Here is a 55,007-nt window from a genome sequence, read left to right on the forward strand (position 1 = left end):
CGACCTCCGAGACCAGCCCGGTCTCGTGGGCCCGCCGGGCGCCGATCCGCTCCGCGGCGCCCATCAGGGCCATGCGCATCACCTCGCCGTACGGCATCCGCTGCGCCATGGCGATGGCCTCGTACGCGCTGACCATGCCGTAGCTGGTGTGCGGGTCGAAGAAGGTGGCGTGTTCGGCGGCGATGACGAACTCGCACTCGCCGAGCAGGTAGAAGGCGCCACCGCAGGCCATGCCGTTGACGGCGGCGATGACCGGCTTCCACAGGTCGTTGGCCTTGGGCCCGACGGTCAGCAGCGGATCGTCGACGGCGTACGGGGACGGCGGCTGCGGGACCTCGGCCGAGCGATCCAGGCCGCTGCAGAAGGCGCGGTCGCCGGCACCGGTGAGGACGACCGCGCGGACCTCGTCCCCGGCGCGGAACTCCCGCCAGAGCAAGCCCAGTTCCGCAGCGGTGGCGAGGTCGATCGCGTTGTGCCGCTCGGGCCGGTCGAGGGTGACGACGGCGATGCCGTCCTTGGTCTCACAGCGCAAGCCAGCGCGGGATGCCGTCATGGAAGACCGCCTTCACAGGGGCGCCGATGCGGATACGGGCGGGGTCGACGGAGTCCAGCCGGGCGTCGGGTGCCGTGACCAGGTTGCCCACCAGCCGGATCCGGGGGTCCTCGGCGAGCTCGACGAGGACCACGTTGTACGGGGCCTGCTCGGCGTAGCCGGGCAGCAGCGGCGGATGCGGTACGACGTACGACCACACACGGCCGCGGCCGCTCACCGGCCGCCACTCGCAGGCGAAGGAGTGGCAGTGCGGGCAGCACGGGCGGGGCGGGAAGCGAAGCCGCCCGCAGTCGGCGCAGGCCTGGACGCGCAGTTCGCCGGCGCGGGCGTACTCCCAGAAGGGGGCGCCGTCGTCGTCGGGGAGGGGGCTCAGCATGTCAGCTCCTCAGGACCAGGGCGGAGGTGGGGACGCCCTCGCCCGCGGTGACCAGGCAGGTCTCCGCGCCGAGCACCTGGGCGGTGGAGGTGCCGCGCAGTTGCCGCACGCCCTCGGCGATCAGGTTGAAGCCGTGGACGTACGCCTCGCTGAGCCCGCCGCCGGAGGTGTTCAGCGGCAGCCGGCCGCCGATCTCCAGGGCGCCCCCTTCGGTGAAGGCGGCGCCCTCGCCGCGGCCGCAGAAGCCGTAGCCCTCCAGGGAGAGCGGGACGAGGGCGGTGAAGGCGTCGTAGATCTGGGCGACGTCGATGTCCTCGGGGGCGAGGTCGGCGTGCTTCCACAGATGGCGGGCGGCGGTCCAGGCGGGGCCCGTCAGGGGGTCGTCGGTCCAGTAGTTGACCATCCCGTGGTGCTGCGCGGGCAGGCCCTGGGCGGCGGAGTGGATGTAGACGGGGCGCTGCCGGCAGTCGCGGGCGCGGTCGGCGGAGACCACGACGCAGGCCAGGGCGCCGTCGGTCTCCAGGCAGTTGTCGTAGAGGCAGAGCGGTTCGCTGATCCAGCGGGAGGTCATGTACATCTCGCGGGTGAGCGGGCGTTCGTACATGATCGCGGCCGGGTTCTGGTTGGCCCGGTTGCGGCAGGCGAGGGCGACGTTGAAGAGGTGGTCGCGGGTGGCGCCGTACTCGTGCATGTAGCGGCGGGCCAGCATGCCGATCTCGTCGGCGGGGCGCAGCAGGCCGAAGGGCCGGGTCCACTGGGCGGGAGTGGGCAGTTGGACGGTGGTGTTCGTCCACGGGCGCGGGCCGCTGCCGCGTTTGCGGGACCGCCAGGCGACGCCCACGGTGGCCTGGCCGGTGGCGACGGCGGCGGCGAGGTGGGCGACGGTGGCGCAGGAACCGCCGCCGCCGAAGCCGGCCTTGGAGAAGAAGGTGAGGTCGCCGAGGCCGACGGCCTTGGCCAGCTCGACCTCGTCGGTCTCCTCCATCGTGTACGAGGCGAGGGCGTCGACCTCGCCCGGCTCGATCCCCGCGTCGTCGAGTGCCGCCAGGATCGCCCGGCAGGCGAGGGTCTTCTCGGACTCGGGGAGGTGCTTGGCGAAGGGTGTCGTGCCTATGCCCGCGATCGCGGTGGCGTCCTTCAATGCTGACATTGCGTCAGGTTATCGCTAATCTGACGGATAGTCAGCTGTGGCGGAGGGGTGTGACTCATGCGCGGTGACCTGGAGTGGGGCAGCATCCCGCGGCTGGTGCGCGAGGCCGCGCGGCGCTGGGGTGACCGCGAGGCCGTCGTCGACGGCCGCACCCGTGTCACGTACGCCGAACTGGGCTCGCGTGTCGAGCGGGCCGCCGCCGCGGCCGTCGCGGCCGGGATCGGTCCGGGGGACCGGGTCGCGATCTGGGCGCCCAACAGCCTCGACTGGATCACCGCCGCCCTGGGCTCCGTCACCGCGGGCGGCGTCCTCGTCCCGCTCAACACCCGCTTCAAGGGGGCCGAGGCGGCCTACGTCCTGCGCCGCACCCGTGCCCGGCTGCTCTTCGTCACCGGCACCTTTCTCGGGACCTCCTACGTCGCCTCGCTGCGGCGCGCGACGGAGGAGCACCCGCTGCCGGACCTGGAGCAGGTCGTCGTCCTCTCCGACGCCGCGCCCGAGGACCACGGCTACCGCCGCTGGAAGGACTTCCTGGCCGCGGGCGACGCCGTCTCCAGCGCGGCGGTACGGGCCCGTTCCGACGCCATCGACGGCTCGGCGCCCTCCGACATCGCCTTCACCTCCGGCACGACAGGCCACCCCAAGGGCGCGGTGATCACGCACGCCCAGACCCTGCGCGTCTACGACGTCTGGGCCGACCTGGCGGGACTGGAGGAGGGCGACCGCTATCTGATCGTGAATCCCTTCTTCCACACCTTCGGCTACAAGGCCGGGATCATCGCGTGCCTCATGCGCGGCGCGACGATGATCCCCCAGCCGGTGTTCGACGTGGGCACCGTCCTGGCGAACATCGCCGCCGAGCGGGTCACCGTGCTGCCCGGGCCGCCCACACTGCACCAGTCGATCCTCGACCACCCCGAGCGGGCCCAGCACGACCTGAGCTCCCTGCGGCTGGTCGTGACGGGCGCGTCGGTGATCCCGCTGCAACTGGTGGAACGGCTGCGCAGCGAGCTGAAGATCGCCACGGTGCTGACGGCGTACGGGCTGACGGAGGCGAGCGGCACCGTGACCATGTGCCGGCGCGGAGACCCCGCGGAGGTCGTGGCGGCCACCTCCGGCCGGGCCATCCCCGACACGGAGGTGCGGGTGCTGGCGGACGGACCCGGCCGTCCCGGCGAGGTCCTGGTCCGCGGCTACCACGTCATGTCCGGCTACTGGGAGGACCTCGCGGCCACGGCGGAGGCGGTCGACGCCGACGGCTGGCTGCACACGGGGGACGTGGGCGTGATGGACGCCGACGGGAACCTGCGCATCACCGACCGCATCAAGGACATGTTCATCGTCGGCGGCTTCAACGCGTACCCGGCGGAGATCGAGCAGGTACTCGCTCGCCACCCCGATGTCGTGGAGGCGGCTGTGGTGGGGGTGCCGGACGCCCGGCTCGGGGAGGTCGGCCGCGCGTACGTCGTGCGGCGCGACGAGGCCGTGGTCACCGCGGACGACCTGATCGCCTGGTCCCGGAGGGAGATGGCCAACTACAAGGTGCCGCGCGAGGTCGAGTTCCTGGCGGAGCTGCCGCGCAACGCGAGCGGGAAGGTGCTCAAGACGGCGCTGCGCGGCCGGTGAGGGATGTGCCGGGGCCCTCCCGCCGGTGACGGGAGGGCTCCGGCCGCTCTTCGTGACGAGGTCAGGAGGAGTGCCAGTTGTCCGGTGAGACAACGGTCTGGTGCGAGCCGTCCGGGCTGTCCGCGGCGGCGGCCGGAAGCGCCGCGACGAGGAGTCCGGCCGCGGCGGCGGCGAGGACGACGGCGGTCTTGCGAAGGAACTTCATGACGCCTCCGGAGAAGAAGCCGGGTGCGGGACCCGGCGCTCATTCGTACAGGTGGTGCCGGTGAGATGACACGTGCCGCTTGCGGCGCGTGAGGCCGGCCCGGCTGGAAATCTGCTGTGCTGGTGCTGCGAGCCCGCAAGTGTCTTGTTCGGCGGGAAGCCGCCGGTGCCCGGCGTGCTACAAAGACCGACTGCGGCGCCCCCTCCGCGCCGCAGTCGGTCCGCGGTCTCCCCCGTGGTGCCCCCGTACTGTTCCCATTGGCCCCCCTCGGGCCGATGCTCCCCCGTCGTGCTTCCCCCGTCGTGCTTCCCCCTGGTGGTGCTGTTCCCCCGTGGCCCCCCCGGGCCGTGTTCCCCCGTGCCCCGTCAGAAGCGGCGGATCGTCAGGGCGTGTGGAAGTTGTCGGGCTTGACCGTGGTGTCAGTGGACTTGGGCGCCGGCTCCTCGGTCTCCTCGACCTCGGCGGCTGCCGCCTGCGCGGGCTCCTCGACTTCGGTGGTCTCCGGCGTCGTCTCGCTCATGTTGTCTCCCGGGATGTGAGTGGGAAGCCCGCCTGGCAACGACCCCCGTGCGCTACCAGGCGGGCAGCTCTTGCAGTGATGGAATCGTGGCAGGGCTCGATAATCAACCGATAAACGGACTCATTGAGCCCGCTGAACAGTGACGTCCACCGCACCGGGTTGCCCGGGGGCCACGCGTGCCGGTCAGACGGCTACGGCGGGCGCGGAGGGGTCGGCCAACAGCCTCTGGACGTCTGCGGCTTCGGGCGCGCCCAGCGCGGTGAAGCCGGCGAGCGCGTCCCGCCAGCAGGCACGGGCCCGGTCGGCCTGACCGACCCCGCTGAGCGCCTTGCCGAGCACGGTGAGCGCGTTCGCCCTGCGGTACTCACCCCCGACGTCGCGCAGCAGTGTCAGGGCCTGCTCGGCCAAGGCGGCGGCTTGGCGCTGGTTGCCCACCGACAGCTGGACCTCCGCCATGCGGAAGAGGGTCATGCCCTCCCAGAACTGCTGCCGGGCCTCACGGAACACCTGGAGTGCCTCGGTCAGGCAGGACAGCGCCTCTTGCGGGCGGCCGTCGGCGGTGTAGGCGATGGCCAGCGCGTACAGCCCGTTGGCGAGCCGGAAACCGGCGCCCAGTTCGCGGTAGATCATCATGGCGCGCTGGGCGGAGGCGATGGCCTCGGGGAGTCGGCCGAGTTCGATCTGAGCGCGGGAGAGGTTGCTGAGCGCGGCGGCCTCGCCGTGCTGGTTGCCGTCGGAGCGGAAGGTCTCCAGGGCGGTGGTGTGGTGCGCCGCGCACTCGCCGAAGCGGCGCATCGGGAAGGCTGCGTTGCCGCGCAGATTGGCGGCATAGCTGCTGGTCAGCGGGTCCCCCGCAGCCATGCCGAGAAGCAGGGCGCGCTGAGCCTCGCTATCGGCCTCCTCGAAGTTGCCGGCCAGGCCGACCTTGTGGCCCAGCATCGTGCGGGCCCGGCCCTCGACGACGGCGTCGCCGCAATCGGCGGCGGTCGCGACGAGGGCGCGCGTCGCCTGCTCGTATTGGCGCGCGTAGACCCCGGACTCCATCAGGTCCTGGCTCACGAGCAGCAGGTCGACGGCGCGCCGCATCGGGCCCTCGCAGCCGCCGCCCGCTGCCTGCTGGACCGCGGCGAGCAGGCTGGGCGCCTCGGTGAAGAGCCAGTCGAGGCCCTCCTCGCGGGAGCCGAAGGGCAGTCCGCGGCGGCCGACGGGGGCGAGGTGCGCGAGGAGGCGGTCGCCGGGGTTCTCCAGCTCGTAGGCGCACGCGGCCGAGGCGAGATAGAAGTCCAGCAGCCGGGAGAGGGCGGCGCAGCGGGCGTCTTCCCCCTCGTGGCGCTCGGCGCAGTCGCGGGCGTACAGGCGCAGCAGGTCGTGGTAGCGGTAGCGGGCGGGGGCGGCGGACTCGATGAGGCTGATGTCGACCAGCGCCTCCAGCAGTTCCTCGGCGTCGTAGACGTCCATGTCGAGGACGGCCGCGGCCGCTTCCAGGGAGATGTCCGGGCCGTCGGCGAGGGCGAGCAGGCGGAAGGCGCGGGCCTGCTGCGGGGTGAGCTGGCCGTAGCCGAGTTCGAAGGTGGCCTTGACGGCGAGGTCGCCGGCCTTGAGCTCGTCCAGGCGGCGGCGTTCGTCGCTGAGCTTGCGGGCGAGGAAGGCGACCGTCCACGTGCGGCGGGTGGCCAGGCGGGAGGCGGCGATGCGGATGGCGAGCGGCAGGAAGCCGCAGGCGGCGACGACGTCGAGGGCGGCCTGGCGCTCGGCGGCGACGCGCTCCTCGCCCACGATGCGGGTGAAGAGCAGCAGGGCCTCTTCCGGGCTCATCACGTCGAGGTCGACCAGGTGCGCCCCGGCCAGGTCGACCATGCGGACCCGGCTGGTGATCAGCGCGGCGCAGCCGGGCGTGCCCGGCAGGAGATGACGGATCTGGGCGGCGTCGTGGGCGTTGTCCAGCAGGGCCAGGACCCGGCGGCCGGCGAGGGTGGAGCGGTAGAGGGCGGCGCGGTCGGCGAGGGACTCGGGTATCGCGGAGTCGGTGACGCCGAGGGAGCGGAGGAAGGAGGCGAGCACCGTCTCCGGCTCCGCGGGCCGGGCGTCGGTGCCCTGGAGGTCGACGTAGAGCTGGCCGTCGGGGAAGGTGCCCGCGACCGCGTGGGCGACGTGGACGGCGAGCGTGGTCTTCCCGACGCCTCCGATGCCGGCGACGGCGGAGACCGCCATGACGCCGCCCTCCGCGGAGGCCCCGGCCAGGCGCTCCCCGAGCTCCCGGACGAAGGCCGCGCGGCCGGTGAAGTCGGCTACGGTGGCGGGCAGCTGGGCCGGGCGCACCGGCTCGGCCACCGCGTCGGCCTGCGGGACGGGCGGCGGCAGCAGTGACGGGTCTGCCTCCAGCACGCGCTGGTGCAGTTCGGTGAGCTCGGCGCCGGGATCGACGCCCAGTTCGTCGTCGAGCAGCCGGCGGGTGTCGGCGTAGACCCCCAGCGCCTCGGCCTGCCGTCCGCCGCGGTACAGGGCGAGCATCAGCAGGGCGCGCAGCCGTTCGCGCAGAGGGTGCTCCGCGGACAGGACGGTGAGCTCGGAGACCGCCTCGGCGTGGCAGCCGGCCTGGAGGTCCAGGTCCAGGCAGGTCTCGGTGAGCTGCAGCCGCCATTCCAGCAGGCGGGTGCGCTGGGTCTCCGCGTACGGGCCGGGAAGCCCGGCCAGCGGCTCGCCGTCGAACAGGGCGAGGGCCCGGCGCAGTTCCTCCCGGGCCGTGGCCAGGTCGCCCGCCGCGCGGGCCTTGTCCGCAGCGCCCTGGTGCCGTTCGGCGAGGAAGAGGTCGAAGTCGTCGCCCGGGTGCAGGACGTAGCCGCCGTCGACGGTGGCCAGGGCGCCGGCGCCCAGGGCCTTGCGGAGCCGGAAGGCGTAACTGCGCAGGGCGGCGAGCGCGGTGGGCGGTGGCTCCTCGCCCCATACGGCGTCCAGCAGCTCCTGCGCGGTCGCCGTGCGGCCACCGCGCAGCAGCAACGCGCCCAGCAGCGCCTTCTGCTGCGGTGACCCGGCGGAGATCGGCTCATCCCCGCGCCAGGCCCGCACCGGACCGAGGACCGCGAAGCGCAGCGCCCCGCCAGGGTCCTTACCGCTTGCCATGCCTGCCCCCTGGTGCCGCCGTACCTTTTGCGACGAGCGCGTATATCGATCGTTCATCGCGAACCGGAACAGTGTCCGCAGACGGCAGGACCATCCCATTCGGCCTTGCCGCCTGTGCCAGTTTGCCGCCTCAACCTGTACGCGGTCACCTATGGGTGGCTTTCGGGAGGGGCGTTCCTAGGAGTAGCGGGGAATGTTCGGGTCAGTTTCATGTGAAGTGCGGGCATATGCCGTCGGTCTGACGGGTGTTCCGTCGGGGGAGGTGAACGGCCGCCCATGTGCTCGAGTTGTGTGCCGAAGGCCGTGAGCGGACCGCGGAGCCGCAGTGGCGGGGGACCGGCGACGTCGGTGTACCGGCTGCCCGGCCCCGCGCTGCGCCGCCGGGCCGTCCGCCATCCGGAGAGCCGCCCGTACGAGCCGTACGACTGCGACTTCGCCGGGCTGGACCGCCGGGCCCGCGCGGTCGCGGCCCGGCTGGGGCGGCTGCTGCCGCCCGGGAGCCGGGTGCTGCTGTCGTATCCGCAGGGTGCGGACCTGGCGGGGGCGTTCTACGGCTGCCTGTACGCCGGGATGGCGGCCGTGCCGCTGGTCGGGGGCGGCCCGGACGGGGCGGGGGCCGTCGCGGAGGCCGTCGCCCGCTGCCGCCCCGCGGCCGTCCTGACCGGTGCCGACGCGTGGACGGCCCTCGCGGTGGACCGCTCGCGCACCGAGGTCGTCGAGGCGGACGGGAAGCGGGTGGGCGGGGAGCCGGTGCGCCGGCTGGCGGAGGAGTGGCGTCCGGTGGGCGTCCTGCGCACCGCGCCCGGCTATGAGCGCTACGTCGCCGACGGCCTCGGCGGGGGCCGGATGGAGCCCGCCCTGCGCCACGGCGACCTCGCCGACGTCGTCGGCGAACTGACCGTCGCGGCGGGCATGGGAACCCCGGAGGACAGCCTCGGCTGGATCGCCTCCGTGCGCGGTCTGGAGGACGCGGTCTGGCGCATGCTGCTGCCGGTGCAGGACACCCACCGGCCGCCCGTCGACCCGGGGCCGCCCGGGGCGGGCTGAGGCCGGCGGGTGCGGCCCCGTCCGGGTTCCGCGGGAAGGCGCCCCGCACCGGACCCCCGCACCGGGCCCCTGCCCCGGCGGTGGCCTTCGCGGCCCTCTGCGGTCCTCCTCGTCCGCGACTTGCTGACGATCCGTCAGATCGGCGCTACCGTGAGGCCATGGAGACCTTCCCGAGGATCATTTCGGTGGACGACCACACGGTCGAGCCTCCCCACGTCTGGCGGGACCGGCTCCCGTCGGCGTACCGGGACAGCGCGCCCCGGATCGTGCGCGCGCCCCTGAAGTCGATGAGCTTCGTCGGCGGCAAGTTCGCCCCGCGGATGGGCGAACCCGGCGACGACGGCCCGATCGCCGACTGGTGGGTCTACGAGGACCTGCGGCGCCCCCTGACCCGGCTGGACACCGCCGTCGGCTACAGCAGGGACGAGGTGCGGCTGGAGGCGATCACGTACGAGCAGATGCGCCCCGGCTCCTGGAGCGTCCCCGAGCGGCTGGCGGACATGGACGTCAACCATGTGCAGTCCGCGCTCTGCTTCCCCACCTTCCCGCGCTTCTGCGGCCAGACCTTCACCGAGGCCAAGGACCGGGACCTGGGGCTGCTCTGCGTCCGCGCCTACAACGACTGGATGGTCGAGGAGTGGTGCGGCCCCGAGGCGGGCGGCCGGCTGATCCCGCTCACGCTCATCCCGCTGTGGGACGCGGAGCTGGCCGCCGCCGAGGTGCGCCGCAATGCCGGACGCGGCGTGCGCGCGGTCTGCTTCTCCGAGATCCCGCCGCACCTGGGACTGCCCTCGGTCCACACCGACGCATGGGACCCCTTCCTGCGCGCCTGCGACGAGACCGGCACCGTGATCGCCATGCACATCGGCTCCTCCTCGCGCATGCCGTCCACCTCGGCCGACGCGCCCCCTGCCGTCGGCTCCACGATCACCTTCGCCAACTGCTGCTTCTCGATGGTCGACTGGCTGATGTCGGGCATCTTCGACCGCTTCCCGAATCTGCGGATCATGTACGCGGAGGGGCAGATCGGCTGGATCCCCTACATCCTGGAGCGCGCCGACGTCGTCTGGGAGGAGAACCGCGGCTGGGGCGGCGTCGCCGACAAGGTGCTGCGTCCGCCCTCCGAGCTGTTCCGGGAGCACGTATACGGCTGCTTCTTCGACGACGCGGTGGGGCTGCGCAACATCGACGCGATCGGCGTCGGCAACGTCCTCTACGAGACCGACTACCCGCACTCCGACTCGACCTGGCCCAAGTCCCGCGAGGTCGGCGAGGCGCAGATGGGCCACCTCGCCCCGGACGTCGTCGAGCGCATCGTGCGCGGCAACGCGATCGAGCTGCTCGGGCTGACCCCGGAGGGGCTGTGGCCGCGGCAGGCCGGGGCCGCCGGCTGAGGGTGTGCGCGCTCTGTCCGCGGTCGCGCCGCGAGGCCGCGCACGGCGGCCCGGTGGGCTCCTCCCGGCATCCGGGAGGAGAGGGGGCGACGCGCCCGCCGGGACGGGCTGTACCGGGCCGACGGCTCCGGGCGCGTCGCGGAGGTGGTCGGTCCCGGGCCGTCGCGGTCCCGCCTGGGCGCGCCGCGCGACCTCGCCGCGCTGCCGGCCGGGGACCCGGGGAACCTGCTGCCGGACGGCTCGGGGCGGGTCTGTCGTGGCGACGGGGCGCTCGGCTCGGAGGGGTTCTTCGCGCGGCTGGACGCGGACGGGAACCTGGTCGGGCCGGTGTCGCCGGGGGAGTCCGACCCCTTCGTCCGGGTCGAGGCCGCCGGCTCGTCGGCCACCTCCGCGACGACCTCGGCAACGCCCTCCCCCCGGACCTCGCCGCGCCGGAGTCCGCCGTGCGCCGCCCCGGTGGCGGGCGCCCGGGTCCGACTCCGCGTCCGACCCGTGTCCGGCTCTGCGACCGACGGGCCCGACCCCTTGTCTGACGGACCGTCAGGTCCGACCATGGCGGAATGACGAGGACCGCCTACGGCATGCAGTTGCCGGTGCAATCCCTGAGCACCATCTACGCGGAGGCGTGGGAGGCCGCGGCGCCGCCGGGTGATCTGGTGGACGTGGCGCGGGCCGCGGACCGGCTCGGGTTCGCCTACATCGGGTGCTGCGACCACGTCGCCATCCCGCCCCGGCTCGCTCCCGCGATGAGCCCCACCTGGTACGACCCCGTCGCCACGCTGGCCTTCCTGGCCGCCGTGACGACGCGGGTCCGGCTGCTGAGCCACGTGGCCGTGATCGGGCTGCGGCATCCGCTGCTGACCGCCAAGCAGTACGCGACCCTGGACCACCTCTCCGGGGGCCGCCTGATCCTCGGGGTCGGCGCCGGGCACGTGCGGGAGGAGTTCGAGGCCCTCGGGGTGGACTTCGAGCGGCGCGGGGCACTGCTGGACGAGGCGATCGACGCGGTGCGGGCGCACTTCGCGGCGGGGGAGCAGAAACCGGAGCCGGCGCAGAGGCCGGTGCCGGTGTGGGTCGGCGGGTCCTCCCCTGCGGCCGTGCGGCGGGCCGCGCTCAAGGGCGACGGCTGGCTGCCGCAGGGGGACTCCCGGGAACGCATGCCGGGGCAGATCGCCAGGCTGCGGGCGCTGCGCGGCGGGGCGCCGATCACGATCGGGGTGATCGCGGAGCCGCTGTACGTCGGGGAGCCGGAGTGGGCGGTGGGCCGGCGGACGCTGACCGGGAAGCCGGAGGCGCTGGCCGAGTCCCTCCGGGAGTACGGCGCGATGGGGGTGGACCAGATCCAGGTGAGGTTCCGCAGCCGGGGCGCGGCGGAGCTGCTCGACCAGATGGAGGCGTTCGCCGACGGGGTGGCGCCGTACCTCGACGCGTAGGGAGTGACGGACATGGGCAAGCTGGACGGCCGGGTCGTACTGATCACCGGCGCGGCGCGCGGGCAGGGCGAGCAGGAGGCTCGGCTCTTCGCGGCGGAGGGGGCGCGGGTCGTCCTCGGGGACGTGCTGGACGAGCCGGGCGCGGCCGTGGCGGAGGAGATCGGCGCCGACCGGGCGCGCTACGTCCACCTCGACGTGACCAGCGAGGCGGACTGGGCGGCCGCCCTGGACGCCGCCGCCGGGGCCTTCGGCCGGCTGGACGGGCTGGTCAACAACGCCGGCATCCTGCGCTTCAACGAGCTCGCGGCCACCCCGCTCGCGGAGTTCCAGGAAGTCGTCCTGGTCAACCAGGTGGGCGCCTTCCTGGGCATGCGCACGGTGATCCCGCTGCTCGCGGCGGCCGGCGGCGGCACGATCGTGAACACCGCCTCCTATGTGGCGCTGGCCGGGATGGCCGGGGTGACCTCGTACGCCGCGACCAAGGCCGCCGTCGTGGGGATGACGCGGGTGGCCGCGATGGAGCTGGCCCCCAGGGGCATCCGGGTCAACGCGATGTGCCCGGGCGCGATCGACACCCCCATGTCCAATCCGGGGGAGACCGTGCCGCCGGAGGCGCTGGACCAGCTGTACGGGAAGCTCGTGCCGCTCGCCCGGATCGGCCGCCCGGAGGAGGTCGCGCGGCTCGCGCTCTTCCTGACCAGTGACGACTCCTCGTACATCACCGGGCAGCCGTTCGTCATCGACGGCGGCTGGCTGGCCGGGGTCTCACTGTTCTGACACATGGTCAGGTATTGACCTCCCCTGCGGCCGGTGGAAGAGTCGGAGCGGGAATCTGACGATCCGTCAGAAAAGCTAGGGACGGTGAACCCTTGGAATTCGGGATCTTCGTACAGGGATATGTGCCCAAGTTCCGCTCAGAGGCCGACCCGCAGGCCGAGCACCACGCGCTGATGGAGGAGACCGAGTACGTCATCCAGGCGGACCGGTCCGGATTCAAGTACGCGTGGTTCAGCGAGCACCACTTCCTCGAGGAGTACTCGCACCTGTCCGCCAACGACGTCTACATCGGCTACCTCACCCACGCCACCGAGCGGATCCACCTCGGGTCGGGCATCTTCAACCCTCTCCCGCAGGTCAACCACCCGGTCAAGGTCGCCGAGAAGGTCGCCATGCTCGACCACCTCTCCGACGGCCGCTTCGAGTTCGGCACCGGGCGCGGTGCCGGCAGCCACGAGATCCTCGGCTTCCTCCCCGGCGTCACGGACATGAACGCCACCAAGGAGATCTGGGAGGAGACCGTCGGCGAGTTCCCGAAGATGTGGCTCAACGAGGAGTACCCGGGCTTCCAGGGCAAGCACTGGTCGCTGCCGCCCCGCAAGGTGTTCCCCAAGCCGTACGGGGCGTCGCACCCCGCCATGTGGTACGCCGCGGGGTCCCCGCCGTCCTATGCCATGGCCGCCCGCAAGGGGCTCGGTGTACTGGGCTTCAGCGTCCAGAAGGTCTCCGACATGGAGTGGGTGCTGGAGCAGTACAAGACCGCGGTACGCGACGCCGAGCCGATCGGGGACTTCGTCAACGACAACGTCATGGTGACGACCACCGCGATCGTCGCCGAGACACGCAAGGAAGCGATCCGCGTCGCCGCGAGCAGCAACCTCAACTATCTTCAGTCGCTGGTCTTCCGCTACCACGACACCTTCCCGCGGCCGGAGTACATCCCGCAGTGGCCCGAGCTGCTGCCGACGTACACCGAGGAACTCATCGAGATGCTCCTCGACGAGGAGCTGATGATCTGCGGCGACCCCGACGACGCGCTCAAGCAGTGCAAGCGCTGGGAGTCCGCGGGGGCCGACCAGCTCTCCTTCGGGCTGCCGGTGGGCGTGCCGTACGAGGACACCCTGCGCACGATCAAGCTGGTGGGGGAGCACGTCATCCCCAAGATCGACACGGACCCGGTCCACCGGACCACCCGCTTCCGCCGGGCGGCGTGACGCCGCGGGCCACCGACAGGGCGGCGCCTTCCCGGACCGCCGCCCGGCCCCCGGCCCGGACCGGCACCGCGGCGGCGGCCCGCCGCGCCCGCGCCGGCCGGGGGCCACACCGCGCGGCGGGGGCGCCCGCCCGCGGCCCCAGCAGGAGGAGGGACACGCATGCTCGACCACCTGATCCGCGGCGCGACGGTCGTCGACGGCACCGGTGCCCCGGCCCGGACGGCCGACGTCGGCCTGCGGGACGGCCGCGTCGTCGCGGTCACGCCCCCCGGCGGGGCCGAGGAGCCCGCACGGACCACCGAGGACGCGACCGGGCTGGTCCTCGCCCCCGGTTTCGTCGACCCGCACACCCACTACGACGCCCAGCTCTTCTGGGACCCCTTCGCGACCCCCTCCATGAACCACGGGGTCACCACCGTCGTGGGCGGCAACTGCGGCTTCACCCTGGCACCGCTCAAGCCGCAGGACGCCGACTACACCCGCCGCATGATGTCCAAGGTCGAGGGCATGTCGCTGAAGGCCCTGGAGTCCGGGGTCGACTGGAACTGGCACAGCTTCGGCGACTACCTGGACGCCCTGGAGGGCCGCGTCGCCGTCAACGCCGGTTTCATGGTGGGGCACTGCGCGCTGCGCCGCCATGTGATGGGCCCCGACGCCGTCGGCGGGCAGCCGTCGCCGGACCAGCTCGACGCGATGCTGCGGCTCTTCCACGAGTCCATGGAGGACGGCGGCTGGGGCCTGTCGACGACCCAGTCCGCCACCCACTCCGACGGCGACGGACGCCCGGTGGCCTCGCGGCACGCCCGCCCCGCGGAACTGCTCGCGCTCGCGCGCGCCGTCGGGGAGCACGAGGGCACGCAGATCGAGGCGATCGTCGCCGGATGCCTGGACACGTTCTCCGACGACGAGATCGACCTCTTCGTCGACATGACCGTCGCAGCCGGCCGTCCGCTCAACTGGAACGTCCTGACCGTCGACGCCGCCGTCCCGGACCGGGTGCCCCGCCAGTTGCAGGCCTCCGAACGGGCCCGCAAGGCCGGCGGCCGGATCGTCGCGCTGACGATGCCGATCCTGACCCCCATGAACATGTCGCTCGGCACCTTCTGCGCCCTCAACCTCATCCCCGGCTGGGGCGAGATCCTCTCCCTGCCCGTCCCCGAGCGCATCGCCCGGCTCCGCGACCCCGAGGTCCGCGCGGGGATGCTCCGCCGCGCCGGCAGCCCCGAGGCGGGCGTCTTCCGCCGGCTGGCCGACTTCGGGCGGTACGTCATCGGGGACACCTACTCCGAGGGGAACCGGCGGGCCGGGGTCAGCGGCCGGGTGGTGCGGGACATCGCCGCCGAACGCGGCCAGGACCCGTTCCACGCCCTGGTCGAGATCTGCGCGGCCGACGAGTTGCGGACGGTGCTGTGGCCCATGCCCACCGACAACGACCCGGACAGCTGGGAACTGCGCCGGAACACCTGGGAGCACGAGGACGTGCTGCTCGGCGGCTCCGACGCGGGTGCCCACCTGGACCGCATGTGCGGGGCGCCGTACACCACCCGGTTCCTCGGCGACTGCCTGCGCGGCCGCCGGCTGGTCCCGCTGGAGAAGGCGGTGCGGATGCTCACCGGCGACCCCGCGCGGCTGTTCGGGCTCCGCGGGCGCGGCCGGGTCGCCGAGGGGTACCACGCCGACCTGGTGCTCTTCGACCCCGAGCGGATCGACGCGGGCACCGCCACCCTCGTGCACGACCTGCCGGGCGACAGCCCGCGGCTGGACTCCAGGGCCCGGGGCGTGGTCAGCGTGCGGGTCAACGGCGTGGAGACGATCCGCGACGACACCGTCACCGGGGCCGTCCCGGGCCGGGTCCTGCGTTCCGGTCGGGACACCCGTACCGTTTCGACGTCTTTGTGAGGCCGCGCAACCCACGGGACAACAGAAGCCAACAGTGGGGAAATTGCGTGGACGCCGGGCGTCACTACGATGCTGGCACATGACGGTGCGGAAGGCGCGGCGGGCCTGGTTCCCCAGGGTGCTGCCGCGTCCCCTGCCCGGATGGCGCACCATCCGCGGCCGTATGGCGGTCGTCCTGACCGTGCCCACCTGTCTGCTGCTGGCCATGGTCGGACTGGCCGTCGACACCCGCGCCGAGGAGTTCGGCGACGCCCGCACCACGCGGTCGGAGGTGGCGCTCTCCCTGCGCGTCCAGGCCCTGGTGCACGAACTGCAGCTCGAACGCGGCCTCACCAACGGCCTGCTGGGCGGTGAGGAGAGCTATCGCGCTCCCCTCGCCGCCACCCGCAAGCGCGTCGATGTCCACCTGCACGCGCTGCGGCACGAGACCGCAGTCGACAACGTCATCCAGGAACGCCTGGGCCGGCTCGCCGGCACCCGCGCCGACGTCGAGTCCGACATCGCCGAACGGGACGCCGCGCTCGCCTTCTACACCACCGCGATCGAGGGCCTCAACGCCGTGGACCCCGCCGCCGGCACCGCGACGCGGGGCGACCGGCAGTTGCGCGAGGGGCTGGCCGCGCTCCAGGCGCTCGCCGCCGTCAAGGAGGCCGTCTCCCTCGAACGCAGCTCCCTCAACGGCGTCTTCGCGTCCGGGGCCTTCCGGGGCTCGGAGTTCCTGGACTTCACCGAGGTCCGGGCCACCCGCATCGCCGCCGTGGCCCGCTTCCGGCAGGTCGCCACCCCTGCGCAGCGGGTCGCCCTGGACGCGGCGTTCGGCTCCCCGGCCGCCAACGGCGCCTTCTCCTACGAACAGCTCGCCGAACGCGGCGCCGACGGCTCCCCGCTGGCCATCGACGCCCACGCGTGGTGGGCCGACATGGGCACCCTCGTCGACGACCTGTACGGGGTGCAGCGGCAGGTCGGCGCCGACGCGACCGCCCGCGCCGTACGGCTCAGCGACGACGCGGCAGCCGGGTTCGCCGCCTACACCACCGCGGGCGCCCTGATCCTCGTCCTGGTCGGCGCCGCCGCGGCGCTGGCCTCCCGTTCCATCACCCGCCCCCTGGGCGTACTGGCCCGCGCCGCCGACGACGTGGCCCGGCGGTGGCTGCCGGAGGCCGTCGCCCGGGTCCAGGATGCCCACGAAGGCCCCGGCGCCCCGCCGGCCGTCGAGCCGCCCGCCGTGCGGGTGCGGCACGGCGCCGCGGAGATCGCCGAGGTCGCCGCCGCGCTGCGCAACGTGGAGCGCACCGCTCTCGACCTCGCCGCCGAGCAGGCCGCCCTGCGCCGCAACACCACCGAGTCCCTGGCCAACCTCGGCCGCCGCAACCAGGGCCTCATCCGCCGCCAGCTGAGCCTCATCACCCGGCTGGAGAACAAGGAGCTCGACCCCGACGACCTCGCCGAGCTCTTCGAACTCGACCACCTCGCGACCCGCATGCGCCGCAACGCGGAGAGCCTGCTCGTGCTCACCGGCCAGCACTCGCCGCGGACCGGCGCGCCCACGGCGGGGACCCGGGAGGTCGTGCAGTCCGCGCTCGCCGAGGTCGAGCAGTACCGGCGGGTCGCCGTGGCGGAGGTGGAGCCCGCCCGGCTGCGCGGCCACGTGGTCGCCGACATCGCGCACCTGCTGGCCGAACTGGTCGAGAACGGGCTCATGTTCTCCCCGCCCACCGAGTCCGTCGAGATGCACGGCTGGCGCGACGGGGAGACCGGCGAGTACTGCTTCGCCGTCGTCGACCACGGCGTCGGCATGAAACCCGCCGACCTGGAGCGCTCCAACGCGCTGCTCGGCGGCGCGGGCGACGAGGTCTTCCTGGCCGCGCCCACCCGCTTCCTCGGCCATCTCGTCGTCGCCCGGCTCGCCCGCCGGCACGGCGTCGAGGCGGTCCTCTTCGACACCCCCGGCCGGGGCGTGTCCGCCCTCGTCACCCTCCCCGGCCGGCTGCTCGCCCCCGACGAGCCGGGCCCGCCGCCCCCGCGGCCCAAGCCCGGCATCTCGGCGCTGCTCAACGCCTTCCGGGCCGGCGTCGCCCGCGCCGAGGACCGGTCCTCCCGCCCCGCAACCGCAGCAACCGGAACCACAGAAGGAACGCCATCGTGACCACCGCCGTCGAAAGCTTCGGCTGGCTCATATCGGACTTCGTACGGACCGCGGACGGAGTCACCGACGCCGTCGCGGTCTCCTCGGACGGACTGCTCATGGCCGCCTCCGACGGGCTCGGCCGCGACCGCGCCGACCACCTGGCGGCCGTCGTCTCCGGCATCACCGCGCTCGCCCAGAACGCCGCGAGCGCCCACGGGTTCCACGGCATGAAGCTCGTCATGACCGAGATGCTGGGCGGCTTCATGATGGTCGGCCGCATCCGCGACGGGAGCTGCCTCGGCGTCCTCGCCGCCGAGGGCTGCGACGTCGGCCTCGTCGGCTACGAGATGTCCGTCCTCGCCGACCGGGCCGGTGAGCTGCTCACGCCCGAGCTCGTCACCGAACTGCGCAACGCCCCGGTCGCCAACGGATAGGCGGGTCAAGCGGTTTCCCCGTCATGACGATGGTGATCGCCGCCTCCCCGTGGTACGACACCGTGTCGCGGCCCTTCGCGCCGCGCGGCACGGGCATACGGTTGGCCCACATCACGGGAGGTGCGACGACGCCATGCGGATCGCCACGACGATCTTCCTGACCGACCACTCCGTCCCCGCCGTCCGGCTCGCCCAGGAGCTGGAGCAGCGCGGTTTCGACGGCCTCTACCTCCCCGAGCACACCCACATCCCGGTCAGCCGGCGCACCCCCGCGCCGATGGGCGATCCGCTGCCGCCCGAGTACGGCCGCACGCTGGACCCCTTCGTCGGCCTGTCCGCCGCCGCGGCCGTCACCCACCGGCTGCGCCTCGGCACCGGCGTCACGCTGGTCGCCCAGCACGATCCGATCGGGCTGGCCAAGCAGGTCGCGAGCCTCGACTTCCTCTCAGGCGGCCGGTTCACCCTCGGCGTCGGTTTCGGCTGGAACGTGGAGGAGGCCGCCGACCACGGCGTCGACTGGCCGCGCCGCCGGGAGCTGGTGCGTGAGCGGATGGCCCTCATGCGCGCCCTGTGGGCGCCGGAGCCGACCGCGTACGAGGGCGCGTCCTGCCGGGTCGAGGCCAGCCACGCCTGGCCCAAGCCCGTCTCGGACGGGCGGCCCCGCATCCTGTGCGGCGGCTCCGCGGGGCCCGCGCTCTTCGCGCACATCGCCGAGTACGCCGACGGCTGGCTGCCCATCGGGGGCGGGGGGCTGGCCGAGAGCATCCCGCGGCTGCGCCGCGTGTGGACGGACGCCGGCCGCGACCCGGCCGCGCTGCGGGTCGTGCCGTACGCGGTCCGTCCGAACCCCGGCAAGCTGGCGTACTACCGGGACCAGGGCCTGGACGAGGTCGTACTGCAGCTGCCGTCCGCGGGGACGGCGGAGGTGCTGCGCACGCTGGACGACTACGCGCAGTACCTCTGACGCGCGGTCACACGTTGGGGTAGCGCTCCAGCCAGGCCGGGGACGCCCCGCCAGGCCCGTGCAGGGCGGGGCCCTGCGTCATCTCCACGGCGAAGTCGTCGGCGAGCTGGAGGATCGTGCCCCGGCCCTCCAGCTCCGCGATCCACGCCGGCGGCAGGGCGGTCTCACCGTGCTGCACGCCGAGCAGGTTGCCGCAGATCGAGCCGGTGGAGTCGCTGTCGCCGGAGTGGTTGACGGCGAGCAGCAGGCCGTGCCGGACGTCCTCGGCGACCAGGGCGCAGTAGACGCCGATGGCGAGCGCCTCCTCGGCGGTCCAGCCCGCGCCAAGGGACTCCACTCGCTCGGCGGTGGGCAGCCCCTGCCGTACGGCGCCGAGGGCGGCCTGCAGCGCCGCGGAGGTCTCCTCGTGGCCGGGGCGCGGCCCGATGAGGGCCAGCGCGTGCTGCACCGCGCTGTCCAGGGCCTCGCCGCGGGCCAGGCCGTGGACGATGACGGCGAAGGCCCCGGCGGCGAGGACGCCGGTGGGATGGCCGTGCGTCTGGGCGGCGCACTCGACCGCGAGCTGGAGCACCAGGGGCGGCTCCCAGCCGACCAGCAGCCCGAAGGGCGCCGAGCGCATGACCGTGCCGCAGCCCTTGGAGTCCGGGTTCTTGGGGTGGTCGAGGGTGCCCATGCGCTCGTCGCCCAGCCCGGTCAGGCAGGCATTGCCGGGTGCGCGCCGCGAGTACAGCCACTCCTCGCGGGCCAGCCAGCCGGTGTCCTTGCGGCGTTCGTCGGGTCCCCAGTCGTTCTGGGTGGCGGCCCAGCGCAGATACGCGCGGTGCACGTCGGTGGGCGGGTGCCAGGCGCCGGCGTCGCGCCGCACCTGGGCGCGTATCAGGCCCTCGGCGGTGAACAGGGTCATCTGGGTGTCGTCGGTGACGGCGCCGCGCCGCCCGTACGCGGGGACGTAGTCGGTGACCCCGTCCTTGCCGTGCGCCTGCCGTATGGCGGCCAGCGACTCGAACTCGACACCCGCACCGAGAGCGTCGCCGATCGCGCCGCCGAGCAGACATCCCCGCACCCGGCTGCGGAAGTCCTGCTGCTCGGCACGCCCCCATACGGCCACGCCCATGACCACGCCTCTCTGCTCCGTCTGCCCGAGCACTGTAATCGACCCAGAACGGTCGACCTCCGGTCACGAACGGAATGTGGCCGGTCACGCACGGGCGAAGGCCCCCGCTGCCGGGCAGCGGGGGCCTTCGGGAGGGGCGGGGGTTTACCAGCCGCGGCCCTGCCAAACCGGCCGGGGAGCAGGTCCCTGGCGCCGCGACAGGGCCCAGCGGGCCGCGCTCGCGAGCAGGGAGGTGACGACCAGCCCGATGAAGAGGTTGACCACGCAGGTGGCCAGCATCTCGTTGGAGCGGTGGGCGGCCAGCGGGATCACCACGGCGAAGAGGGTCAGCGCCGCCATGATCCAGCCGAAGAACACCGTGGCGCGCGAGGTCGCGGCGAGGAGGACGCGCAGCAGGGCCGTCGCGGCGAGCGCGACGAGACCGGCCCCGAGTACGTACGCGGTGGCGGCGGCGTCGCGCCACACCCCGTAACCCCGGGGGGCGAAGACCGGCAGCAGCAGGGCTCTCTGCGCGAACACGATGCCGGCCTTGGCGAGGAGGCCGGCCAGTACCGCGGTCGCGAGTCCGACGCCCCACAACCGCCATGCGTGGACCCGCAGGCGGTCGTGCTCGGCGTAGCTGCTTGTCACGTTACGTTCCTTTCCTGTCAGCCGACGCAGAGGACGAGCAGGCACAGCTGCATCGGTGACTTCGTTGCCGACGACGTGGGGGCCGCCGTCGTTGTGGGGGGCGCGGCCGGGACGTCCGCCGGAGTGTGGGGGGCGGACACCGGTGCGGTGGTGGGGGTGTCTGGGTTCGTGGGTGCGAGTGCGACCGTGCCCGTGGCCGTGCGGACCCGCGGACCGGTGGTGCCCTGAGGGCCGGTGTGCGACGGCGCGGTGGTGCCCGTGGCGGACGGCGCGTCGGACGGCGCGTCGTTCTGCGGCGCGGTGGCGGCGGGGTGGGGGTGGTGGCCGGGCTGCCGCGTGGCGTCGCTCCCCGGCTGCGCCGCGATCGAGGAGAGCGGAAGTGTGCGGGCCGTGGCCGGGGTGAGCGGCTCGGCGGCCGCCGCCGTCTCCGCCCGGCCCTTGGATCCGCCGCCCGGGAGCGATGCGACGGTCAGGCCGCCGCCGACGAGCGCCACGGCCGTGGCGGCCGCGGCCCGGCGCCGGTTCTTCTTCCACCGGGCCACCTGCCGTCGCCGGGCCGCGCGGCCCTGCAGCGTGGGGTCCGCGTCGTCCGGCTCCTCGCCGTCGGGGTCCTCGGGGGACTCCGCGGTGCGCCACGGCTCCCACTCCGCCGTCGTGGTCGGACCACGCCACAGGGGCGGTGCGATGTCCGGCGCGTACGCGCCGCACCCCGGACACACCAGAGCTCCGTTGAGATGCCGACGGCAGGATGCGCAGTAGTCCATATCCGAGTCTTTCTCTGCTGACCGCGCCGCCGGGGGACGTCGGCGGCCCGTCCGCGCGCACGTCTCATGTGCGGGGTCGGACGGCCAGCAACGCTAACGACACCTCCCGAAGGAGGTGCGCAGCCTGTGTGACGCTTTTGGAGAGTTGCTCGGACTCTTTTGGAGAGGTTGTCCTGGGGGGGGCGACGCGAGGCCGCGCCCGGTCAGTCCTCCAGCACCGGCAGGAGTTCGGGCAGGTGGCCGTCGGAGGCGAGTCCTGCGGCGATGCGCTCGGCGGGGACCTGTCCGTAGGTGGTGGTGCGCTGGCGGGCGGGGCGGCCGGCGGCGTCGGCGATGGCGACCAGGTCGCGGATGGAGCGGTAGGAGCCGTAGCTGGAGCCCGCCATGCGGGAGATGGTCTCTTCCATGAGGGTGCCGCCGAGGTCGTTGGCTCCGGAGCGCAGCATCTGGGCGGCGCCGTCGGTGCCCAGCTTGACCCAGCTGGTCTGGATGTTGGGGATGTGGGGGTGGAGCAGGAGGCGGGCCATGGCGGTGACGGCGCGGTTGTCGCGCTGGGTGGGCCCGGGGCGGGCGATGCCGGCCAGGTAGACGGGGGCGTTGGTGTGGATGAAGGGCAGGGTGACGAATTCGGTGAAGCCGCCGGTCTGCTGCTGGATCTCGGCGAGCAGTCGCAGGTGGGCGAGCCAGTGGTGGGGCTGGTCGACGTGTCCGTACATCATGGTGGAGGAGGTGCGCAGGCCGAGTTGGTGGGCGGTGGTGATGACCTCGACCCAGGTGGCGGCGGGCAGTTTGCCCTTGGTGAGGATCCAGCGGACTTCGTCGTCGAGGATTTCGGCGGCGGTTCCGGGGAGGGAGTCGAGGCCGGCTTCCTTGGCGGCGGTGAGCCATTCGCGGATGGACAGGCCGGTGCGGGTGGCGCCGTTGACGACTTCCATGGGGGAGAAGGCGTGTACGTGCATGCCGGGCACGCGTTCCTTCACGGCGCGGGCGATGTCGAAGTAGGCGGTGCCGGGCAGGTCGGGGTGGATGCCGCCTTGCATGCAGACTTCGGTGGCGCCGACCTGCCAGGCCTGTTCGGCGCGGTCGGCGACCTGTGACAGGGACAGGGTGTAGGCGTCGGCGTCGGTGCGGCGTTGCGCGAAGGCGCAGAAGCGGCAGCCGGTGTAGCAGACGTTGGTGAAGTTGATGTTCCGTGTGACGACGTAGGTGACCTCGTCGCCGACCGTGTCGCGGCGGACGTCGTCGGCGATCCGGGTGAGCGCGTCCAGCGCCGCCCCGTCGGCGTGCAGCAGGGCCAGCGCCTCGGCGTCGGTCAGCTTCGTCGGATCGTCGGCGGCCACGCGCAGGGCGGTCCGCACGTCGGCCTCGATGCGGTCCGGGACCAGACCGGGCGCGGCCTGCTCGCGCAGCGCCTCCCAGTCCCCGTACACCGCGTCGAAGTCCTCCCGGCGGTCGGCGGTGCGGCCGTCGGTGTCGATGGTGCGGTGCAGGTCGGTGCGGCCCGTGGCGGTGAAGACCTCCTCGGGCTCCTGCCACGGCCGGCCGGTGACCTCGGCGTCCTCACGTGCCAGACCCGTCTCCGGGTCGGCCAGCGCCCGCACGTGCGGCAGCAGCCGCGGGTCCAGCCACGGCTCGCCCCGCGTGACGAATTCCGGGTAGACGCAGAGCCGTTCGCGCAGGGAGAAGCCCGCCTCCGCCGAACGCGCCGCGAGCTCGTCGATCTGCGGCCAGGGCCGCTCGGGGTTGACATGGTCCGGGGTCAGCGGCGAGACACCGCCCCAGTCGTCGATGCCGGCCCGGATGAGCCTGCCGTACTCCGCGTCGACCAGGTTCGGCGGCGCCTGAAGGCAGGCCGAGGGGCCCATGATGTGCCGCGCGACGGCCACCGTGGCCAGCAGGTCGTCCAGTTCCGCGTCCGGCATGCCGCGCATCGCGGTGTCCGGCTTGGCGCGGAAGTTCTGGATGATCAGCTCCTGGATGCCGTGGTACGACCGGGACACCCGGCGCAGCGCGAACAGCGACTCGGCGCGCTCCTCGTACGTCTCCCCGATGCCGATCAGCAGCCCGCTGGTGAACGGCACGGAGCTGCGCCCGGCGTCCTCAAGCACACGCAGCCGTACGGCCGGCTCCTTGTCGGGGGAGCCGTAGTGAGGTCCGCCGGGCTCGCTCCACAGCCGGGTCGCCGTCGTCTCCAGCATCATGCCCATGGACGGCGCGACCGGCTTCAGCCGCTGGAAGTCCGTCCAGCTCATCACCCCGGGGTTGAGGTGCGGCAGGAGCCCCGTCTCCTCCAGGATCCGGATGGACATCGCCCGCACATACGCGATGGTGTCGTCGTAGCCGTGGGCGTCCAGCCACTCGCGGGCCTCGGGCCACCGGTCCTCCGGCTTGTCCCCGAGCGTGATCAGGGCTTCCTTGCAGCCGAGTTCGGCACCGCGCCGGGCGATCTCCAGGACCTCGTCCGGGGACATGAACATCCCGTGCCCGGCCCGCCGCAGCTTGCCGGGCACCGTCGCGAAGGTGCAGTAGTGGCACTTGTCCCGGCACAGACGCGTGAGCGGGATGAAGACGCTCTTGGAGTACGTGATGACCCCGGGCCGTCCCGCCGCCTCCAGGCCCGCGTCCCGCACCCGGGCCGCGCTCTCCATCAGCGCGGCGAGATCCTCCCCCCGCGCCTGGAGCAGCACCGCGGCCTCCGCGGTGTCGAGCGCGACGCCGTCACGAGCACGCTTGAGCGCACGGCGCATGCTGTTGGTGGTGGGCGGAGTGTGCGTCATTCTCCGAGCATAGGTGCGGCATACGTCAGCCGGCGGTGTCGGGAGGATCACCGGGCCGGCGGGGGACGGCGGGGAATACCGGGGCTGGCCTTGACGTCGGCGTCAAGGTCTACCGTCGAGGGCATGCGGATCGGAGAACTCGCCGAACGGGCCGGCACCACCGCCCGCGCCCTGCGCCACTACGAATCACTGGGGTTGCTGCGCGCCCGGCGTGCGGGCAACGGCTACCGGGCCTACGACGACCAGGACCTGCGCCTGCTCCGGCAGATCCAGACGCTGCGCGACTTCGGCTTCGAGCTGGAGGACACCCGGCCGTTCGTGGACTGCCTGCGGGCGGGGCACCCCGAGGGGGACTCGTGCCCGGCCTCGATCGAGGTCTACCGGCGCAAGCTGGCCGAGCTGGACGACTGCATCGCCCGCCTCACGGAGGTCCGGGAGCGGCTCGGTTCGCAGCTCGCCCGGGCGGAGCTGGCGTCGGCCGCCATGGACGGGACGTCCTCCGGACCGCGTTGTGAGTTCAGCTGCGAGGGGAGTACGCAATGACGACGCACACCCAGGACCTGACCGAGGTCACCGACGCGACGTTCGCCGAGGAGGTGCTGGCCGCCGAGGGCCCGGTGCTGGTGGAGTTCACCGCCGACTGGTGCGGGCCCTGCCGCCAGATCGCCCCCGTCCTGGCCGAGATCGCCCGTGAGGAGGCCGGCCGGCTGAAGGTCGTCGTGCTCGACGTGGACCGCAACCCGCAGTCCCAGGCGGCGTACGGCGTGCTGTCGATGCCGACCCTGATGGTCTTCCGGTCGGGGCAGCCGGTGAAGTCCCTGGTGGGGGCCCGGCCGAAGCGGCGGTTGCTGCAGGAGCTCGCCGACGTCGTGTGAGGGGCGCCGAGGGGGCGCCCGGGGGTCCCGGGGCGAGCGGCGGGCCCGCCCCGGGATCCGCGCGTCAGGCCTTCGCCGGCTCCTCGGGCAGGGGCGCCGCGGCCGACGTGCCGTCGTCGCCGTCGGAGTTGATCCGGGCCAGGATCGCGTCCCGCTCGGGGGTGTCCTCGGGCTTGACGAAGCCGATGAGGACGTACAGCACGAGGGAGGTCGCCAGCGGCGTCACGATCTGGATCTGGAGCTGCACGCCGTCCAGGCCGTAGTTGGTGAGCCAGAAGGCGAACAGGCCCGCCGCCCAGGAGACCAGCGCCGCGGTCGGGCCGGACCTCCGGAACGGCCGCAGCAGTCCGAGCATGAACGGGATGGCGATCGGGCCCATCAGGCCGGCCACCCACTTGATGACGACCGTGATGATGTCCTTGAACGTGGGCGAGTTGACCTGCGTGGCGACCGCCATCGACAGGGCCAGGAAGGCCACGGTGGTGATCCGGGCCGCGAGCAGCCCGGCCCGCGCGTTCCAGCCGCGCGCCGCCTTGGACACCACCGGCGCGATGTCCCGGGTGAAGACGGCGGCGATGGCGTTGGCGTCCGAGGAGCACATGGCCATGGTGTGCGAGAAGAAGCCGACGACCACCAGGCCCAGCAGCCCGTGCGGCAGCAGCTGCTCGGTGAGCAGGGCGTACGAGTCGGAGGCGTCCGGCTTCTGCGCCTTCACCAGCAGCGGGGCGACCCACATCGGGAAGAAGAGGATGAGGGGCCAGACGAACCACAGCACGGCCGACAGCCGCGCCGAGCGGGTGGCCTCGCGGGCGCTGCTCGTCGCCATGTAGCGCTGCGCCTGGTTCCACATGCCGCCGTTGTACTCGAACGTCTTGATGAAGAGGTACGCCAGCAGGAAGGTCACCGTGTACGGCCCCGCGGTCGGCGCGGTGTGGTTGTCCGGCAGCTTGTCCCAGACCGTCCACAGCCCGCTGACCCCGCCGATCTCGCCCAGCACCGCGACCAGCATGGCCAGTCCGGCCAGCAGCTGGATGACGAACTGTCCCAGCTCGGTGAGGGCGTCCGCCCACAGGCCGCCGACCGTGCAGTAGACGGCGGTGACGGCCCCGGTGATGAGGATGCCCTGGTTGAGGGAGACCCCGGTGAACACCGACAGCAGGGTGGCGATGGCCGCCCACTTGGCGCCCACGTCCACGATCTTGAGCAGCACGCCGGAGACGGCCAGGGCCTGCTGGGTCGGGACGTTGTAGCGGTTCTTCAGGTACTCCAGCGGCGAGGCCACGTGGAGCCGGGAGCGCAGCCGGTTGAGCCGGGGCGCGAAGAGGTTGGCGCCGATGGCGATGCCGATGGCGATGGGGAAGGACCAGGTGACGTAGGAGGTGACGCCGTAGGTGTAGGCGATGCCGGCGTAGCCGGTGAACATCACGGCGCTGTAGCCGGACATGTGGTGCGAGATGCCGGACAGCCACCAGGGCATCCGGCCGCCCGCGGTGAAGAAGTCGCTGACGTCGTCGACGCGTTTGTGGGACCACAGGCCGATGGCGACCATCACGCCGAAGTAGCCGACGAGTACGGCCCAGTCGAGACTGTTCATGCGTTGTTGCCCCTTCCAGGGGTCCGCCTTGTGAACGGGAGCGCACTTCGCCGGTACGTCCGTCGCGGGGCGGCGCCCCAGATTGAACCGCCTGGAAAAGGGTCGGTCAAGACCACCGGCGTTCAAGGACATGAACGTCGATCAGCTAGCAGAACGATTTTACTTGTTCTTGACCTTACGTCACGTTGTTGTGCGCACCCGCGGCGCCCCACGATGAGCGGGTACTTCGCCGGAACGACCGCACGCCGGACGGAGCCCACCGGGGCTCCGTCCGTCCCTGTCAGCGCATCAGTTCGCCCGCGTTCACCAGCAGCGACTGTCCGGTGATCGCGCGCGCCCGGTCGGAGGCCAGGAAGACCGCGGCCTCCGCCACGTCGCCGTCCGTGGCCAGCTCCGGCAGTGCCATCCGGTCGGCGAGCCGGTGCAGCACCTCGTCCTCCGGTACGCCCTCGGTGTGCGCCGTGAGGCTCACGAAGGCCTGGACCGGCGGGCCCCACATCCAGCCGGGGAGCACGGTGTTGACCCGGATCCGGTCGGGGCCCAGCTCGCGGGCGAGCGAGTACATCGCGGAGGTCAGGGCGCCCTTGGAGGACGCGTACGCCGCCTGGCGGACCTGGGACGGGGCTGCGACGGCGGACTGGGTGCCGATGAAGACCACCGAGCCGCCCCCGCGTTCACGCAGCGCGGGCAGGCAGGCCCTCGTCATCCGCAGGGTGCCGAGCAGATTGACGTCCAGCACGGTCTTCCAGCTCTCGAAGTCCGCGTCCGCCAGGCCGCCGAAGTAGCCGTCCATGGCGGCGACGTGGACGACCGCGTCGATCCCGCCGAAGCGCTCCGCGGCGAGCGCGGCCAGCGCCTCGCACTGCGCGGCGTCCTTGATGTCGGTGGCGCGGAAGGCGACGTGCCCGCCCTCGGGATCGATCTCGGCGGCCGCCTTGGCGAGGTGCGCCTCGGTCCGGGCGCCGAGCACCGCGTTCCCGCCGTCCCGGACGACGGCCTGGGCGACGCGCTGCCCGAGGCCGGCCCCGACCCCGGACACCACCACGGTCCTGTCGCGCAGCAGCACGGCCCACCACCCCCACCCGCACCGGATGAATTGACGGACCGTCAGAATAGACTCACGCAGCGGCGATGGCCAGGGCCTTGGAGAGCCGGCGCAGCCCCTCCCCGATCTCGTCCGGGGTGTGCGTGACGAAGGAGAGCCGCAGCGCCGACCGGTCGGGCTCGCCCGCGTAGAAGGGCGCGCCGGGCACATAGGCCACGTCGTGCGCGACCGCCCGGGGCAGCAGCTCCGTCGCGTCGTACCCCCCGGGCAGCCGGGCCCAGACGAACATGCCGCCCTCGGGCCGGTTCCAGGTGCTGCCGGGCGGGAGCGCGCCGGCCAGCCCGGCCAGCAGCGCGTCCCGCCGCTCCCGGTAGGCGGCGCGGACCCGCGCCAGATGGGCGTCGAGATCGGAGTCGGCGAGGTAGCGGGCGGCGGCGGCCTGGTCCACGGTCGAGGTGTGCAGATCGGCGGACTGCTTGGCGACCACGCACGCCCGGCGCAGCGCGGCGGGGGCGCGCAGCCAGCCCAGCCGCATCCCCGGCGCCATGATCTTGGACAGGCTGCCGAGCAGGACGGTACGGTCCGCGGCCGCCTCGTGGGAGGCGATCCACGGCGCCGCCTCCCCGTCGTAGCGCAGTTCCCCGTAAGGGTCGTCCTCCGCGATCCACAGCCCGTGCCGCTCGGCGATCCGGGCGACCGCCTCGCGGCGCTCGGGGGTCGTCGTGCGGCCCGTGGGGTTCTGGAAGGTGGTACGAGGTAGAGCAGCTTCGCCTTCTCGCGGACGACGGCCAGCTCCAGGGACATCGGATCGATGCCGTCGGCGTCGGAGGGGACGGGCACCACCCGGGCGCCCGCGAAGGCGAAGCACTGCAGGGCCGCGAGGTAACCGGGGTCCTCGACGAGGACGACGTCGCCGGGCTCCAGCAGGGCGGTGGAGATCAGGGTGAGGGCCTGCTGGGAGCCGCCGGTGACGAGCAGGTCGTCGGAGCCGGTGGGCAGCCCGGCGCGGGTGAGCCTGCCGGCGATCGCCCCGCGCAGCGCGGGATCGCCCTCGGTGGTGGAGTACTGCAGCACCCGCCCGGGCGCCTCGGCGAGGACCCGGTCGTACGCCGCCCGTATCGCGCCGGCGTCGAAGAGCTCGGGGGCGGGCAGCCCGCCGGCGAAGGAGATCACCTCCGGGCGGGCGGTCAGCGCCAGGATCTCGCGTACCGGTGAGCCGCCGACGGAGGTGGCACGGGTGGCGAGGCCGGGGACGGCGGCGCGCATGGCGGGCTCCTTCGCGATGGCGGGCGATTTCGTGGACCGTACACGGACATGTCGGATGCCGCCACGGGCTTCCATATCTGACGCTCGGTCAGCTAAACCGGATGCATGACCGAAGAAGACACGCGCAGTGAGCTCTACGGTGAACTGGCCTCCGTCGGCCCGTACGGAGCGGGCCTGGGCCACGCCCTGATCACCATGGTCGAGCCGCATCCCGGCCACGAGTACGCCTACAACCGCTGGTACGAGGACGACCACTTCATCGCCGGCGCCATGGCGATGCCCTGGATGTACGCCGGGCGCCGCTGGGTGGCCACCCACGAACTGCAGCAACTGCGCTACCCGGAGAAGTCGGCGGTCGCCCAGCCGGTCACCGCCGGCTGCTACATCACCGTGTACTGGGTCACGGCCGGCCGCTACGCCGACCACATGAAGTGGACCGTCGCCATCAACCGTCGCCTGAACCGCGACGCCCGCGTCTACCACGACCGCACCCATGTCTTCACCGCCTTCCAGGACCACGCCGCCACCGTCTACCGCGACGGCGCGGCAGGACCTCGGGACTTCCACGCGCTCGACCACCCCTATGCCGGGCTGGTCGTCGAGGTGGTCGACGCCGACACCCTGCAGCAGTGCGACGCGTTGCTCGACTGGCTGCGCGGCCGCCACCTGCCGCGCCGGCTCGCCGGCTCGCCCTCGGCGATGGTGACGGTCTTCCGCCCGACGCCGCTGCCGCTGGAGCGGATGTCGTACGTGAAGCAGGTCGAGGGGGTCGGCACCCGGCTGACGCTGCTGTGGTTCCTGCAGCGGGACCCGCGGGAGGTGTGGGAGGAGCACTTCACGGGGTTGGACACCGAGGTGGCCGCCGCGGGGCTGGGCCGGGTCGAACTGGTCGCACCCTTCGTCCCCACGGTCCCGGGGACCGACACCTACGTCGACCGGTTGCGCGGATGAGGGGGTCGGGGTGGCAGTGAGCCCCCTCGGCCAGGACGGCGTGCCGGTCGAGAGGGCCCGTGCGGGTACTGCGGTCGTGCTCAGTCGAGGTCGTACGTCCCACGGCTGACGTCCGTGACGAACGCCGACCAGGCCTCGGGGGAGAAGGCGAGCGTCGGGCCGTCGGGGTCCTTGGAGTCGCGGACGTCGACGGCGGACACTGTGGGGGAGGCGACCTCGACGCAGGCGCCATTTCCCTGGGAACGGGTGGACTTGGTCCACGCCCTGGTGTTTCCGAGCTGAATAGCCATGATCGCTCCGAGCTTTCTTTTTTGTGCAGCTCTGACGTGATCGAAGCTACTCGCCAACATCACTGCCCACAGAGGCTATTACCTCCAACGAGTGGCATATTCCAGGAGGTCTTCCGACTCGACGGGCCCAGGTGTACTCTGCGGGACTTCGCCATGCGCCGTCAGCGCGCGTACTCCTTCGCGGCGTCCGCGATGAACTGGCGGCTCTGCTCGGCGCTGAGCGCCTGGGCCCGCAGGTGCTCGTACATCACGCTGTAGCCGTGCACATCGGTCGGCTTCTCCAGGTACAGGTCGCTCGTCACGCCCTCGATGTACACGACGCTGGAGTCGGTCGCGTCGGCGAACTCCAGGATCGCGAAGTTGCCCGACATGCCGGGGTGCGCCCCGGCGTCGTACGGCAGGACCTGGACCGTGACGTGCGCCTGGGAGCTCATCTGGGCCAGGTACTCGAGCTGTTCGCGCATCACGTCCCTGCTGCCGACGACGCGGCGCAGCGCGGACTCGTCCATCACCACCCAGAAGCGCAGTGGCGAGTCCGGGTCGGCGATGCGCTCCTGTCGGCGCAGCCGGATCTCGATGCGCTTCTCGATCTGCTCGGCCGTGGCCTCGGGGAGCGTCCCCTCGATGACCGCGGCGGCGTAGTTGCGGGTCTGCAGCAGGCCCGGCACCACCAGGGAGTCGTAGACGCGCAGCGACTCCGCCTCGGTCTCCAGGCCGATGTAGACGCTGTAGGGGACGTCGCCGAAGGCGTGCCACCAGCCCTGCTGCCGGGACTCGCGCGCCATGTTCATCAGCGACTCGACGAGGCGGCTGTCCTCGACCCCGTACACGCTGCACAGGTCGCGCACGTCGCGCTGGCTGATGCTGCGGCGCCCGTTCTCCAGCCGGCTGATCTTCGACTGGGAGACCAGCAGCCGGGCGGCGACCTCCTCCGCGGTCATTCCCTTCTGCTCGCGCAGCTTGCGCAGTTCCGAGCCGAGTCGGCGTCGCCTGACGGTGGGATTGACGTTGGCGGCCACGGGATGTGCACCTCCGGGTTCCGGACTGGTCCGTGTTCTCTGCAGATATGTACTGCTGGTCAGCAGAGTGCCACTATCGGTCATCCCGCCGCTGGGAATTGGTCATATGCTGCGCTCTTCAAAAGAGCGGACAAACGGCCGCGCGCGGGGCGGTGACCGGCACCGGCCGGTCACCGCCCCGCGCGCGGCGGTGCGATGGTGTCGCGGTTCTCGCGGTGTCCGGGCCCTGCCGCCGGACACCCCCGGTCAGCGGACGCCGGCCCGGACCATCCCGTGGCCCGTCGGTCTGGCCGCCGCGGGACGCCCCTGGACGGGGGCGCGCTTCGGCTGCGCGGCGACACCGTTCTGCACGTCCATCACGGCGTGCGCGACGAGGCCGCCCATGGGGTCGTACCTGATCAGGTCACGGAGCCGCGATCGGGACGACCGGCCCTCGTTGCCCGGGTACAGGTGCTTGCCGAGCCCCACGGCATGGGCGATCGCCGCGAGCGCCGCGGTCCGCGGGTCCGGCGGCACGCCGGTGCGGATCGCGCTGTCCAGCCGGGCCCTGATCTCCCGGCTGACCTCGCTGTCGGTCGCCTGATAGCGCGTGGTCGGCAGCACCCCGCACATCTGTCCCGGCACGGCGTGCACCATGCCGCACCGTTCCAGATGCGCGAGATACGTCTGGCGCAGCCCCAGGCGGGGCCCGCCGATCCAGTGGACGGCGCGCACGGGGCTGCCACGGCGGCGCAGCAGTTCGAGCGCGGAGTCCAGAGTCGGATCTCCTGTCGGCCGTGGGTGCACCACGGCGATACGATCCCCGTCAGGGGCTATCCGTCCTGCGAGGGCCAGCTCCACTAGCTGTGCCCCGGCAAGACCGAGGTCGAGCGACTGCGGCTGCGCCGTGGTACCCGTGGCCGGGTCCAGGGCGAGAAGCAGTAGCTCCTCCGGAAGTGTTCTGCGGCTCCTGCCCATCCATGCCTCCCCGCGTGGATGAATGACAGGGTGACGCCTCTCACACCGGCCTGTCGAGAGCGCCTTGCCCGTTCGTGCGGGAACCGACTCATATGTCGTTCTCGTCTAGCACCGAGGGCGGCGGTGCCTCACGGGGGGCCGGGGTGTCCCACGGCGGGTCTCACGGTGGCTTAACAGCGGGGGCCTGGAAACTGGTGTAAGGGTGAGCGGGGCGCCGCGGCGGCGCACCGCGCGATGTGTGGAGGAGGTCTGGTGGCGGGCGAGTCCCCCGGCAGGGCGGAGCAGCAGGAGTCGTCGGGGGAGACGACCGGAGGCGGGGCGGTGGATCCGAGGCTCACGGTCTTCCGCGGGGCCGCGGAGGCGCCCCGGGACACACCGGAACCAGCCACCGAGGACCCGGAGTTCGCGCCGGAGCCGACCGAGGCGGAGGGCGCCCCGGAGCCGGATCGGCGCGCTTCCGCTACGCCGGATGACGTACAGGACGTGGACGCGGCGGCGCAGGGCGCTACGCCGGACGCGGAGGATGCACCTCCGGCCGACGGCGCGGGAGACCACGTGGAATCCCGTACGGACGACGCAGTCGCGGACGGTGCCGAGGAGGGCGCGGAGGAGTCCGCGACCGCCGGGGCGGCCGAGGACGCGGCCGAGGGCGCCACGGAGGACGAGTCCGAGGGAAAGTCCGAGGAATCCGGGGAAGTCGCCGCGGACGCGCCGCGGGACGCCCGGGACGACGAGGAGCCCGCCGCCGCCGAAGAGGCGTCCGGTGAAGGGGCCGAGGCCCCGGAGTCCGCCGAGGAGTCCGCCGAGGAGTCCGGCGAGGAGTCCGGCGACGACGACGAGCCGCCGGCTGACGCGGATGCGGACGTGAACGCTGACGCGGAAGCGGACCGCGAGGACGCCCCCGCCGGCGAGGCGGCGGACGGCACCGCTGACGGCACCCCGGCGGACGAGCCCGGGGACGGAGACGCTGAGGGCCACTCAGAGGACCCCCGAGACGTCAAGGGCGGATCCGGCGCACGCGAGGCGTCCGGGGGCGGCCACGGCGGCCCCAAGGCCGGAGAGGGCACGCTGACGCTGCGCGCCCCCCGCGCGGACGGGGGCACGGCACCGGTCCGCGACCGCACCCTGACCCTGCGCGCGCCCTCCTCCTCCGCGCCTTCCGCTCCCGCGCCTTCCGCGCCCGCCCCCTCCGCTTCCGCACCCGTCAAGGCGCCCGTCCGGCCAAGCGGAACGTTTGTCCCGCTGAAGACCGACGAGCGCCCGCCGGTGAGCCCGCAGGCCCCCGCGGCCGCGGAGGCCGGCAGTTCGCGGACGAAGCAGATGCCGCTGCCGCCGGACCCCGACGAGCCGCTGAAGCTGCTGGCGGAGCTGACGAACACTCCGCCGCCGCCGGAGACGCCCCTGCGCACGACCGTGCGGCGGGTCAAGATCTGGACCCCGCTGGTCCTGCTGCTGGTGCTGGTCTTCTGCGTGGCGCAGGCGCTGCGTCCACTGCCCGAGCCCGAGCTGGAACTGACCGCCGAGACCTCGTACACCTTCAAGGGCGACGAACTCGCGCTCCCGTGGCCCCGCGAGGGCCAGGCCGTCGTCGAGGCCGAGGGGCTCGGCCGGATGGGCGAGTCCGGCAAGCAGAAGCCGACGCCGATCGCGAGCGTCGCGAAGGTGATGACGACCTACGTCATCCTGCGCGACCACCCGATCAAGAAGGGCGGCAAGGGCAAGACCGTCGAGGTCGACCAGAAGGCCGAGGACCAGTTCCACAGCGGCCAGCAGGAGTCCGAGTCCGTCGTCCCCGTCACCGCCGGGCAGAAGCTCACCGAGTACGAGGCGCTCGAGGCCGTGATGCTGCCGTCGGCCAACAACATCGCCCGCCTGCTCGCCCGTTGGGACGCCGGCTCCGAGAAGGCGTTCGTCGAGAAGATGAACGCCACCGCCAAGGAGCTCGGCATGGACGACACCACGTACACCGACCCCAGCGGCCTGGAGGCGACCACCGTCAGCACCGCGAACGACCAGGTCAAGCTGGGGCACGCGGCCATGCGGTTCCCCGTCTTCGCGGAGATCGCCGCCAAGATCCAGTACACGGACATCAACGGCAACGTCCAGAAGAACTACAACCAGCTCGCGGGCTACAACAAGATCGTCGGCATCAAGACCGGCACCAGCACCAAGGCGGGCGGCAACCTGCTCTTCGCCGCCTACCGGGAGATCGGCGGAACCAAGCAGCTGATCGTCGGCGCGATGCTGGGCCAGTACAAGGCGCCGATCATCGACACGGTGCTCGGTCGCAGCCGCACCCTGATCGACGGGGCCCGGGACGCCCTCGCCTCGGACACGATCATCAAGAAGGGCGATGTCGTCGGCTACGTCGACGACGGCCTCGGCGGCCGTACCCCGGTGGTGGCCGACGAGGACGTCACCGCGATCGGCTGGGCGGGCCTCAAGGTCGACATCTCGATGGAGGTGGACAAGGCGGGTCTGCCGCACAAGGCGAAAGCCGGTGAGAAGGTCGGCGAACTCGTCGTCGGCAACGGCGACAGCACGGTCAAGGTCCCGGTCGTGCTCAAGACCGACCTGGTCGAGCCCTCCCTCGGCTCGAAGCTGACCCGGGTCGCCTGAGACCCGGGTCGGCCCCGTCCGCGGTCCGCGGGCGTTCGGGCGGGCGGGCCGGCCGGACCGCTACACGTGGTCCAGCCGGCCCGCCTTCGCCTCCTCCACCAGCGAGCGGAACTGGTCGGTGCTCATCCGCACCCGCTGCCCGAAGTCGTCGGTCAGCACGACCCGCTGGTCGGGCGCCGCCGCCTCGTCCACGTACAGCGTGGGACAGCCGCAGTCGCAGTTGCCGCAGAACACGGCCACCTGTTCCATCGGTTCCACCTCCACCCGTTCCGCACCCGGCCGGTCACCGGGCGTCAGGATCGGCATACCCGCGGTGACGGAGTTTCAGGCCGACAGCTCGCGTTCCAGCGGGGTGCGGAAGCGGGGCGTGACCCGGACGCCGCCCAGCCAGCCCGTCAGCCGGGCGGCCTCGGCCGCGATCGCCGCGGTGGCCTCACGCCCCGGATCGGCGAAGGCGCGGTGGACGACCTCGCCGTCGGCGCGCTGCGCCCAGCCGCCGATCACCCGCCCGTCCCACCACACGGTGGGGCCGATGTTGCCCGTCCGGTCGAAGAGCGCGGCCCGCTCCCGCTCGTCCTCGGGCAGATACCAGTCGCGCCGCTGCCAGCCCATCGGCGTCGGGTCCAGCGCCGGCAGCAGCGCCGCCCAGGGAGCGGCCTCCGGCCCCGGCCCGGTGTCGCCGGGCAGCACATGGCCGGTCTCCCCGTCGAGCAGGACCTGTTCCGTGCCGAGCGCCGCGAGCGCCTTGCGGACCTCGGTCAGCGTCCAGCCCGTCCACCACTTCAGGTCGGCCTCCGTGCCCGGCCCGTACGCGGCCAGCCAGCGCCGCACCAGCTCGGCCCGCGCCTGCGTGACCGGCGGGGTCCGCGGCACCGTGCCCGGCGCCCACCGGTACTGACTGCTCGTCCAGCTCCCCACCGGCCGCCTGCGGACGATGCGGCCCTCCGCCGCGAGCACCCGCAGGACGCGGGTCGACACCGCCTGCGTCGCCTCGTACGGCTTGCCGCGCGCCACCACGACCTGTTCGCGCAGCCGCGGTTCGTCGGAGGCGAGCTGCGCGGCCGTCGCCTCGCCGCGCCCGGCGAGCGCGGCGAGCACGGACTCCTCCACCCCCGTCAGCCATTGCTCGTCCCAGCCGCCGCCGTCGGCCAGGAACTTCAGCAGCTTCTTCCGCTCGTCCGCGGCGATCGCGCGGCCCGCGGCGGAGAGTACGACCGGCGTCGAGGCGGCCGTGACCACGAACATCGTCCGGCGCATCGCCAGCAGCCGGGTCAGGCTCCCGTCCTCGTACAGCGCCCGGTCCAGGGCCGCGGCGCCGGGCTCGCGCATCCTTGCCGCAGCCGAGAGATAGACCGTCGCCGGGTCCGTCCCGTGCAGCGCGACCAGTGACTCGGCGACCTCCTCGGGGGTCGCCGCCCGCAGTTCCGCCGCCAGCCGGTGCCGCACCGCCATGCGGCGCCGCCGTTCCGGCGCTCCCACTTCCCGTCGCGCGTCCATGGCTCATCGTGGCACGGGCCACCGACAGAGCCTCTCGGGTCCTGTGACGCACATCACATGATCGGTCGCGGAAGCCGCGTAAGGACAGCGGCCCTACGGGCTCTCCCCATGACCGGGACGCATCCGGAGCGCACCGCCCGCCTGCCGAGGAAGGCCATGCCGACCGACATCGACCACATCGTCAGGGCCCGTCTGCGCACCCCGCGCTCGGGGCCCGAAGGCCGGGAGATCACCGCGACCCTGCGCTACCACCGTGACGACCCGCTCGCCGCCCGGATCACCTTCCCGGCCGAGGTCTCCCTCGACGGCGCCGAGGTGACCTGGGTGCTCGCCCGCGGCCTGCTCACCGCGGGCCTGTACGAACCCGCCGGTGAAGGGGACGTGCACATCCGGCCGAGCGGGCCGGAGCGCACCGCGATCGAGTTCCGCACCCCCGACGGCACCGCGCTCGTCGAGGTGGGCACCTGCGACCTGCGCGGCTTCCTCGCCCGGGTGTACGAGGCCGTGCCGCCCGGGCAGGAGCTGCGCCACCTGGACATGGACGCCGTTGTCGCCGCGCTCCTGGACGAGGACTGACCGCCCCCACGGCCTCGGGGGCGGCCGTGGGGGTCAGCCCGCCAGTGGCCGGAAGCCGCGCAGCCGCAGGGAGTTGCCGACCACGAAGACCGAGGAGAAGGCCATCGCGGCCCCCGCGATCATCGGGTTGAGCAGCCCGGCGGCGGCGAGCGGCAGGGCCGCCACGTTGTAGCCGAAGGCCCAGAAGAGGTTGCCCTTGATCGTGCCGAGGGTGCGCCGGGACAGCCGGATGGCATCGGCGGCGACCCGCAGGTCGCCCCGGACCAGCGTCAGGTCGCTCGCCTCGATGGCGGCGTCGGTGCCGGTGCCCATGGCGAGCCCGAGATCGGCGCGGGCCAGCGCGGCCGCGTCGTTGATCCCGTCGCCGACCATGGCCACGGACCTGCCCTCCCGCTGGAGCCGGGCCACGACCGCGAGCTTGTCCTCCGGCATGACGTCGGCGATCACATCGGCGGCGTCGATACCGACCTCGGCGGCGACGGCCCGGGCCACCGCCTCGTGGTCCCCGGTGAGCAGCACCGGGGTGAGGCCGAGTTCGCGCAGCATGCGGACGGCGTCGGCGCTGGTCGGCTTCACGGCGTCGGCGACGGCGAGCACGGCGCGGGCCCGGCCGTCCCAGGCGGCCGTGATCACCGTGCTGCCGCGGGCCTCGGCCTCCGCCTTGGCGAGGGCGAGCTTCTCCGGCAGCGGTTCGGGCAGTTCCTGGCGTCCGACCGTGACCTCGTGGCCGTCGACGGAGCCCTGGACGCCGAGTCCGGGCAGCGCGCGGAAGCCGGTCACGCCGGGCAGCGGGCCGGTGCGCTCCTGCGCCGTCCGGGCGATCGCCCGCGCGATGGGGTGCTCCGAGGCGTGCTCCAGGGCGCCGGCCAGCCGCAGCACCTCGTCCTCCCGCTCGCCCTCGGCCACGTGGACGGCGGTGAGCGTCATGGCGCCGGTGGTGACCGTGCCGGTCTTGTCGAGGACGATCGTGTCGATCCGGCGGGTGGTCTCCAGGACCTCGGGCCCCTTGATGAGGATGCCGAGCTGCGCGCCGCGTCCGGTGCCGACCATCAGCGCCGTGGGCGTGGCCAGGCCGAGCGCGCAGGGGCAGGCGATGATCAGCACGGCGACGGCCGCGGTGAAGGCGGCGGCCGTGCCGGCGCCGTTGCCGAGCCAGAAGCCGAGCGTCGCCAGGGCGAGCCCGATGACGACGGGGACGAACACCGCGGAGATCCGGTCGGCGAGGCGCTGGGCCGCGGCCTTGCCGTTCTGGGCGTCCTCCACCAGCCGTGCCATACGGGCCAGCTGGGTGTCCGCGCCGACCCGGGTGGCCTCCACGACCAGCCGGCCGCCGGCGTTCACCGTGGCGCCGGTGACGGCCTCGCCCGGCCCCACCTCGACCGGTACGGACTCGCCGGTGAGCATCGAGGCGTCGACCGCCGAGGTGCCCTCCCGTACGACGCCGTCCGTGGCGACCTTCTCGCCCGGCCGTACGACGAACAGGTCGCCGACCGCGAGATCGGCCGTGGGGACGCGCACCTCCCGGCCGCCGCGCAGGACGGCGACCTCCTTGGCACCCAGCTCCATCAGGGCGCGCAGCGCGGCGCCGGCCCGGCGCTTGGAGCGCGCCTCGAAGAAGCGTCCGGCCAGGATGAAGGCGGTGACGCCGGAGGCGACCTCCAGATAGAGGTTGCCGGAGCCGTCGCCGCGGGCGACGGTCAGCTCGAAGGGGTGCTTCATGCCCGGCGTGCCCGCGTGGCCGAGGAACAGCGCCCAGACGGACCAGCCGAAGGCGGCCAGCGTGCCGACGGAGATCAGGGTGTCCATGGTGGTCGCGCCGTGCCGCAGATTGGTCCAGGCGGCGCGGTGGAAGGGCCAGGCCGCGTACACCACGACCGGCGCGGCCAGGGTCAGCGACAGCCACTGCCAGTTGCGGAACTGCAGGGCCGGGATCATGGCCATCGCGATGACCGGCACCGCGAGCACCACGGCGGTCACCAGCCGCTGCCGCAGGGCGACGAGTTCGCCGGGTTCGGCTTCGGGTCCGTCCTGCGGCGTCTTCGCGGCGGGCGGGGCGGGGAGCGCGGCGGTGTAGCCGGTGGCCTCCACGGTGGCGATCAGGTCGCCGACGCCGATCCCGTCCTCGAACGCCACCTTGGCCTTCTCGGTGGCGTAGTTCACGGTGGCCGTGACGCCGTCCATCCGGTTGAGCTTCTTCTCGATCCGGGCAGCGCACGAGGCGCAGGTCATCCCGCCGATCGCGAGTTCGAGCTCGGTGACGCCCGCGGGGGCGGCCGGCGCGGCGATCCGCGGGGTGACCTGCTGCTGTTCCGGGAGCGTCATGCCGGGCCGACCAGTTCGTAGCCCGCCTCGTCGACGGCGGCGCGGACGGCCTCCTCGTCCAGCGGCCCGTCGGAGTCGATGGTGAGCAGGCCGGTCTTGGCGTCCACCGTGAGGCCGGTCACGCCGGGGAGGGCCGAGACCTCCTTGCTGACCGCGGACTCGCAGTGGCCGCAGCTCATCCCGGAGACGCTGTAGCTGACAGACATGGATTCTCCTCGTGCGTTCTGTGCGTGTTCCGGTGTACGGCTTCGCATCCTGCCGTCCACCCGCCACCAAAGTATACCCCCTAGGGGTATCGAGGAAGGGGAGGCTGAGGAGGAGGGGGGCGGTGTGGCGCGGGGTTCCGCGCTCCCGCGGCGCACGCCACGATGTCGTCCATGACAACTCAGCCCGCGCCCCTGCGTCTTGACCCGTACGGCCGCGACCAGCACGGTGAGAACGCCGCCCTGCGCGCCCTCGGCCCCGTCGTGCGCGTGGAACTGCCCGGCGGTGTCCCCGCCTGGGCCGTCACCCGTCACGACCTGCTGCAGGAACTGCTGTCGGATCCGCGCACGGCCAAGGACGCCCGGCACTGGCGGGCGCTCGCCGAGGGGGCGGTCCCCGAGGGCTGGCCGCTCATCACCTTCGTCACCGTGCCGGGCATGATCACCGCGGACGGCGCCGACCACCGGCGGCTGCGGGGCCTGGTCGGCCAGGCCTTCACCCCGCGCCGCGTCGCCGCGCTGCGTCCGCGTATCGAGGCTCTGACCGGGGAACTGCTCGACGGCCTCGGCGCCGCCCTCGCCGGCGGCCGGGCCGCGGACCTGCGCGCCCACTTCGCGTACCCGCTGCCGATGCGGGTCATCTGCGAACTTCTCGGCGTGCCCCGCGAGCGGCACGACGAGTGCCACCGGCTGTCCCGGTCCCTGGTGAGCAGCGTCACCGAGCCTCAGGACGTCGTCGCCGACCAGCGGGCGCTGTACGGGATCATGGCCGAGCTGGCAGCCGCCCGCCGCGCCGAGCCGCGCGACGACCTGACCAGCGCCCTGATCGCCGCCCAGGAGGACGGCGAGCGGCTGAGCGAGGCCGAGGTCACCGGCACGATGCTGCAGATCCTCGTGGCCGGGCACGGCACGACCCTCAACCTGATCACCAACGCCGTACGGGCGCTGCTGGCCCACCCCGGGCAGCTGGACCTCGTCCGGTCCGGCGAGGCGACCTGGAGCGCGGTCGTCGAGGAGACCCTGCGCTGGGACTCGCCCGTCGGCCAGTTCCCGCTGCGTTACGCGGTCGAGGACATCGCGATCGGGGGCGCCGTCATCCCCAAGGGCGACGCCTTCCTCGCCTCCTACGCCGCGGCCGGGCGCGATCCGGAGCGGCACGGCCCCGACGCCGACCGCTTCGACGTCACCCGCCCCGACGGGCGCCATCTCACCTTCGGGCACGGGCCGCACTACTGCCTCGGGGCCCCGCTGGCACGGCTGGAGGCGGAGATCGCGCTGCCCGCGCTGTTCGCGCGCTTCCCGGGCCTGCGGGCGGCCGGGGGGCCGGGGGAGTCGGAGCCGCTGCCGTCGATGGTCAGTAACAGCGTGCAGGTCTTCTCCGTCACGGTGTGACCGCGCGCCCCGGGGCGCGGCCCCGGGGCGTCCCGGCGGGGCGGGGCGTGCTCAGGACCAGAACGCGTTGGTGGCGTCGAGGTCGCCGACGCACTCGTCCAGGTCCGTGATCCGGCTCCCGATGATCCGGAAGACGATGCCGCCCGGTTCGTCGAGGTACCCGCCCCGGCGCTCGGCCGTGACGTGGTGCACGGCCATGGCGTGGCCGCGACCGTCGACGAGCACCTGCCGCAGCTGGACCCGCATGCTGCCGTCGGTCTCCTCCGCGAGCCGGCGGTAGTAGCCGATGATCTCGTCCCGGCCCTTGTAGTGCCCGGCGAGCGGATGGTCGCCGGGGGAGTGGTGGGTCGCGTCCCCCGCCAGCAGGCCGGCCAGCGAGTCCATGTCGCCCCGGGTGAACGCCGAGTACATCTTGTGGACCAGCACTGCGTGCGGGTGCTGCGCCATGGCCGTCGCCGCCTTTCCCTGCGATCCCGTCCACAGACCGACACAAGCCACCCTGGCACCGGTGACCGACGGGCGCACCCGGGGCGGGCGTGCGCGGGGCGTACCCATCGCCGCCGGACCCGCCGGACCCGCCGGACCCGCCGGACCCGCCGGCGCAGTTGGCGCGCCGCGGTCCGGGCCGGGGCCATCCGGACGGAAGCCGTACCGGTCACCGGATGTGAATCGTGATTCGTTCGCGTGAACGATCGAATCACGCGTCTGGGGATGGTCTGGCAGTGCGATCGCGCGTATGGTCAGAGCGTCCGTCGCTGAGGAGGCCATCCATGTCCGTCGACCGCGCCCGCCTGAAGGAACTGCTCGCCCGCGAGACCGCGGAGGCCGCGGCCCGCAACCCGAAGTCCCGCGCCGCGTACGAGGCGGCCGACCACCTCTTCGGCCGGGTGCCCATGACCTGGATGAACAAGAACGCCGGGGCCTTCCCCCGCTACCTGGCCGGTGCCCGCGGCGCCCGCGTCACCGACATCGACGGCCACGAGTACGTCGACTTCTGCCTCGGCGACACCGGCGCCATGGCCGGGCACTCCCCGGAGCCCGTCGCCGAGGCGATCGAGCGCCGCTACCGCGAGCAGGGCGGCGCCACCGCCATGCTCCCCACCGAGGACGCCGAATGGGTCGGAGCCGAGCTGGCCCGCCGCTTCGGCCTGCCCCGCTGGTCGTACTCGCTGACGGCGACCGACGCCAACCGGTGGGCCATCCGGCTCGCCCGCGCCGTCACCGGACGGCAGAAGATCCTCTTCAACAGCTACTGCTACCACGGCAGCGTCGACGAGTCCCTGATCGTCACCGGTCCCGGCGGCCGCGGCGGCGTCAGCCGCCCAGGCAACGTCGGCGCGCCCTGCGACGTCACGCTGACCAGCCGCGTCGCCGAGTTCAACGACCTGGAGGGCCTGGAGCGCGAGCTCGCCCACGGCGACGTCGCCGCCGTCCTGATGGAGCCCGCCCTCACCAACATCGGCATCGTGCTGCCGGAGCCCGGCTACCTCGAGGGGGTCCGCGAGATCACCCGCCGGCACGGCGTACTGCTGATCAACGACGAGACGCACACCTTCTCCGCCGGCCCCGGCGGCGCCACCGCCGCGTGGAACCTCGCGCCCGACATCCTCACCATCGGCAAGGCCATCGCCGGTGGCGTCCCGGCCGGCGCGTACGGCCTCTCCGCCGACCTCGCCGACCGCCTCCTCGGCCGCGGCGACCTCGACCTCGTCGACATGGGCGGCGTCGGCGGCACCCTCGCCGGAAACGCCCTGTCCGTCGCCGCCATGCGGGCCACCCTCGAACACGTCCTGACCGACGACGCGTTCACCGCCATGTCCGACCTCGCCGCCCGCTTCGAGCGCGGTGTAGCGGACGCCGTCGCCAAGCACGGCCTGCCCTGGTCCGTCAGCCGCCTCGGCGCCCGTACGGAATACCGCTTCGCCGCGCCCGCGCCGCGCACCGGCACCGAGTCGGCGGCGGTCTCCGACCCCGAGTTGGAGGACTTCCTGCACCTGTGGCTGGCCAACCGCGGCATCCTCATGACGCCGTTCCACAACATGGCCCTGATGTGCCCGGCCACCACCGAGGCCGACGTCGACACCCACACGGCCCTCTTCGCCGAGTCCCTGGCCGAACTGGCAGGCTGAGCCCCGTGGACGACATCGACCGCGCCATCCTCCGCGAGCTCCAGACCGACGGCCGCATCCCGTACGCGGACCTCGGCCCCAAGGTCGGGCTCTCCCCGTCCGCCGCCCGGCAGCGCCTGCAGCGGCTCATCGACGGCAAGGTCGTCCAGGTCGTGGGCGTCACCGACCCCATGGCCATGGGCGGTCAGGCGATGGCGCTGCTCGGCGTCCGCGTGGACGGCGACCCGCGCGCGGTCGCGGACACCCTCTCCGCGCGCGACGAGGTCGTCTACGCGGTCCTCACGGCCGGGCCCTACGCCCTGTTCGCCGAGGTCGTCTGCCCCGGGCCGCCGGACCTGCTGGACTTCGTCAACGACGTCGTCAGGACCACCGACGGCGTCGCGGGCGTCGACACCTTCCCGTACTTCGGCATCCACACCCACCGCTTCCTGTGGGACGTGGGCTGACCCGCGGGTCGGTGTCGCGGACGTCCGGCCGGCCCATCGGTGAGTCCGCCGGTCAGCCCTTCGGCACGACGCGCAGGGCGCGGTACGCGTACCCGTCCTGCGCGAAGCCCGGAGCCTCCCATTCCAGGGCCACCGACTGGCCGGCGGAGAGCGTGCGGAAGCCGTTCATCTCGATGTCGCTGTAGTGGGCGAAGCACCCCCCGGGCGTCTCCGGGCAGTCCAGCACGCCCCAGCCCTCTTCCTCGTACCACTCGCGTACGGTCGCAGTCGCCATGCCCGCAGCCTAAGCGCGCTCGCGCCGCCGGGCGTGGTCGCCTCCGCCGCCCGGTGTAACGCTTTCGCGGCGCGCCGCGCCCCACTCAGTAGCCACACGCGTCACACGCGGACGGGGACGACGAGCGAAGGGGCACGATGAAGCAGGAGTTGAGCAATCCACCGGCGACGGTTCTCGGTCCTCGTCTCGCCGCGGATGTCGTGTCCATGGCCAGAGAGGGATCCAGGGTCAGGCTCGACTACTCGCCGGCCAGCCTCGGCCTGGTGGACCGCATCATCGAGGCCATCCGCCGCGAGCAGCCGCCGCTCCAGGCGGTCGTCCCCACGCTCCGCGGCTTCGGCGCCTACACGGGTGAAGTGCTGGTCCGCGCGACCGGAGCCGCCTGGGTGGACTTCGACGCCGGGCAGCGCGATACATTCGGGCAGTCGTTCGGTATCCGGACGCCCGACGGGCGGGTGTGGAACCCGCTGGGCAAGGCGGTGAAGCGGTACGAGAACGGCACGGTGGACAGCCTGCGCCTCTTCTGCCTCTCCGTGGTGGGCCGGGCCGAGGTGTGATGCCCGCCGCGCCGCGGCGCGACGGGTGGCGGCACGGGGTCGACGAGCACGAAGAGGACGCAGTGGGCAAGGCGGAGGTTCGTCGGCGCGACCGGATGGGCGACGAGGAACTGGGTGACGCGGTCCAGCGGGCCCGCGCCGGCGACGAGGTCGCGTTCGGCGCCGTCTACCGGGAGGTCCATCCGATGCTTCTGGGCTACCTGCGCGGCCTGGTCGGCGACGACGCCGAGGACGTGGCCTCCGAGACGTGGCACGACGTCGTCCGGGACCTGCGGGGCTTCCGCGGCGGCGGCCAGGCCTTCCGGGGCTGGGCCGCGACCATCGCCCGGCACCGCGCGCTGGACCACCTGCGCCGGATCAAGGCCCGGCCGCGCACCACGCCCCTGGATGACCGCACCGACGAGCCGATGACGCTCCAGGACGCGGGCGGCACCGCGCTGGAGAACCTGTCGACGCGGCACGCGCTCGACCTGATCGCGGCGCTCCCGCAGGACCAGGCCGAGGCCGTGCTGCTGCGGGTGGTGGTCGGGCTCAACGCGCCTGCCGCGGCGAAGGTCCTGGGCAAGCGGGCGGGCGCGGTGCGGACCGCCGCCCACCGGGGCCTGAAACGCCTGGCGGAGCGCCTCGACGGCGCCGGGGAGAAGTGAAGGATGAAGGACAGCCGAGCACACGACGACTGGATGGACGCCGCCCTGGCCGAGCGCCTGCTCGACGCGGAACCCATCGCGGGCGCCGACGGCCGGGCGGACGCCCTCGCACGGGCCCTCGCGGTGGCGGCGGCGCCGCTGCCGGGCGACCCCGAGCGCGAGCGCGCCGCGCTGGCGGCCTTCCGGGAGGCCAGGGACGCCACGAGCGGCGATCGCGGCAAACGGCGGGCCCGCGGTGCCCGGCCCACCCGTCGCGTCAAGGCGGTACTCGGCGGACTGGCCGCGGTCTTCGCGCTCGGCGGCGTGGCCGTGGCCGCGCAGTCCGGCACGCTCCCCGGCCCCTTCCACTCGGGAACGGACGGGCCCCGGCCGGTGGCGCCCGCCGCCTCCTCCTCCGCGCCCGCCGGCCCGGGCGCGGGGCGGCCGACCGCACCCCCGCGCGGACCCCAGGACCCCGGCGGGGCCACTCCCACCCCGGACGCTCCCCGGGACGCGCACGGATCGGTGCCCCCGCTCGTCCCGTCCGCAGACACCGGGCTGAAGGGGCTGTGCCAGGCGTACGTCAGGGCCACGGAGCACGACAGGACCGTGAACGCCTCGGCCCTGACCCGGCTGGAGCAGGCCGCCGGCGGCTCCGCCGCCGTACCCGCCTACTGCGCCCGGCTCACCGGGGCCCCCGTGGTCACGGCGCCACCGGCCCGCTCGGCACCCGCGGCCACAACGCCGCCCGTCCCTTCGGCACCCGCGGACAGCGGCCACCGCAAGTGACCGGGGTGCCCGGGCGCGAGCCAGCCTCGGGCCCGCGCCCTCAGGCGGGTTCCCTCGCCGACAGCGCGGTGACCGTCACGGTGTTGTCGCACTCGGCGAACTCCCCGTCGGCCATGGCGATCTGGTGGGCACCGGCGCCCGGCACGCCCAGCACCAGCGTCGGGTACGTCACGGGCGGCGCACCGGAGACGCAGTAGCCGTCGCCCTCGCCCTGCACCTGGACGAAGGTCAGCTTCACCCACGCCGTACCACCCGGCGCCAGCCGCACGGACGAGGCCGACCCGGTGTGACGTACCGTCAGCGGCGCGTTCCGCCCGGGGGAGCCGTTGCCCGCTCCCGCCACGGTCGGGAAGCCGCTCACCGCACAGGCGTGCCCGGAGGCGTTCGTGACCCCGACGACCACCGCGCCGGTGCCCGTGCCCGCGGGACGCTGCGCGGACTGGCGGGCGTCCGAGACCTTGACGTCGTCCGCCGTGCACGGCGCCGCCGCGGCCGACACCGACGCGACCGGACTCGCCTCCCGCACCCCGGTGACCGCCTGTGGTCCGCACCCGGCCGCCGAGGCCGTCAGTGCCGCCACCGCGACCGCCCGCACGCCCTGTCCGTACCGCATGTCACTCCTCGTCATGGATATGTGACAGAAAGCTAACGCGGGCGGTCGTCCGGCGGCCGGACGCCACGCTGTACGGCTGAGACCTCCTCAGCCCCACACGGAGCGGAAGCCGTTGACCAGGTTGACGACCGTCCCCAGTACAAGGAACCAGCCGAAGCAGAGGTAGACGCGCCCCACGGTGCGGTTGCCCTGGGCCGGGGTGGCCGCGGGCGCCGGCGCGGGCGCGGACTCCATGCGAACCGGCTCGTCGGGGGCGAGCAGACCCCGGGCCGCGCGGCGCCACACGCGGCCCGCCCGTATGAGGACGACGGCCACGAGGCAGCAGAAAGCCGCCGTCTGGAAGTAGGTGCCAGGTGATGCCAATTGCGCCGAGGCGTAGCTCTGCATGAACGCGTGACCTTCCAGGATTCCGGACGCGCCGGGTCGCATACCGGCCTGCCCCTGCCGGCGGGCGGGGCGGTCAACGGTGGCCCGGCCGGCGATCTCGGCAGTGCCGTACGCGTCATCTTGTGATGATCCGCAACGAAGGTCAACACCCGCAGGCCACCAGGGAGCCGGCGGGCCGCGCGGAGGATCGGAACGCCCCGGATTGCCACCATTCGACGAGGTGTCCGTTCTGCGGCACGAGGTTCCGGCTCCGTTGCCGTCGGAGGGCGCCGTCGGGCTACGGTTTCAGCGAGTCCGAGCCGGTGCTCCGGCCGGCGGAGTCCGGGGCCTGCTGGTTGCCGAGCATGTCGAGAAGGACCATGGCGTCGCGGTCGGGGCCTGCGACCTCCGCGTAGTAGGCGACGAGGCGGTGGCCGGGGGTGCCGTCCAGCTGCATGGACTGGTAGCCGAGGGTCATGTCGCCGACGTGGGGGTGGTGGAAGTGCTTGGTGCCGGGGCGATGCGGCCGGACGTCGTATCGCTCCCACAGGCGGGCGAAGTCGGCGCTCTTCAGCAGGGGCTCGCCGACGAGCCGGGCGAGGTCGGGGGCGTCGGGGTCGGTGCCGGCCAGGGCCCTGAGCCGGGCCACGCAGCCGCGGATCCGGATGTCCCATTCGGGGAACAGGTCACGCGCGGCCGGGTGGAGGAAGTAGTAGCGCGCGAGGTTGCGCTGCGTGACCGGCCGGTCGCCGAGGCCCGGGTACAGGGCCATGCCGCCGGGGTTGGCGGCGAGGACGTCCAGGGTGCGGCTCAGGACGTAGGTGGGGCCCGGCCGCAGGTTCTCCAGCAGGAGCCTGACGCCGGGCTTCACCACGCGGCTGGGTGCGGCGGGCGGCTCGGGCGCGTTGCGGGCGGCCCGGGCGGCCACCTGGCGCAGGTGATCGTGTTCATCCCCGTCCAGGCGCAGCGCGCGGGCGAGAGAGTCGACGACGGCGGGGCTGGGCCGGGTTTCCTTGCCCCGTTCGATGCGGGTGTAGTAGTCGATGCTGACCCCGGCGAGGGTGGCGAGTTCTTCGCGGCGCAGTCCCGGGGTGCGGCGGAGCCCCGGGCCGGTGGGAAGGCCGACCTGCTCGGGCGTGAGCTGGGTGCGGCGGGCCCGCAGGAAGCTCGCCAGGTCGTTGCTGTGCTGGTCAGGGCTCATTCGAAAAGTGCGCCGGCGTCGTGAGCGGAACGAGGCGGCCTGGGGGGCCGCATCACTCCCTGGCACGTCGCTCCCCGGCACCGTGCGGCCTGCCGCGCCACGACGGCGGACGCGAGGGTGGAAGAGCCGCAAGGGACCGTCGATCCCGTGGCTTTCCGTTCACGGGCTGTGATCAGTCAGCCCGCCGATCCCGTACGAAGGCAGACACAGCATGCGCAACACCACCCTGGGCACGCACGGACCTGAGGTCGGCGTCATCGGCCTGGGCGCCATGGGCATGAGCTTCGCCTACGACATGGCCACCCCGCGTGACGAGGCCACCTCCGTCTCGGTCATCCACCAGGCCCTCGACCTGGGCGTGACCCTGATCGACACCGCCGACGTCTACGGCCCCTACACCAACGAGGAACTCGTCGGCCGCGCCCTGGCCGGCCGGCGCGACCGCGCGGTCCTCGCCACCAAGGTCGGACTGGAGTCCATCGACCCCACCGGCGGCCCCGGCGGCTCGCCCCTGGTCAAGCCCAACGCCCGGCCCGAGCACATCCGCGCCGCCATCGACGCCAGCCTGCGCCGCCTGGGCACCGGCCACGTCGACCTCTACCAGCTCCACCGCGTCGACCCCGACGTCCCGATCGAGGAGACCTGGGGCGCCATGGCCGAGGCCGTCACCGCCGGCAAGGCCCGCCACATCGGCCTGTCCGAGGTCAGCGTCGAGCAGATCCAGCGCGCCCAGGCCGTGCACCCCGTCACCACGGTGCAGTCCGAATTCTCCCTGTGGACCCGCGACGTCCAGGGCCAGGTCCTGCCCTACTGCGAGGAGCACGGCATCGGCCTCCTGCCGTACTCCCCCCTGGGCCGCGGCTTCCTCATCGGCCGCTTCACCTCCTTCGACGAACTGCCGCAGAACGACCAGCGGCGGCGCCTGCCGCGCTTCCAGGACGACAACCTGCAAGCCAACCTCGACATCGCCGCCAAGGTCCGCGAGGTCGCCGACCGGGCCGGAGTGACCCCCGCCCAGGTCGCCCTCGCCTGGCTCACCGCCCAGGGCCCGCACGTCGTCCCCATCCCCGGCACCAAGACCCCCAAGTACCTCGCCGACAACGCGGGCGCCGCAGACCTCCGGCTCTCCGCGGCCGACCTCGCCGACCTCGACGCCATCCCGGCGCCCGTCGGCGCCCACTACTGAGCCGCCCATCGGCTTTTCCCGGCCGCCGACTTGCGTGTCCGGGCGGGCCTGGGAACCGCGATCACCACCGCGGTTCCCAGGCCTGCCGGGTCAGGAGGGCGTGCCGTTGCGCACGGAGGACAGGTTGATCCGCGCGCTCTGCAACTGGGCGTGGTGGGGGTCCTGCACGCCGGCATCGGTGATGTAGAGGGTGGTGCCGTGCACCGCGGTCGCGGTGGGCGAGGCGAGCCCGTCCGCCGCCGTGAGCACCGTCGTCCTGGTGCCGTCCGGGTGGACCACGTCCACCTGGTTCGCCGAGTTGACCGCGGCGAGCACCACTCTGCCTTGTCGAGGGGCCGCTGTGTGCTCCGCGTATCGGTCGCGCACAGCGCCGATGTCTCCGGCGATCGCTTTGGGCGCCAGGCGGCCCGGATGTCAGGAGCAGCCCGGCGCAGGCGAGTCTTCCGGCCCGACCCCGGCCGTGACAGGCCGCGCTGTGCCAGGGAGCGCTGTTCCGGGGCACACCAGGGCCCCTCACCGTCCGTGCGCGCGGCCCCGGCTGCGCGGGTACGCCGAACGCCCCTGACCGTCCCGGACTCTGATCCGAACCTGCGACGCCCGCTTGCGGAGTCAGCGGACGTCATCGGCGTGCCCTGCAGATTCCCCACGAGGGTGGCACGGCGCCGGGGCTGGGCCCGTCATCGGATGACGCAGATCTCCGGTATGGGCGCTCTCCACTCGCCCAATTCGTCGATGAGGATCCGGCGGGATCCGGGTCTTCCAGACGTGCTGGGCCTTGCTCGCTCGTGATCGAACTTGCTGCCAAGCGCCTGGAAGCCGTGCCGTGATGTCGGTAAGGACGGATTGGGCGCGCTGTTCGCGATCAACGCGCGGCCGTTCTGCCTCAGCCTCAAGCAGGCAAAAGACTCGGCTTCCCACCCTCTACGTCCCGAGCCTCCGGCGGGATGGTCTCTGGGACTGACCGATTGACCGCCGTGACCGTGGCTGACCCCCGTTGGCGCCCGCCGGGGGCACGGACGGTGCGTCACTTGCTCTTGACTGCCATGTACTTTGCATTACAAAGTAAGGAGGGTGGCGGGTGGCCATCCGGCAATCCGCTCTCCAGAGCTGCTGAAGCGTGATCACCGGGGGAACATCATGGGAACACCCGCACCGAGCAGCGGGGACGAATCCGAGCCGGCGGCGCACGCGGCTGGCCTGCTGGCCGCGACGGAAGGCCTGCGGGCCAGGACCCGCACGCAGCTGAACGGCTCGTGGGTTCCCCTTCTCGGCTTCGGCCTCGTCGCGCTGGTGGCCGCTCCGTTCGCCCGGTACGCCTTCAACTTCGGCGCGCACGGGCGCTACATCGCGTCCTATCCACTCTTCGCCTACGCCGAGCTGACCGGCCTGTGCGTCGTTCACGAACCGGGAACCCCGTGCCTGAAGGGCGAGTTCGACGGCGCCGTCCTGCGCTTCGCGGCCTGGGGCGTCTGGTTCGCGCTTCTTCCCCTGGCGTGGTTCGCCTTCGCCCGCTGGTACCGACTGCGCGGCGAGGCCCGAGGTATCGTCCCCCGCCGCGGCGTGTGGATCAGCGCCACTGCCGCTGCCGCTGCGGCAGTGATAGCGACCCTGCTGGTGTTCCTGTTCTCCAGGAGCCAGCCGTGGGAGGCTGAGCTGCTGGAGAACAGCTATGCCTCCCCGTGGTACCTGGTCGGAATCGGACTTTTCACCCTCGGTCTGGTCGAACGCAGCTGGATCGCCGCAGCGGCCGGCACCGCCCACGCCCTGCTGCTCACCGGCTACCTGGGAGCCTCCTGGGGCGGCGGGTGGCTCCCCTGGGAGCACCCCGCCCACCCCGGCTGGACCGACGGCCCGCAGGCCAAGGCCCTCCTGCTGGCGGCCGTCCTACTCCTCGCCGGGCTGGCGGAGCGGGTGGCGGTCCGCCGCCGGGCCACCCCGGGCGCCGCCGGTGCGCGTACCGTCGCCTCATGAGCGTCGAGGACTCGTCAGCCGCGCGTGACAACCACGAAGGACTGCATCCGACCCACGCACTGGACGACACCGTTCACCAGCGCGTGCGGCTCGGCATCCTCACCATCGCCCGCGAAGCCGACCGGGTCGAGTTCGGCTTCCTGAAGACGCAATTGGCCGTCACCGACGGAAACCTCTCCCGGCACCTGAAGGTGCTGGAGGACTCGCGCCTGATCACTCTGGAGAAGGGCTACGCCGGCAGGCGCCCCCGCACGTGGATCGCCCTTACCCGCGAAGGCACACAGGCACTCGACGCCGAACTCCGAGCCCTGCGTGCACTCGTCCACCGCCTGACAGCTCCCAGCCCGGCGACCGGCCCACCCGATGCATGAGCACCGCTTCAGGAGCGAGGTGGGGCCGCGTCGTGGACGACCTGCAGAATCCCAGCCTCGGCGGCAGTCCGCCTGAGCACCCGTCAGGCTCCGAGATTCCCCCTGGCTCCCAGCTGGATCTGGCACGTTTGTGGCACGAGCTTCAGTCACCCGCGAACCGCAGGTAACTGCCTGGGGTGGCCGCGCACTGCTCCAGCATCGTCGCGAGATCGTCCAGCGCTGCAAGCTGACGCTCATCACCGCATCGTTGCCGCAGATCGTGGATCTCGCGGAGGGCGGCGGCAGACTCCTGCTCGTTCATCAACGTATCCCCGTACGGATCGACGGCAGTGAGCCTCCCGGTTACTCCGAGGAGCTGGAGCGAGCCGAGTGCATCGGCCAATGCGTCACCGTGTCCGTGAGAGCTCCGCAGTAGTGTCGCGCGGGACTTGCGCCAGGTACGCGCCGGCCGCGATGCGTGCAGCTCCAGATCGATCCCCATGCTCCATGATGCGCACGATCTTCTAGTGATTGCTTCTTCTTGCCCTGGGTCTTGCCGGGGATCTTGGCGACCTGCTGCTTCCCAGCTCAGGGACGGTGGGCTCGGGCTCCTGGTCGTCGTCGTTGGTCGTCATTGGCCGCTGTTGAGCAACCTCGGACGGCCCAGAGACGGCCCAGCTTCGCCCGCTCAGCTGACGACTGGCACCCGTGATGCGCCCCGACTGAACCTCAGCCGACGACAGTCAGCCACGACGGCGGGCGGGCCGACTGACCAGGCGCGCGTGGCCTCGCTGCACCCCTACCAGCCTCAGCCACGTTATCGCCCGTCGACCAGCGCATGCCTCGACGGCCGGCACGGGACGACGATGCCTGAGCCATCAGCTTGGGAATCACCGGGCCGTCACGGAGGGGGTTGACGCTGACCAGCACAAACGGCCTCTGGTGATTAATCGCGAGGCGTCGCGCTTGACTGCTCTTGACCGCTGGGATCCGCTCTTTCTGGCATGGATGCGGCACGGGCTTCCATCCGCTCTGACGGGTCGCGTCACCGACCCCGCACCCGACAACACTGTCACCCGAATGGCCCAACATGACGTGCCACCCATATGGGTGAAGATCAAGCTGGCTAGTGCCCCAACCGAGGCAATCTGTGAAAGGCGAACCAAATGCGCATTCGACGAATCCTCGCCGCAGTCTTCGCCACGGCAGCCCTCGCCGGACTCGGCCTCACAGGCGCCGCCACCGCCACCGCCGCCACCGCCGGCAGCGTCACCCCGGCCAGCGTCACCCCGGCCAGCGTCACCCCGGGTGAGTGCACGGACGGCGGCGGAACGATCGATCGTTCGACGCCCGTGCTCCCGACCTGCAGGGGCGGTATGTACGACGGGCAGACGGTCGACTAAACCCCCCTAGGGCCCGTTGTGAAAGTGGATCGGCGCCCCGCAGCCACGCGTTGCGGGGCGCTCCCTCGCGAGCGTTCCCCCTCGGCTGACGGCTCAACGTGACGATCGCACACGGGCCCGATGAGGTCGGCGGGAGCGGCTTTGGGCTGGAGCTGCCATGGGGCGAGAGATCGGGGCCCGTACGCTGGCCGCGAATCGGGCTGGCTCCTTGCCTGCCGACACCTACGCCGGGCCCGGCCGGGACGGTCACGTCTTCCTCGGTCCCAGGGGCGGGCAGCTGCGGCGGAGCAACTTCCGGGACGACTGGATCCGCGCGCGGTCCAGGGCGGCCATCACGGCAGACGTGCACTTCCACGATCTCCGGCACACGGGGAACACCCTCGCCGCATCTGGGGCGAGCCTGCGGGAGCTGATGACCAGGATGGGGCACAGCACGCCGCGTGCGGCGCTGATCTATCAGCACATGGTCAACGGTCGTGATCGGGAGATCGCCGATCGGCTCGGGTCGGTGATCCGTAGGACCCGGGGCGATGAGGCTTAGGCGCTTGGGTACCCCGTTATGCAAGGGCTGCCAACGGCCGCAAATGCCTTGCTGAGCGCGTGGGCAGAGGACGAACATCGCCGAATGACCGGAGAAGCGGAACGATTGCTGGCACGGGTCGTACAGACGTGTCACGGCTACCCGTCACAGTGGGACGCCTGGACTGTCGGCGGCCACTACCTGTACTTGCACTACCGCCAAGGTGAGGGCAGCGTCGAGCGGCATCCCGGACCTGACACCGACACCTGGACCGCTGAATCCTGGAACGAAGGCCGCTCGGAGCTTCTGGTCCAGTGGGACGACGACACGGACGACGGCATCATCAGCCTCTCCGACTTCCTGCACGCCGCCGGACTCGAATTGGCGCCGGGGGCGTCGATCACCTAGCGGGCCTTGTGGCACGGAAGTGGCACAGCCGTGACCACGAGAAAGGGCCAGTTTCGGGGGGTCAAGCCCCTGAACTGGCCCTTCACTATGTGCCCCAGGCAGGATTCGAACCTGCGACACCCGCTTTAGGAGTTCGATCGTGGTTCGGCTTCGCCTGCAGAAGCCCGCAGTCATCAGCGACACGAGGTCTTCCCGCATCCGGTGCAAGCCGTCGCCGTACAGGAACGTTGACGTCACCCGTCGATGTCAGCCCTTGACGTCTTGCTCGCGCTCCCGCGCTCGCCGCCGCTTGGGCAAAGGGTGGGCACGCTCCCAGAGCGTAAGGCCCGCGAGGATCAATCCCAGCAACAGGACGGCGGCGGACAAGATCCTCCACAGTCCGTGGCCCGTGATCGAGTTCTGGGCAAACCATGCCAGGCTGACAAGCCACATGAGCGCGCTGCCGACTCTGCGTATGCCCGAATGCATCTGTCGATCCACTTCCTACCTTGAGCTGCGGAGCCTGCCAGCTCGGGGAGCCTACTCCTGCGGATCGACGAGCCCGTCAGACGGCCCTAGCGGAAGCTGGCCTCTTCGTCCCGAAGCAATGCGAGCGACCGTGTGACCTGGGGCCGGACCAGCGTTGACCTGCGCGAACTGTCCGCGGGCGTCCGTGGTCGTGCGCCCACGTGCGGGGCCGTTGTAGCGCAGTTAGACACTCGACCCTGCTCGGCGCTGGGTTCGACTCTGGCGCTTGGCTCGACGCTCCATCAGACGGACCATCCACCAGACACCTGGCAGCATGGCTGCCCAGGCCGACGCCACCATGACCGGCCCTCCCCAGCAGGCTCCGATGAATCCTGCCGGCAATGCGCAGGCCGCAGCAACCAGTGCCCCTTTGCTCCAGGGCACCAGCGCGACGGGCAGGCCCTTCACGGCCAGCCGGCGTGCTCGGAGCACTGCCTGGCCTCCCGCGAACATGGCGAATGAGCCCAGTGCCGTAAGCGCCAGCACCACACCAGTGATGAACTCGGGCTCATCAAGCGGCGTGTCGTTGGACTCCTGGGAGATCCCGCCCCGGGCGATCGCGATCGCGTAGTCGTGCCATACCGTGACCGTCACCTGGTCGCCCGGACGCAGCCGCTTCAATAGCGGGCCAGAGTCGTATAGGTCGAGCTCCGCCGGCACCGGACTGGACCCCGCGAGCCTCACGGTGAACTGCTGCTGCTTGCCTCTGTCGATGATCACGGTGCTCCGCACGCGGGCCTGCACCGAACGCAGGCAGTCGGCGTGCGGGTTCAGGGCCTGCGCCGGCGTGCATGATTCGGCCGCGAGATACGACCGTTCCTCGGCCACGGATCTCGGCAGGTCGAAAACGCCCGAAATGGCCACCGCCAGCAGTCCGGCTCCCAGTAGCGAGGCGCACAGCCCCCACCCACGGTGCCACCAGGTGCGCCG

At 72.7% G+C, this 55,007-nt stretch carries 53 protein-coding genes and 2 pseudogenes (2 of these 55 cut by a window edge); 27 read left to right on the plus strand and 28 right to left on the minus strand.

The window, feature by feature from the left end:
• The 3 genes in view from ACWDAS_RS05715 to ACWDAS_RS05725 are tightly spaced (at most 1 nt apart) and all read right to left on the minus strand, a layout consistent with a single transcriptional unit that may run on beyond the window.
• Window positions 1–553 carry the 5' portion of an enoyl-CoA hydratase/isomerase family protein gene (locus tag ACWDAS_RS05715; protein ID WP_450387548.1) on the minus strand. It extends 227 nt beyond the left edge of the window, so the window shows 553 of its 780 coding nt (coding positions 1–553); it begins with the start codon at window positions 551–553; its stop codon lies beyond the left edge, outside the window.
• Window positions 522–929 carry a Zn-ribbon domain-containing OB-fold protein gene (locus ACWDAS_RS05720; protein ID WP_450387549.1) on the minus strand — a complete coding sequence of 136 codons (408 nt, stop codon included), beginning with the start codon at window positions 927–929 and terminating at the stop codon, window positions 522–524. The genes ACWDAS_RS05715 and ACWDAS_RS05720 overlap by 32 nt, the downstream gene beginning before the upstream one ends.
• A 1-nt stretch (window position 930) precedes the next feature.
• Window positions 931–2,079 carry a lipid-transfer protein gene (locus ACWDAS_RS05725; RefSeq protein WP_450387550.1) on the minus strand — a complete coding sequence of 383 codons (1,149 nt, stop codon included), beginning with the start codon at window positions 2,077–2,079 and terminating at the stop codon, window positions 931–933.
• A gap of 57 nt (window positions 2,080–2,136) precedes the next feature.
• Between ACWDAS_RS05725 and ACWDAS_RS05730 the strand changes: the two genes are divergently transcribed.
• Entirely contained in the window at window positions 2,137–3,705 is a 1,569-nt protein-coding gene (locus tag ACWDAS_RS05730; RefSeq protein ID WP_450387551.1) for a FadD3 family acyl-CoA ligase, read from the plus strand.
• Window positions 3,706–3,766: 61 nt separating this feature from the next.
• Here the strand turns inward: ACWDAS_RS05730 and ACWDAS_RS05735 are convergent, their stop codons facing one another.
• The 3 genes from ACWDAS_RS05735 to ACWDAS_RS05745 all read right to left on the minus strand — a co-directional run bounded on the left by ACWDAS_RS05735 (window position 3,767) and on the right by ACWDAS_RS05745 (window position 7,550).
• On the minus strand, window positions 3,767–3,910 hold the full coding sequence (locus ACWDAS_RS05735) for a hypothetical protein (protein WP_450387552.1): 144 nt from the start codon (window positions 3,908–3,910) through the stop codon (window positions 3,767–3,769).
• A gap of 382 nt (window positions 3,911–4,292) precedes the next feature.
• Window positions 4,293–4,430 carry a hypothetical protein gene (locus tag ACWDAS_RS05740; protein WP_450387553.1) on the minus strand — a complete coding sequence of 46 codons (138 nt, stop codon included), beginning with the start codon at window positions 4,428–4,430 and terminating at the stop codon, window positions 4,293–4,295.
• A 183-nt stretch (window positions 4,431–4,613) separates the two neighbouring features.
• Window positions 4,614–7,550 (minus strand): BTAD domain-containing putative transcriptional regulator, encoded by a 2,937-nt coding sequence (locus ACWDAS_RS05745; protein ID WP_450387554.1) that lies wholly within the window; start codon window positions 7,548–7,550, stop codon window positions 4,614–4,616.
• 303 nt (window positions 7,551–7,853) lie between these two features.
• Between ACWDAS_RS05745 and ACWDAS_RS05750 the strand changes: the two genes are divergently transcribed.
• The 9 genes from ACWDAS_RS05750 (at window position 7,854) to ACWDAS_RS05790 (ending at window position 18,840) form a co-directional block, all read left to right on the plus strand.
• A complete protein-coding gene (locus ACWDAS_RS05750; RefSeq protein ID WP_450387555.1) occupies window positions 7,854–8,597 on the plus strand; it encodes an AMP-binding protein in 744 nt (247 codons plus the stop codon).
• 158 nt (window positions 8,598–8,755) lie between these two features.
• On the plus strand, window positions 8,756–9,991 hold the full coding sequence (locus ACWDAS_RS05755; protein ID WP_450387556.1) for an amidohydrolase family protein: 1,236 nt from the start codon (window positions 8,756–8,758) through the stop codon (window positions 9,989–9,991).
• A 560-nt stretch (window positions 9,992–10,551) separates the two neighbouring features.
• Window positions 10,552–11,424, plus strand: a complete 873-nt coding sequence (locus ACWDAS_RS05760) for a TIGR03619 family F420-dependent LLM class oxidoreductase (RefSeq protein ID WP_450387557.1) — start codon at window positions 10,552–10,554, stop codon at window positions 11,422–11,424.
• A gap of 12 nt (window positions 11,425–11,436) precedes the next feature.
• Window positions 11,437–12,201 carry an SDR family NAD(P)-dependent oxidoreductase gene (locus ACWDAS_RS05765; RefSeq protein WP_450387558.1) on the plus strand — a complete coding sequence of 255 codons (765 nt, stop codon included), beginning with the start codon at window positions 11,437–11,439 and terminating at the stop codon, window positions 12,199–12,201.
• Window positions 12,202–12,293: 92 nt separating this feature from the next.
• Window positions 12,294–13,415 (plus strand): LLM class flavin-dependent oxidoreductase, encoded by a 1,122-nt coding sequence (locus ACWDAS_RS05770; RefSeq protein ID WP_450387559.1) that lies wholly within the window; start codon window positions 12,294–12,296, stop codon window positions 13,413–13,415.
• Between the two features lie 159 nt (window positions 13,416–13,574).
• Window positions 13,575–15,314 (plus strand): N-acyl-D-amino-acid deacylase family protein, encoded by a 1,740-nt coding sequence (locus ACWDAS_RS05775; protein ID WP_450387560.1) that lies wholly within the window; start codon window positions 13,575–13,577, stop codon window positions 15,312–15,314.
• A gap of 79 nt (window positions 15,315–15,393) precedes the next feature.
• The gene (locus tag ACWDAS_RS05780) at window positions 15,394–17,460 is read left to right on the plus strand and encodes a sensor histidine kinase (RefSeq protein WP_450387561.1); all 2,067 of its coding nucleotides are present in this window, start codon (window positions 15,394–15,396) and stop codon (window positions 17,458–17,460) included.
• A complete protein-coding gene (locus tag ACWDAS_RS05785; RefSeq protein ID WP_450387562.1) occupies window positions 17,457–17,876 on the plus strand; it encodes a roadblock/LC7 domain-containing protein in 420 nt (139 codons plus the stop codon). Before ACWDAS_RS05780 ends, ACWDAS_RS05785 begins: the two co-directional genes overlap by 4 nt.
• A 133-nt stretch (window positions 17,877–18,009) precedes the next feature.
• A complete protein-coding gene (locus ACWDAS_RS05790; RefSeq protein ID WP_450387563.1) occupies window positions 18,010–18,840 on the plus strand; it encodes an LLM class F420-dependent oxidoreductase in 831 nt (276 codons plus the stop codon).
• A 7-nt stretch (window positions 18,841–18,847) separates the two neighbouring features.
• Here the strand turns inward: ACWDAS_RS05790 and ACWDAS_RS05795 are convergent, their stop codons facing one another.
• From ACWDAS_RS05795 to ACWDAS_RS05810, 4 genes are all read right to left on the minus strand, one after another.
• Window positions 18,848–19,954, minus strand: a complete 1,107-nt coding sequence (locus ACWDAS_RS05795; RefSeq protein WP_450387564.1) for an ADP-ribosylglycohydrolase family protein — start codon at window positions 19,952–19,954, stop codon at window positions 18,848–18,850.
• Window positions 19,955–20,098: 144 nt separating this feature from the next.
• Entirely contained in the window at window positions 20,099–20,584 is a 486-nt protein-coding gene (locus tag ACWDAS_RS05800; RefSeq protein WP_450387565.1) for a hypothetical protein, read from the minus strand.
• 17 nt (window positions 20,585–20,601) lie between these two features.
• The gene (locus ACWDAS_RS05805; protein ID WP_450387566.1) at window positions 20,602–21,303 is read right to left on the minus strand and encodes an SCO2400 family protein; all 702 of its coding nucleotides are present in this window, start codon (window positions 21,301–21,303) and stop codon (window positions 20,602–20,604) included.
• Window positions 21,304–21,551: 248 nt separating this feature from the next.
• Complete coding sequence (locus ACWDAS_RS05810; RefSeq protein ID WP_450387567.1) at window positions 21,552–24,125, minus strand: bifunctional FO biosynthesis protein CofGH; 2,574 nt, start codon at window positions 24,123–24,125, stop codon at window positions 21,552–21,554.
• Window positions 24,126–24,248: 123 nt separating this feature from the next.
• Between ACWDAS_RS05810 and ACWDAS_RS05815 the strand changes: the two genes are divergently transcribed.
• Together ACWDAS_RS05815 and trxA are read left to right on the plus strand one after the other, a co-directional pair.
• On the plus strand, window positions 24,249–24,668 hold the full coding sequence (locus tag ACWDAS_RS05815; RefSeq protein ID WP_450387568.1) for a MerR family transcriptional regulator: 420 nt from the start codon (window positions 24,249–24,251) through the stop codon (window positions 24,666–24,668).
• Complete coding sequence (gene trxA, locus ACWDAS_RS05820) at window positions 24,665–25,000, plus strand: thioredoxin (protein ID WP_450387569.1); 336 nt, start codon at window positions 24,665–24,667, stop codon at window positions 24,998–25,000. Before ACWDAS_RS05815 ends, trxA begins: the two co-directional genes overlap by 4 nt.
• Window positions 25,001–25,064: 64 nt before the next feature.
• Here trxA and ACWDAS_RS05825 read toward each other — a convergent pair whose 3' ends face one another.
• The 3 genes and pseudogenes from ACWDAS_RS05825 to ACWDAS_RS05835 form a co-directional block, all read right to left on the minus strand.
• Window positions 25,065–26,594 (minus strand): sodium:solute symporter family protein, encoded by a 1,530-nt coding sequence (locus ACWDAS_RS05825; protein ID WP_450387570.1) that lies wholly within the window; start codon window positions 26,592–26,594, stop codon window positions 25,065–25,067.
• Between the two features lie 280 nt (window positions 26,595–26,874).
• Complete coding sequence (locus tag ACWDAS_RS05830; protein ID WP_450387571.1) at window positions 26,875–27,660, minus strand: SDR family oxidoreductase; 786 nt, start codon at window positions 27,658–27,660, stop codon at window positions 26,875–26,877.
• 52 nt (window positions 27,661–27,712) lie between these two features.
• Window positions 27,713–28,905: pseudogene (locus ACWDAS_RS05835) on the minus strand (aminotransferase-like domain-containing protein).
• 105 nt (window positions 28,906–29,010) lie between these two features.
• On the opposite strand from ACWDAS_RS05835, the gene ACWDAS_RS05840 reads away from it, so the two are divergent.
• Window positions 29,011–29,856 (plus strand): hypothetical protein, encoded by an 846-nt coding sequence (locus tag ACWDAS_RS05840; protein ID WP_450387572.1) that lies wholly within the window; start codon window positions 29,011–29,013, stop codon window positions 29,854–29,856.
• An 80-nt stretch (window positions 29,857–29,936) separates the two neighbouring features.
• Here ACWDAS_RS05840 and ACWDAS_RS05845 read toward each other — a convergent pair whose 3' ends face one another.
• The 3 genes from ACWDAS_RS05845 to ACWDAS_RS05855 form a co-directional block, all read right to left on the minus strand.
• Complete coding sequence (locus tag ACWDAS_RS05845) at window positions 29,937–30,146, minus strand: DUF397 domain-containing protein (RefSeq protein WP_450387573.1); 210 nt, start codon at window positions 30,144–30,146, stop codon at window positions 29,937–29,939.
• Window positions 30,147–30,307: 161 nt separating this feature from the next.
• Window positions 30,308–31,165, minus strand: coding sequence for a helix-turn-helix domain-containing protein (locus ACWDAS_RS05850; RefSeq protein WP_450387574.1), 858 nt, complete (start codon window positions 31,163–31,165; stop codon window positions 30,308–30,310).
• A 246-nt stretch (window positions 31,166–31,411) separates the two neighbouring features.
• Window positions 31,412–32,122, minus strand: a complete 711-nt coding sequence (locus ACWDAS_RS05855; RefSeq protein ID WP_450387575.1) for a GOLPH3/VPS74 family protein — start codon at window positions 32,120–32,122, stop codon at window positions 31,412–31,414.
• A 555-nt stretch (window positions 32,123–32,677) separates the two neighbouring features.
• Between ACWDAS_RS05855 and ACWDAS_RS05860 the strand changes: the two genes are divergently transcribed.
• Window positions 32,678–34,741, plus strand: coding sequence for a D-alanyl-D-alanine carboxypeptidase (locus ACWDAS_RS05860; protein ID WP_450387576.1), 2,064 nt, complete (start codon window positions 32,678–32,680; stop codon window positions 34,739–34,741).
• A gap of 60 nt (window positions 34,742–34,801) precedes the next feature.
• Here the strand turns inward: ACWDAS_RS05860 and ACWDAS_RS05865 are convergent, their stop codons facing one another.
• The gene (locus ACWDAS_RS05865; RefSeq protein ID WP_450387577.1) at window positions 34,802–34,990 is read right to left on the minus strand and encodes a hypothetical protein; all 189 of its coding nucleotides are present in this window, start codon (window positions 34,988–34,990) and stop codon (window positions 34,802–34,804) included.
• Between the two features lie 75 nt (window positions 34,991–35,065).
• Window positions 35,066–36,238 (minus strand): winged helix DNA-binding domain-containing protein, encoded by a 1,173-nt coding sequence (locus ACWDAS_RS05870; protein ID WP_450387578.1) that lies wholly within the window; start codon window positions 36,236–36,238, stop codon window positions 35,066–35,068.
• A gap of 108 nt (window positions 36,239–36,346) precedes the next feature.
• Between ACWDAS_RS05870 and ACWDAS_RS05875 the strand changes: the two genes are divergently transcribed.
• On the plus strand, window positions 36,347–36,814 hold the full coding sequence (locus tag ACWDAS_RS05875) for an SsgA family sporulation/cell division regulator (RefSeq protein ID WP_450387579.1): 468 nt from the start codon (window positions 36,347–36,349) through the stop codon (window positions 36,812–36,814).
• A gap of 33 nt (window positions 36,815–36,847) precedes the next feature.
• On the opposite strand, the gene ACWDAS_RS05880 is transcribed toward ACWDAS_RS05875, so the two are convergent.
• The gene (locus ACWDAS_RS05880; protein ID WP_450387631.1) at window positions 36,848–39,043 is read right to left on the minus strand and encodes a heavy metal translocating P-type ATPase; all 2,196 of its coding nucleotides are present in this window, start codon (window positions 39,041–39,043) and stop codon (window positions 36,848–36,850) included.
• An 89-nt stretch (window positions 39,044–39,132) separates the two neighbouring features.
• Window positions 39,133–39,342 carry a heavy-metal-associated domain-containing protein gene (locus ACWDAS_RS05885; protein WP_450387580.1) on the minus strand — a complete coding sequence of 70 codons (210 nt, stop codon included), beginning with the start codon at window positions 39,340–39,342 and terminating at the stop codon, window positions 39,133–39,135.
• A 171-nt stretch (window positions 39,343–39,513) separates the two neighbouring features.
• On the opposite strand from ACWDAS_RS05885, the gene ACWDAS_RS05890 reads away from it, so the two are divergent.
• A complete protein-coding gene (locus tag ACWDAS_RS05890; protein ID WP_450387581.1) occupies window positions 39,514–40,731 on the plus strand; it encodes a cytochrome P450 family protein in 1,218 nt (405 codons plus the stop codon).
• Between the two features lie 51 nt (window positions 40,732–40,782).
• Here the strand turns inward: ACWDAS_RS05890 and ACWDAS_RS05895 are convergent, their stop codons facing one another.
• On the minus strand, window positions 40,783–41,178 hold the full coding sequence (locus ACWDAS_RS05895) for a nuclear transport factor 2 family protein (protein WP_450387582.1): 396 nt from the start codon (window positions 41,176–41,178) through the stop codon (window positions 40,783–40,785).
• A gap of 323 nt (window positions 41,179–41,501) precedes the next feature.
• On the opposite strand from ACWDAS_RS05895, the gene ACWDAS_RS05900 reads away from it, so the two are divergent.
• The gene (locus ACWDAS_RS05900) at window positions 41,502–42,860 is read left to right on the plus strand and encodes a transaminase (RefSeq protein ID WP_450387583.1); all 1,359 of its coding nucleotides are present in this window, start codon (window positions 41,502–41,504) and stop codon (window positions 42,858–42,860) included.
• Between the two features lie 5 nt (window positions 42,861–42,865).
• On the plus strand, window positions 42,866–43,306 hold the full coding sequence (locus ACWDAS_RS05905) for an Lrp/AsnC family transcriptional regulator (protein ID WP_361805570.1): 441 nt from the start codon (window positions 42,866–42,868) through the stop codon (window positions 43,304–43,306).
• Between the two features lie 52 nt (window positions 43,307–43,358).
• Here the strand turns inward: ACWDAS_RS05905 and ACWDAS_RS05910 are convergent, their stop codons facing one another.
• On the minus strand, window positions 43,359–43,580 hold the full coding sequence (locus ACWDAS_RS05910) for a cold shock domain-containing protein (RefSeq protein WP_450387584.1): 222 nt from the start codon (window positions 43,578–43,580) through the stop codon (window positions 43,359–43,361).
• Window positions 43,581–43,786: 206 nt separating this feature from the next.
• Between ACWDAS_RS05910 and ACWDAS_RS05915 the strand changes: the two genes are divergently transcribed.
• From ACWDAS_RS05915 to ACWDAS_RS05925, 3 genes are all read left to right on the plus strand, one after another.
• Complete coding sequence (locus ACWDAS_RS05915) at window positions 43,787–44,137, plus strand: hypothetical protein (RefSeq protein ID WP_450387585.1); 351 nt, start codon at window positions 43,787–43,789, stop codon at window positions 44,135–44,137.
• Between the two features lie 62 nt (window positions 44,138–44,199).
• Window positions 44,200–44,784, plus strand: coding sequence for an RNA polymerase sigma factor (locus tag ACWDAS_RS05920; RefSeq protein ID WP_450387632.1), 585 nt, complete (start codon window positions 44,200–44,202; stop codon window positions 44,782–44,784).
• Window positions 44,785–44,787: 3 nt separating this feature from the next.
• On the plus strand, window positions 44,788–45,552 hold the full coding sequence (locus ACWDAS_RS05925; protein WP_450387586.1) for a hypothetical protein: 765 nt from the start codon (window positions 44,788–44,790) through the stop codon (window positions 45,550–45,552).
• 40 nt (window positions 45,553–45,592) lie between these two features.
• On the opposite strand, the gene ACWDAS_RS05930 is transcribed toward ACWDAS_RS05925, so the two are convergent.
• From ACWDAS_RS05930 to ACWDAS_RS05940, 3 genes are all read right to left on the minus strand, one after another.
• Window positions 45,593–46,165, minus strand: a complete 573-nt coding sequence (locus ACWDAS_RS05930; RefSeq protein WP_450387587.1) for a DUF4232 domain-containing protein — start codon at window positions 46,163–46,165, stop codon at window positions 45,593–45,595.
• Window positions 46,166–46,252: 87 nt separating this feature from the next.
• Window positions 46,253–46,552: a hypothetical protein gene (locus ACWDAS_RS05935; RefSeq protein ID WP_450387588.1), complete on the minus strand. Its 300-nt coding sequence runs from the start codon at window positions 46,550–46,552 to the stop codon at window positions 46,253–46,255.
• Window positions 46,553–46,829: 277 nt separating this feature from the next.
• Window positions 46,830–47,732 (minus strand): helix-turn-helix transcriptional regulator, encoded by a 903-nt coding sequence (locus tag ACWDAS_RS05940; protein WP_450387589.1) that lies wholly within the window; start codon window positions 47,730–47,732, stop codon window positions 46,830–46,832.
• A gap of 211 nt (window positions 47,733–47,943) precedes the next feature.
• Between ACWDAS_RS05940 and ACWDAS_RS05945 the strand changes: the two genes are divergently transcribed.
• Entirely contained in the window at window positions 47,944–48,918 is a 975-nt protein-coding gene (locus tag ACWDAS_RS05945; RefSeq protein WP_450387590.1) for an aldo/keto reductase, read from the plus strand.
• A 90-nt stretch (window positions 48,919–49,008) separates the two neighbouring features.
• Here the strand turns inward: ACWDAS_RS05945 and ACWDAS_RS05950 are convergent, their stop codons facing one another.
• On the minus strand, window positions 49,009–49,233 hold the full coding sequence (locus ACWDAS_RS05950) for a hypothetical protein (RefSeq protein ID WP_450387591.1): 225 nt from the start codon (window positions 49,231–49,233) through the stop codon (window positions 49,009–49,011).
• 822 nt (window positions 49,234–50,055) lie between these two features.
• On the opposite strand from ACWDAS_RS05950, the gene ACWDAS_RS05955 reads away from it, so the two are divergent.
• Both ACWDAS_RS05955 and ACWDAS_RS05960 read left to right on the plus strand, forming a co-directional pair.
• Window positions 50,056–50,889 (plus strand): hypothetical protein, encoded by an 834-nt coding sequence (locus tag ACWDAS_RS05955; protein WP_450387592.1) that lies wholly within the window; start codon window positions 50,056–50,058, stop codon window positions 50,887–50,889.
• On the plus strand, window positions 50,886–51,260 hold the full coding sequence (locus ACWDAS_RS05960) for a transcriptional regulator (protein ID WP_450387593.1): 375 nt from the start codon (window positions 50,886–50,888) through the stop codon (window positions 51,258–51,260). The genes ACWDAS_RS05955 and ACWDAS_RS05960 overlap by 4 nt, the downstream gene beginning before the upstream one ends.
• A gap of 142 nt (window positions 51,261–51,402) precedes the next feature.
• Here ACWDAS_RS05960 and ACWDAS_RS05965 read toward each other — a convergent pair whose 3' ends face one another.
• A complete protein-coding gene (locus tag ACWDAS_RS05965) occupies window positions 51,403–51,561 on the minus strand; it encodes a hypothetical protein (RefSeq protein WP_450387594.1) in 159 nt (52 codons plus the stop codon).
• Window positions 51,562–52,405: 844 nt separating this feature from the next.
• Here ACWDAS_RS05965 and ACWDAS_RS05970 point away from each other — a divergent pair.
• From ACWDAS_RS05970 to ACWDAS_RS05980, 3 genes and pseudogenes are all read left to right on the plus strand, one after another.
• Entirely contained in the window at window positions 52,406–52,642 is a 237-nt protein-coding gene (locus tag ACWDAS_RS05970; RefSeq protein ID WP_450387595.1) for a hypothetical protein, read from the plus strand.
• A gap of 181 nt (window positions 52,643–52,823) precedes the next feature.
• A pseudogene (locus tag ACWDAS_RS05975) lies at window positions 52,824–53,183 on the plus strand (tyrosine-type recombinase/integrase); the annotation flags it as partial.
• Between the two features lie 84 nt (window positions 53,184–53,267).
• A complete protein-coding gene (locus tag ACWDAS_RS05980; RefSeq protein WP_450387596.1) occupies window positions 53,268–53,570 on the plus strand; it encodes a hypothetical protein in 303 nt (100 codons plus the stop codon).
• Between the two features lie 690 nt (window positions 53,571–54,260).
• Here ACWDAS_RS05980 and ACWDAS_RS05985 read toward each other — a convergent pair.
• Window positions 54,261–55,007, minus strand: the 3' portion of a protein-coding gene (locus ACWDAS_RS05985; RefSeq protein WP_450387597.1) for a hypothetical protein. The gene runs 33 nt beyond the window's last position; only the last 747 of its 780 coding nucleotides appear in the window; its start codon lies beyond the right edge, outside the window; its stop codon occupies window positions 54,261–54,263.

The organism is Streptomyces sp. NPDC001070 (genome assembly GCF_053598835.1).

Coding starts and splice junctions, on each gene's coding strand:
- ACWDAS_RS05865 (WP_450387577.1), bottom strand. CDS start 34,990: ATGGAACAGGTGGCCGTGTTCTGCGGCAACTGCGACTGCGGCTGTCCC.
- ACWDAS_RS05790 (WP_450387563.1), top strand. CDS start 18,010: ATGCGGATCGCCACGACGATCTTCCTGACCGACCACTCCGTCCCCGCC.
- ACWDAS_RS05955 (WP_450387592.1), top strand. CDS start 50,056: ATGGGAACACCCGCACCGAGCAGCGGGGACGAATCCGAGCCGGCGGCG.
- ACWDAS_RS05745 (WP_450387554.1), bottom strand. CDS start 7,550: ATGGCAAGCGGTAAGGACCCTGGCGGGGCGCTGCGCTTCGCGGTCCTC.
- ACWDAS_RS05740 (WP_450387553.1), bottom strand. CDS start 4,430: ATGAGCGAGACGACGCCGGAGACCACCGAAGTCGAGGAGCCCGCGCAG.
- ACWDAS_RS05890 (WP_450387581.1), top strand. CDS start 39,514: ATGACAACTCAGCCCGCGCCCCTGCGTCTTGACCCGTACGGCCGCGAC.
- ACWDAS_RS05945 (WP_450387590.1), top strand. CDS start 47,944: ATGCGCAACACCACCCTGGGCACGCACGGACCTGAGGTCGGCGTCATC.
- ACWDAS_RS05870 (WP_450387578.1), bottom strand. CDS start 36,238: ATGGACGCGCGACGGGAAGTGGGAGCGCCGGAACGGCGGCGCCGCATG.
- ACWDAS_RS05970 (WP_450387595.1), top strand. CDS start 52,406: ATGCGCATTCGACGAATCCTCGCCGCAGTCTTCGCCACGGCAGCCCTC.
- ACWDAS_RS05845 (WP_450387573.1), bottom strand. CDS start 30,146: ATGGCTATTCAGCTCGGAAACACCAGGGCGTGGACCAAGTCCACCCGT.
- ACWDAS_RS05725 (WP_450387550.1), bottom strand. CDS start 2,079: ATGTCAGCATTGAAGGACGCCACCGCGATCGCGGGCATAGGCACGACA.
- ACWDAS_RS05885 (WP_450387580.1), bottom strand. CDS start 39,342: ATGTCTGTCAGCTACAGCGTCTCCGGGATGAGCTGCGGCCACTGCGAG.
- ACWDAS_RS05795 (WP_450387564.1), bottom strand. CDS start 19,954: ATGGGCGTGGCCGTATGGGGGCGTGCCGAGCAGCAGGACTTCCGCAGC.
- ACWDAS_RS05855 (WP_450387575.1), bottom strand. CDS start 32,122: ATGGGCAGGAGCCGCAGAACACTTCCGGAGGAGCTACTGCTTCTCGCC.
- ACWDAS_RS05915 (WP_450387585.1), top strand. CDS start 43,787: ATGGCCAGAGAGGGATCCAGGGTCAGGCTCGACTACTCGCCGGCCAGC.
- ACWDAS_RS05960 (WP_450387593.1), top strand. CDS start 50,886: ATGAGCGTCGAGGACTCGTCAGCCGCGCGTGACAACCACGAAGGACTG.
- ACWDAS_RS05825 (WP_450387570.1), bottom strand. CDS start 26,594: ATGAACAGTCTCGACTGGGCCGTACTCGTCGGCTACTTCGGCGTGATG.
- ACWDAS_RS05895 (WP_450387582.1), bottom strand. CDS start 41,178: ATGGCGCAGCACCCGCACGCAGTGCTGGTCCACAAGATGTACTCGGCG.
- ACWDAS_RS05965 (WP_450387594.1), bottom strand. CDS start 51,561: ATGAACGAGCAGGAGTCTGCCGCCGCCCTCCGCGAGATCCACGATCTG.
- ACWDAS_RS05720 (WP_450387549.1), bottom strand. CDS start 929: ATGCTGAGCCCCCTCCCCGACGACGACGGCGCCCCCTTCTGGGAGTAC.
- ACWDAS_RS05780 (WP_450387561.1), top strand. CDS start 15,394: ATGACGGTGCGGAAGGCGCGGCGGGCCTGGTTCCCCAGGGTGCTGCCG.
- ACWDAS_RS05760 (WP_450387557.1), top strand. CDS start 10,552: ATGACGAGGACCGCCTACGGCATGCAGTTGCCGGTGCAATCCCTGAGC.
- ACWDAS_RS05775 (WP_450387560.1), top strand. CDS start 13,575: ATGCTCGACCACCTGATCCGCGGCGCGACGGTCGTCGACGGCACCGGT.
- ACWDAS_RS05930 (WP_450387587.1), bottom strand. CDS start 46,165: ATGCGGTACGGACAGGGCGTGCGGGCGGTCGCGGTGGCGGCACTGACG.
- ACWDAS_RS05730 (WP_450387551.1), top strand. CDS start 2,137: ATGCGCGGTGACCTGGAGTGGGGCAGCATCCCGCGGCTGGTGCGCGAG.
- ACWDAS_RS05940 (WP_450387589.1), bottom strand. CDS start 47,732: ATGAGCCCTGACCAGCACAGCAACGACCTGGCGAGCTTCCTGCGGGCC.
- ACWDAS_RS05900 (WP_450387583.1), top strand. CDS start 41,502: ATGTCCGTCGACCGCGCCCGCCTGAAGGAACTGCTCGCCCGCGAGACC.
- ACWDAS_RS05875 (WP_450387579.1), top strand. CDS start 36,347: ATGACCGGGACGCATCCGGAGCGCACCGCCCGCCTGCCGAGGAAGGCC.
- ACWDAS_RS05735 (WP_450387552.1), bottom strand. CDS start 3,910: ATGAAGTTCCTTCGCAAGACCGCCGTCGTCCTCGCCGCCGCCGCGGCC.
- ACWDAS_RS05925 (WP_450387586.1), top strand. CDS start 44,788: ATGAAGGACAGCCGAGCACACGACGACTGGATGGACGCCGCCCTGGCC.
- ACWDAS_RS05815 (WP_450387568.1), top strand. CDS start 24,249: ATGCGGATCGGAGAACTCGCCGAACGGGCCGGCACCACCGCCCGCGCC.
- trxA (WP_450387569.1), top strand. CDS start 24,665: ATGACGACGCACACCCAGGACCTGACCGAGGTCACCGACGCGACGTTC.
- ACWDAS_RS05980 (WP_450387596.1), top strand. CDS start 53,268: ATGACCGGAGAAGCGGAACGATTGCTGGCACGGGTCGTACAGACGTGT.
- ACWDAS_RS05840 (WP_450387572.1), top strand. CDS start 29,011: ATGACCGAAGAAGACACGCGCAGTGAGCTCTACGGTGAACTGGCCTCC.
- ACWDAS_RS05880 (WP_450387631.1), bottom strand. CDS start 39,043: ATGACCTGCGCCTCGTGCGCTGCCCGGATCGAGAAGAAGCTCAACCGG.
- ACWDAS_RS05910 (WP_450387584.1), bottom strand. CDS start 43,580: ATGGCGACTGCGACCGTACGCGAGTGGTACGAGGAAGAGGGCTGGGGC.
- ACWDAS_RS05765 (WP_450387558.1), top strand. CDS start 11,437: ATGGGCAAGCTGGACGGCCGGGTCGTACTGATCACCGGCGCGGCGCGC.
- ACWDAS_RS05810 (WP_450387567.1), bottom strand. CDS start 24,125: ATGACGCACACTCCGCCCACCACCAACAGCATGCGCCGTGCGCTCAAG.
- ACWDAS_RS05755 (WP_450387556.1), top strand. CDS start 8,756: ATGGAGACCTTCCCGAGGATCATTTCGGTGGACGACCACACGGTCGAG.
- ACWDAS_RS05935 (WP_450387588.1), bottom strand. CDS start 46,552: ATGCAGAGCTACGCCTCGGCGCAATTGGCATCACCTGGCACCTACTTC.